Origin of the sequence: Streptacidiphilus melanogenes (genome assembly GCF_000787835.1) — a bacterium.
Lineage (GTDB): Bacteria > Actinomycetota > Actinomycetes > Streptomycetales > Streptomycetaceae > Streptacidiphilus > Streptacidiphilus melanogenes.
This window is the reverse complement of sequence record NZ_BBPP01000032.1, coordinates 53,175-101,063: the sequence shown is the minus strand read 5'-3', so window position 1 is coordinate 101,063 and position 47,889 is coordinate 53,175. Positions and strand designations below refer to the sequence as shown.

The following is a 47,889-nucleotide window of genomic DNA, read 5'->3' as shown; positions in this document are numbered from 1 at the left end:
GCCTGACGTCTCGTCATTTACCAGGCGCTTCCCGATGGTTGGAGAGGCTTGTGCAGCAACGCCCGACTCGGGGCCTTCGCCGCACGTGGCACGGTCGCGGTTCGTGCTGGTTCCCTAACCTGTTGATCGTTCCCAGCTGAGTTGGCACGATCACCCAGGTGCGGGGTTCCAGCAATCCGGTCGGCCGACCTGTGGAGGCGGCAGGTGGCGCGGGCAGCGGCGAACTGGACCGGTGTACGCGAGCAGGGTCCTGGCCCTGCGGAAGGCGCCGTTCCCGGAGAAGGTCTTCGGCGCCCGCCGCCAGGGCGTCGGGCATGGCTTCCTGCTCGAACCACCGCTCCGCGAGAACGAGGTGGCGGCGGGCCGCACTACAGCGTTTTCCCGCTCCACCACTCCGAGGACCCACGAGATCAGCGCGGCGATCGAACAGGCAGGCTGGCAGGCACCGGCCAATGGTGGTATGTCCCTTCTCTGGAAGGCCATTCCCATGGTGGGCAAGGGCGTCAGCTGCCGGACGGGACGCGCTCTTGAGGTCAGTGACCTTCCAACATCCTTCTACTCAGATGTCTTCGGAACCGGTCTCACGGTCGGCGTGTGGGGGCAGCGACCCGCGTTGCCGGTGTGGATCAGGCCGGTGCTCACCCCGCAGTCCGACGCGATCGACGCGGTGGGAGTGCGACAGTTTCGGGGCGTCGATGTCTCCCAGGTGGTGGAGACCGCTTATCGGACACACTCGTACTTCCTGGAGATCCAGTTGCAGTCGCAGTACTTCAACAGTGCCGGACCGGTCAATCAGACCGACTACGCCTCTGGCTCCCAATGTTGAGACTGTGGCATCGATCCGCTGTTGGACAGGCCCAGGGAGGATCGAGTCGGCGGATCGTGGAGGCCGCGATCGAGGAGTTCGGCCTCCACGGAAGCGAGCCGTCGGTCCTGGAACCGGAGGTTGGACTGGGCGGCCCGGAGCCGTTCCTGGAGGGTGCGTGACTCCGACTCCGCTTGGCGCAGGCGCTGTTTGAGCTGCGTGTTCTCGACCAGAGCCTGGGCGTGTTTGCGGTCCATCGGCTCCAGGCCGGCCTCGACGGACCGTTGAAGGTCCTCCATGCGTCAGGCTCCTCGGGCGCTTGCCTCGGCAGGGCGCATCGTTTCCACCACGCAGGTCGGCGTGGTGGAAACGGCGATTGCGCTAGCCGTCTGTGGCGTGGCGGTCTGTCAGGGTTTGCGGGCGACGCCGACGGCGGCGAGGCGGAGGACGGGGTGGGCGGCGGGGGAGGGGTCGTCGGTGCCGGGGCGCCAGTCGGGGACGATGACGACGCCGGGGTCGACGAGGTCGAGGCCGTCGAGGAAGGCGGCGACCTGGTCGAGGGTGCGGAACTGGCCGCGGCCGACGCCCTGGCGCAGGGCGGCCTCGGCCTCGGCGGTGTCGGCGTCGACCTCTGGGCCGACGGTGATCAGGTGGTGGACGAAGACATAGCTGCCGGAGGGCAGTTGGTCGACGAGGGTGCGGACGATGCCGTAGGGGTCCTCGTCGTCGAGGATGTAGTGCAGGATGCCGCACAGGAGCAGGCCGACCGGCTGGTCGAAGTCGATGTGGGCGCGCAGGACCGGGTCGGCGAGGAGCTCGTCGGGGTGGCGCAGGTCGGCGTCGGTGACGACGGTCTGCTTGTTGTCGGCGAGGAGCGCTCTGGCGTGGGCGAGCACGGCGCGGTCGTTGTCGACGTAGACGACGTGGGTGTCGGGTGCGATGCGCTGGGCGACCTGGTGGACGTTCTCGGCGGTGGGCAGGCCGGAACCGATGTCGATCAGCTGCCGCAGGCCGACCTCGCGGACCAGGTGGTCGACGACGCGGCGCAGCACGGCACGTTGCGCCTGCACGCCGAGGTGCACCTGGGGGAGAGCGACCGCGATCTGGTCGCCCAGAGCCCGGTCGGAGGCGTAGTTGTCCTTGCCGCCGAGGAGATAGTCGTACACGCGGGCTATGTTCGGCGGCGGGGTGTCCACGGATGCTCCACTCGGTGCCGGGCTTCGGGTGATCGAAGGTGGTCGGTGGCGATCATAGACGTGGCGGAGGTTGATCGGATGGCTGGGTCCGCCTGACGGATCACCAGAAAGCCTGTCGTGTCGCAGCAGTACGGTCCGAAGTGCAGTGCAGTGCAGTGCAGTGCGGAGCAGTGCAGTCCGGCGCGATGCAGTGCGATGCGGCGTGCCCGGCCGGCGGTGGGGTCCGGCGGTCTCCACCCCCGGCCGGGACGACTCGGAGGGCTCCCGGCGCGGGCCGGGATCAGATCTGCTTGAGGTCCGCCGTCAGGGTGGCGATGTCGATGCCGTTGACCGTTCCGGCCTCGTGGTACTCCTGGGCCAGCACCGCCCAGGCCTCGTCGCCGTAGGTCTGCCACCAGTCCCAGGCGACCTGCTGCACCGCGCCCCAGGTGACGACGTAGAGCCAGTCGGCGTCGTAGCCGAGCAGCGGGACCGCGTGGCCGCCCTCGATCGGCTGGCTCTGCCAGTTCTCCTCCAGCGTCCAGGGCTTGCCGTCCTGGAACTGCAGCTGCGCGTTCGCCGGGACCTGGATGCCCGCGTAGACGCCGCCGAAGAGCGAGATGGTCTGCTTGATCGCGGTCTGCGCGTGGACGTTGACGGGCGCGTAGGCGATGATCCGGTTGCCCCACAGGCCCTTCTTCTGCCAGGCGGCCAGCACCTGGGACTCGACGAGGCCGGTGTCCTTGCCACCGGAGAGGTGGAAGTACTGGTCCACCACCTGCTGCTCGGTGGGCACCGGGTCCGCCTGGGCCGTCTGTGCGTTCCACGACTGGATCAGGTGCGCCGCGGCAGCCATCGTGCAGTCGCCGTACTGGTCGTTGCCGTCCATCGGCCAGTCGTCGACCTTGGTCGCCCAGTCGACCGCGGCGGGCGGCTTGGGCAGCGGCGCTGCCGCGTAGGCGGTGAACTGCTTGAGGCCGACCGGGAACTGAGGTCCGAGCTTGCCGAACTTTCCTGCGACGCGCGCCATCTGCGCCCTTCCTTGGGAGGTGGTGACCCGACTGCGAACTTTGGCCGGTTTCCACCATTCCAGATCAAGTAGGCATGTACGAGACATTTGACACCACTCGTCCGGGTGAAGTCAGTGGCGCGGCGGCCGTCTGCGGAGGTCAGCCGAGTTCGGCCAACCGGCCTGCCAGGAAGGCTCGTTCCGTCTCGTTCGCGGTGAGCTCCAGGGCCGCGCGGTACTCGGAGGCCGCCTCCGAGTCGCGCGCCAGGCGGCGCAGCAGGTCCGCGCGCGCTGCGTGCAGGGGCTGGTACGCCGACAGCGGCTCGCGCAGGGCGTCGATCGCCGCGAGCCCAGCCTCCGGGCCCGAGACCTCGGCAAGCGCGACCGCGCGGTTGAGCGCGACGACAGGCGTCGGCGCCAGGCGGAGCTGCAGGTCGTAGAGCGCGAGGATCTGCTCCCACCGCTGCCGCTCGGCAAGGGAGTCGTCGCTGTGCACGGCGTTGACGGCGGCCTGGATCTGGTACGGGCCAGGAGCGCCCCGTCGCAGGCAGGCCCGGACGAGGGCCTGGCCCTCGTCGATCTCGGCCCGGTCCCAGCGACGGTGGTCCTGGTCGGCGAGGAGCACCAACGTGCCGTCGGCGCGCATCCGCGCCCCACGACGCGCGTGCGTCAGCAGCAGCAGAGCGAGCAGGCCGACCGCCTCCGGCTCGTCCGGCATCAGCTCGACCAGCACGCGGGCCAGGCGCAGCGCCTCGGCGCAGAGGTCCTCACGGACCAGGGTCTCGCCCACCGAGGCGGTCCAACCCTCGTTGAACACCAGGTAGATGGTGTCGAGCACACCCCCGAGCCGGTCGGGGAGCTCCGCCTCACGCGGGACCCGGTAGGGGATGCCGGCTTCCTTGATCTTGCGCTTGGCGCGGACCAGACGCTGGGCCATGGTCGCCTCCGGCACCAGGAAGGCGCGGGCGATCTCGGCGGTCTCCAGGCCGCCGAGCAGACGCAGCGTCAGCGCGACCTGCGCGGCGGGCGCGAGCGCGGGGTGGCAGCAGGTGAACAGCAGCCGCAGCCTGTCGTCGGACACGGGCCCCTCCTCCGCCGCGCGTTCCTCCTGGGTGGTCGTCGTCGCGTCGAGCAACTGGTGTGCCTGGCGGTGGCGGTCGTGCCGGGACGCCTCGCGGCGCAGCCGGTCGACGGCGCGGTTGCGCGCCGTCGTGGTGATCCACCCGCCGGGGTTGGGCGGCAGGCCGCGCAGCGGCCACTGCTCAAGGGCGACGGTGAAGGCCTCCTGGACCGCTTCCTCGGCGAGGTCGATGTCGCCGAGGAAGCGGATCAGGGTGGCCACGCAGCGGCCGTACTCCGCCCGGAAGACCTGCTCGGTCTCGCGGCGGGCGGCGGGCTGTTCGCGCTGGTCTTCTTCGGACATGCCGTCCATCCTGCCCAGGATGTCGGACAAGGTCGTCGGTCCTACTGCTCCGGCATGTCCTGGAAGGGCCGCACCTCGACCGGGCCCTGGCAGGCCTTGCTGCCCTCCGCGGCGAGCGCGAGCGCGGCGTCCAGGTCCGCGGCCTTGACCACCCAGAAGCCGCCCAGGTGCTCCTTGGTCTCAGCGAAAGGACCGTCCGTGGTGAGCACCTTGCCGTCCGGCTGGGTGCGGACGACGGTGGCGACGTCCGCGGGGAGCAGGCCGCCGGCGAAGACCCAGGCGCCGTCGGCCTGGAGCTTCTGGTTGAAGCGGTCCACGTCCGCGTACATGGTCTGCATGGTCTCCTCGGACGGCGGTTCCTGACCCTCGACCATGTGGACGGAGAGCAGGTACATCTTCGTGGCGCTCATGGCGAACTCCTCGTTGCGATCGGTGGTGCACGCGGCGATGCGTGCGGTGGTGCGTTCCGTTCCGGCCCGGCGTCCTGCCGGGCTGATACCACCACTACGAACGGGAACCGGCCGGATCGACACTCCGGCGGAAGGAAGTTCCAGGATTTTTCCGGCGGCCGGTCAGGACGGGCGCGGGCGGACCCGGGCGGCGAGGACGGCGATGTCGTCCTCGGCCTCGCTCGGGGTGGAGCTGTGCAGCGCCGCGTCGAGCAGGTCGTCCAGGTCGCCCGCGGCGGGCAGCGGCAGCGCGGCCAGGCGCTCCAGGGAGACGTCGATGTCCTCGTGGCGACGTTCGACCAGGCCGTCGGTGTAGAGCAGCAGCACGGCGCCGGGCGCGAGTTCGCGGACCAGCTGCTGGTAGCCGCCGACCCCGGTCCCCAGCGGCGGACCGCTCGGGACCGGGACGAGCTCGGTCACGCCGGACGGGCTGACGAGCGCGGGCGGCAGATGGCCCGCGCTGGCGAAGGTGACCCGGTCGCGGGCCGGGTCGACCAGTGCGAGCAGGCAGGTGGCGGGCCGGGCGGCGTCGTTCTCGGAGATCATCGCGTCGAGCTGCCGCAGGATGCGGTGCGGCGGGAGGTCCATCGCCGCGACGTAGCGCAGCATGGACCGGTAGGTGCTCATGTCGACCGCCGCCTCGACGCCGTGTCCCATGACGTCGCCGATCACCAGCAGCGTCCGGCCGAAGGGCAGGCGCACGCTCTCGTACCAGTCGCCGCCCACGACCGAGCTGCTGCCCGAGGGCAGGTAGCGGCAGGCGATCTCCATGTTCGGGTGCGGGTTGGCGGGCTCGGCCAGCAGCGCGCGCTGGAGCTCCAGGGCGATGCCCTGGGACCGCATGTAGCGGCGGGCGTTGTCGATGCTGAGGGCGGCTCGCCCGGCCAGGTCCTCGATCAGCGCGATGTCCTCGTCCGAGTAGCCCTCGCCCGAGCCGTGCCGGGCGCGGGCCAGGGTCAGGGCGCCGACGAGGTGGCCTCGGGCGGCGAGCGGGACGGCGAGCACGGACGCGATCCCCGCCGCGCGGTACACCTCCAGCGTCGCCGGGTCGGAGATGGCCGCCGCTCCCTCGGCCCCCTCGTCGATCGCGGCGAGGTCCAGCAGCAACGGCTTGCCCGCGACGAGGCTGCGGGCCACCAGCGAGCCCTCGCGATGCCGCACCGACTCGCCGGGGTGGGCCAGCGTGGCGAGCTGCTGGTGCAGTTCGGGCCGTGCGGCCACCGCGGCGCGCAGCAGCCGCAGGGTGCCCAGCGGCATGCCGAGCCGGTGCTCCGGCACGCCGGTCGGCAGGATGTCGACGGTGGTGAGGTCCGCGAGGTCCGGCACGGTGAAGCGCGCCAGCTCGGCGCAGGTGGTGTCGGTGTCCAGCGTGGTGCCGATCAGTTCGCCCGCGGCGGTCAGCGTGGTAAGACGTCGCCGCGCCCGCTCCTCCGCGTTCGCGTCTCCCGCGGCCACGCCGACGTCCGGCCTGCCGGATGTGACCTCCGACGGCGGGACGGGGGCGGTGGCCGCAGCCGCCTCGGGCGCTGTCGTCGCCGTCGCCGTGGCTGCCGCACCGGCCTCGGACTGCGCCGCTGCGTCCAGCAGTGCCACCACGAGCACCATCGCGCCGCCCTGACCCGCGCCGCCCTGACCCGCGCCGACGTCGCCTGCGCCTGCGCCTCCGCGCCGGGGCTCCTCGTCCCCGGGCCTGTGACCGGGGCCGGGCTCGGCTGGGCGGCCCGACTCGGCGGTGCGCCGGGCTTCCGTGTCCGGCGAGGTCTCCGGGCGGGTCGTGGCCTGGGGCGGGAGACCCGGCTCGACTGTCTCCTCCGGAGCGCCCGCGGTGGGTCCGGTCCCCGGTCGGCGACCTGTTCGGGCCGCCTCGCCGGTGTCGGCGCCGGGCTCGCGCGTGTCCGGGACCGCGGCGATGCGCTGGAGGCGCATGCGGATCGGCTCGTTGGCGGTGCCGGTGACCAGTTCGCGGGTGACGCCGTCGGTCAGGACCAGGGTGGCGGCCTGCGCTGCCGCGGCCGTCTCGTCCGGTGCACCGCGCTCGGGCACGTCCCCCATCGGTGCGGCGTCGAGCGGCCGGCCGGACGTCGCCTCCGCGGGCAGGCCGGTGAGGCGGAGAAAGGCGTCGTTCGCGTAGCGCCAGCGGAGCTCGGCGTCGAGGAGCGCGACACCGACGGGCAGCGCGTCCAGCACGCGGGACGACAGCGTTCCCCCCTCGGTCATGACGACGGCCGCCGCGTCGATGGCTGCCGCGGCGGCGTCCCGCTTCGGGGCCTCCGCGCCCACGTTCTCCCCTCGTCCCCCGATCGGCAAGAACTCAATCCATGATCACCCCGAGCCGGGCACGCCGCATCCGCGTCCCTGGCCCGAGCGTCCATCTTGCCCGAGCAAACGTGCGATCCGCGCCCCGAGCCGGAGAACCGGTGAGGAATCGCAGCGGGAACACAGGGGCGAACGGTGTGTGGCGAGCTGGACAGAATCAGGTAAGCAAGCTTTACGAGATTGACGCGCAGTTGTCATGATGGCGTCCCGTGAGCATCAGCCATAAGCGCCCCAAGCGGCGCACCCTTCTTCTCGCGTCGGTCGTGACGCTCGTCGTCGGGGCGGGCGTCTACGCGGCCGCGACCGCCGGCGCCTCGGTCACCGGCTCCTCCGCCGGGGCGACCACCGCCGGCCCGACCACCTCCGCGGCGACTGCCCAGAACTCGCCGGCCGGGACGAACTGGATCTCCTGGACCGGGAGCAAGCTGGTCTACGGGCACGACGCGCAGGGCAACCGCGTCCCCGACTACTCCTCCGCGGGCTACGAGGGCGGCGGTGTCCCGCTGCCCGTGGCCGCGGTCGAGCAGCGCGTGGGCGCGCCCAGCGGAGGGGACGACACCGCGCGCATCCAGGCGGCGATCAACGCGGTCTCCAGGCTGCCGGTCGGTGCGGACGGCCTGCGCGGCGCGGTGCTGCTCGCGCCGGGCGGGTACCGGATCGACGGTGCCCTGCACATCGACGCCTCGGGCGTGGTGCTGCGCGGCTCCGGCGACGGCGCGGGCGGCACCCGCCTGGTCGCGCACGGCGCGACCGCCCGCGTCCTGATCACCGTCGGCGGGTCCTCCCGCTACACGGTCGTCGGCGCGCCTGCCAAGGTCACCGACTCCTACGTGCCCGTCGGCGCGACCTCCCTCGACGTCGGGAGCACCACCGGCCTGAAGGTCGGCGCCGAGGTCGTCGTCCAGCGGCCGACCACGCAGGCGTGGATCGACGCGCTCGGCATGCGCGATCTCTGGTCGCCGAACTGGAGTCTGTACTCCGAGCGCCGGATCACCGCGATCAGCGGTCACCGGCTCACCCTGGACGTGCCGCTGACCACCGCACTCGAGGCGAAGTACACGCAGGCCACCGTCTACCGCTACACGTTCCCGCGGATCGACCACGTCGGCATCGAGGACCTGAGCGCCGACGGCAAGGCGATGGCCGCCGACCCGAACTACGCCAAGGACTTCTACGGCGCGAGCCTCTCCTCCTTCGGCGCGGTCCAGGACTCCTGGGTGCACGACGTGACCGGCGAGCACTTCGGCCAGGACGGGGTCACCGGTCTGGGCCCGCAGAGCCGCAGGATCACCGTGCTGCACACCGCCACGCTCGACATGCTGGTCAACGACGCCACCTCGGCCCGCTCCGACGGCTACACCCTCGAAGGCCAGCAGAACCTGATCCAGGACTGCCTGGTGACCGCGTCGAAGATCCACGCCTTCACCACCGAGGCGCACCAGTCCGGCCCGAACGTCTACTCGCGCTGCACCGCCAGGCTGACGCAGACGGCGTACGACGCGGGCGGCCACCAGCGCTGGGGCAGTGGCACGCTCTACGACCAGGTCACCGTCGCCGGGACGCTGCTGCTGGTGAACAACGGCAGCCGCGGTACCGGCCACGGCTGGTCGGACGCCAACAGCACCGCGTGGAACTGCGCCACCACCCTCGGCTACGAGATCCAGGCGCCGCCGACCGCGAACAACTGGGCGTTCGGCTGCGCCGGCAAGCTGCTCCCGGGCTCGAACGGCCAGGTGGCCGGCGGCGGCAAGACCGTGCTTCCGGCCAGCCTCTACGACGAGCAGCTGCGCGAGCGCGGGCTGCGGACGATCGGCTGAGCCCCTCGGGGCCGCCGGCTCTCACGTCAGGCCTTGAGCTTGGCCCAGACGGTCTCGAGCGCGTCGATGTCCGCATCGTCGAGGCGCTGGTCGAAGACGTCGGCCAGCGCCGCCCGGCGGGTCGCGTTCGCCTCGGCGAAGGCGGCGAGGCCCTCGGGCGTCAGCGCGATCTCCACCGAGCGCGCGTCGTGCGGAGCGGGTGTGCGGGCGACCAGTCCGCGCGCCTGCAGCGCGTCCACGACCCGCGACACCTGCGGTCGGCTCAGCAGCGTCTTCGCGCCCAGCGCGGATGCCGGCACCGGTTCGGTCTGCCCATTGAGCCAGAGCATCACCTCGAACCAGGAGAGGGGCAGCTCGTGCGCGCGCATCAGGGCCCGGTCGACGTGGGCGGCCAGCGTGGTGCCGGCCCAGATGAGACCGTAGAAGGCGTGGTCGCGGGCGGAGAGTTCGCCCATGGTCGGCTCGGCGCGGGTCATAACGACAGCTTATCGGGTTGCGTGCGCGTGCACAGAAGTCGTAGGGTGTGTGCGCACGCACAGAAACGGAGTCTGGCATGGTTGCCGACGGAACCACTCGCATCGTCCTCATCACCGGCACCTCCTCGGGGATCGGCCTCGCTTCGGCCGTCGCGGCGGCCCAGGCCGGCTGGCACGTCGTCGCCACCATGCGCGACACCGCCAAGTCCGGCCCGCTCACCGCCGCCGCGGAGGCGGCCGGCGTCGCCGACCGCGTGGAGCTGCGCCGCCTCGACGTCACGGACAGGGAGTCCGTCGCCACCTGCCTGGAGGAGGTGCTGGCCGCCCACGGCCGCCTCGACGCGCTGGTCAACAACGCCGGGGCCGGCGTCGTCGGCACGGTCGAGCAGGGTGGCACGGAGCTCTTCCGCTCCGCGATGGAGGTCAACTTCTTCGGCGTCGTCGAGATGACGGGCGCGGCGATGCCGCACCTGCGCGCGACGGGCGGCCGCGTCGTGACGGTCACCAGCGTCGGCGGCGTCGTCGGCCAGCCGTTCAACGAGGCCTACTGCGCAGCGAAGTTCGCCGCGGAGGGCTTCCTCGAGTCACTGGCGCCGGTCGCCGCGTCCGTGGGGGTCAAGGTCACGGTCGTGGAGCCGGGCGCGGTGGCGAGCGAGTTCGTGGCCAGCCAGGAGCTGGACATCCCGGCGATGGTGGCCGCGGCCGGCCCTTACGGCCCCGCGCTCGAGTCCTACGTCGCCCGCACGCGCAACGCGTTCGCCGCCGCGCAGTCCTCTGCGGACGCGGCCGCGTCGATCGTCGACGCCCTGAACGCACCGGAGCCGCCGTTCCGGATCCAGACCAGCGACGCCGCCCGCGCCTTCGTCTCCCCCAAGCTCTCCGACCTGGACGGCTCGGCCGTCCAGAAGATGACGTCGGGTTGGGTCGGCCTGTGATCCGGCGGCCCGCGCACCGCGGACGCGCCCTGACGCGCGGCCACCGTGCGCGGGCGCGACGCGCGGGGCCTGAACGGTGGCCTTCGGTCCCGCCGGGCCGCTGCACCGGCCCCGCCTCGGGAGCCGAGGCGAGCTCGGCGCAGGGCTGACACGTCGCCCCACGACGCACCGCCCACTCTGCCCCCGGGCATGGGGTTCGTCCGGTCGGGCGAGTGAGCGTGCCGGGTCCGTCGTGCCTCCGGCCGTGCGCGCGGCGGCGTCGGGAGTTCAGCGCGGGGCTAACCCAGGGCTAACCCGCCTGCGCTGCGGGCTTGGTGAGAAAGTGTTTCAGCTTCTGCCAGGGCCAGGTGTTGATGACGTCCTCCGTCCCCAGCCAGGCGCGCTGGGCCGTGCCCACGCCGAACCGGGGGTTGGCCAGCTGCGGCGTCGAGTGCGCGTCGCTGTCGATCGAGAAGCGGACGCCCGCCGCGCGGGCCGCGCGGACGTGTTCGTCGTTGAGGTCCATCCGTCCCGGCGCGGCGTTGATCTCCAGGGCCGTGCCGGTCCGCGCCGCCGCCGCGAAGACCGCGGGCCAGTCGACGTCGATCGGCGCCCGGCGGCCGACCCGGCGCGCGCTGGGGTGGCCGATGATGTGGACGTGCGGGTTCTCGCACGCGCGGATCAGGCGACGCGTCTGCGTGGCGCGGTCCGCGCCGAAGTGGGAGTGGACCGAGGCGACGCAGACGTCGAACCCGGCCAGGAACTCCGCGGGCCAGTCCACCGAGCCGTCGGGGGCGATGTTCAGCTCGGTGCCGTGGAGCAGGCGCATCCGCCCGTAGGCGCGCGCCTCGGCGAGTTCCCGCAGGCGGGCCCGCTGGGCCAGCATCTTCTCGTCCGTCATGCGCTGCATGACCAGGTCGGGGGCGTGGTCGGTGACGGCGTAGTACGCGTAGCCGCGGGCCTTCGCGGTGGCGAGCATGTCCTCAAGCGAGGCGACGCCGTCGGTGAGATCGGTGTGGGTGTGCAGGTCGCCGCGCAGGTCACGCTCGGTGACGAGGGTCGGCAGCTCGCCCACCGCCGCGGCCTCCACCTCGCCGCGGTCCTCGCGCATCGTCGGCGGGATCCAGGGCAGGCCGAGCGCGGCGTAGACGTCCTCCTCGGTCGCCGAGGCCACGTTGGCGCCGGTCTCCTGGTCGAACAGGCCGTACTCGGAGAGCTTGAGGCCCGCCCGGACGGCCATCGTGCGCAGCTTGATGTTGTGCGCCTTCGAGCCGGTGAAGTAGACCAGCGCCGCGCCCCACGCCTCCGGGGCGACCACGCGCAGGTCGATCTGCAGGCCGGCAGCGGTGCGCACGGACGTCTTGGTCGAGCCCTGGACGATCACGTCCGCCACCACGGGCAGCGCGACGAAGGCCTCCATCAGCGGCGCCGATTCGTGGGCCGCGACGAGGACGTCCAGGTCGCCGACGGTCTCGCGCAGGCGGCGCAGCGAACCCGCCCAGGTGCAGCGCAGGCAGCCGGGGACGGCGCTGAGCGCCGCCGTCACCTCCTCGGCGAGGGACGTCGCGGTGCCGAGGTCGGCGCGGCCGGCCGAGGCGTGCAGCACGTCCAGGCCGTGCAGGATGTTCTCCTCCGTGCGGCCGCCGAAGCCCGGCAGATCGTGCAGGCGCCCGGCCTGTGCGGCGGCGCGCAGCTCCTCCACGGTGGAGACGCCCAGATCCTGGTGCAGGGTCAGCGCCCGTTTGGGCCCCACGCCGGGCACCTTCATCATCGCCCGGACCCCGGGCGGGATCTTCTGGCGCAGCTTCTCGACGGCCTCGAGGGAACCGGTGCGACGAACCTCGTCGATCTTGCCCACCGTCGACTTGCCGACGCCGGGGATCTCCAGGATGTCCTTCGGGTCCATGGCGGCCAGGTCGGCGGGCCAGCCGCCGATCGCCCGCGCGGACTTCTCGTAGGCGCGAGCCCGGAACGCGTCCCCGCCGGTGATGGTCAGCAGGTCGGCGTACTCCTCGAGCAGCGCCTGGACCTGGTCGTTGAGCCGGGCCATGGGCTCAGCGTAGGTCGGGAGCGTCCGCCTCGCCGCCCAGGATGGCCCCGCAGCGCCAGCAGCGCGCCGGGCGGGCCTCGTCCTGCACCGCATCACACTCCGGGCACAGCCGATGCAACCAGCACGCGGCCTCGCCGCCTTCCTCCGGCTCCCCGGGTCCGCCCTCGTCGTCGTAGTCGCTCACAACTGCCACGTTAGTCCGGGCCGCCCAATACCCGGCAATGCGGGGCAGTGCGGCAGGCCCCGGCTGGGGGTGCCGGTGGAGGCGGCCCGATCTACGGTGAGAGCGTGTCTGAAACGGGTGAAACCGGTCAAAGCGTGCGCCCCGGTGGGCGGATGAGCTCCGCCGGTAGCGTGTTCTGGGCCTTGCTGCCGCTGTTCACGGTGGGCATGGGGACGGCCGCCGTGGCCGGGTGGGCCGCCTGGCGGCTGCGCTCGCGGGTGGTGGCCGCACTCGCCGCCGTCGACGCGGCGGTCACCGTCGCCGCGCTGTGGCTGGCGCAGGCGCCGGCCGACAGCCCGCAGAACTCCGCGGCCGGCGCGCTGATCGTCACCGTGCTGGTCGGCGGGGGACTGGCGACCACCTTCGCGCTGCGCCCGAGGCTGGTCGGACCCTCCGCCCAGGACCCGGCCGTCACCGCCGCCCTCGACCGGCGCAACCGCCGGGCGCAGGCGCGCGAGCTCGTGGAACGCGATCCCGGACTCGCCCGCGAGCTGGGCATCGGACGGCCCGACCTGACCCACCAGTACGACGACGGCGGGCTCGCCGACATCAACCACGCGCCCGCGCCGGTGCTGGCCGGGCTGCCCGGAATGACCCCGGAGTACGCCGAACGGATCGTCGCCGCGCGCGGCGAACGGGGCGGGTTCGGCAGCGTGGCGGAACTCGAGGTCTGGGCGGACCTGCCGCCCGGCGTCGCCGAGGAGCTGGCCGACCGCGTCGTCTTCCTCCCGTAGGCGCCGCCCGAACGCGCCGCCCGACGGTCCCCGCGAGGGGCCCGCCCGACGGCCAGGACCCAGCGGCCGCGCGACCTTTCAGGACCTTCACACCGTCCGACACCGCCGCCCGCGCCTTCCCGCGCCATGAGGCCGGATAGCCTTGCCTCGACAGGAGCGTGACAAGGAGGCACCACTGACGCAGCCGGCCGGGAAGAGCGATCTGCAGGTGCTGCGCGCGCTCGGAACCGGCCTCGGCGGACTCGACGAACGGCAGGCCGAGCTGCGCCTGGTCGAGCACGGCGAGAACGTCCTGCCAGTTCCCCCGTCGCCCTCCTTCGCCGGGCGCGTCGCCGCCCAGGCGCGCGATCCGTATGCCGCGACGCTGTGCCTGCTCATCGCGGTCACCTGCCTTTCCGGCGCGTTCCGCAGTGCGGCCGTGCTGTCCGCGCTCGTCGTCGCCGGGGTCGCGCTGCGGCTGGTCGGCGAGCGGCGCGCGGAGCAGGACGCCGCCGCGCTGCGCGGACTCGCGGAGGGCACCGCGACGGTCCTGCGCCGCCGCGTCGCCGCGGACGGCGGCCCGGACCGGGCCCACGCCCGGGAGCTGCCGTTCGACCAGTTCGTGCCGGGCGACCTCGTCCGCCTCGCCCCCGGCGACCGGGTGCCCGCCGACCTCGTGCTGGTGCGTTCCAGCGGGCTGACGCTGGACCAGTCGGCGCTGACCGGTGTCAGCCTGCCCGTGGTCAAGCACGCCGCCGGGGTGTCGACGGCCGCCGCATCCGGCCTCCACACGCCGGACAACGCGCGGGTCTGCCTGCGCGGGTGCACCGTCGTGCACGGCACCGGAACGGGTGTCGTCGTCGCCACCGGCGCCGACACCCACCTGGCGGGACGGCCCGCGTCGACGACTCTCCCCGGTCACCCGGGCGCGTTTGACGTGGCGGCGCAGCCCGACGAGCCGTCGCCGCGCCGGACCGCGTTCGACCGCACCGCGCGCGCCGTCTCCGGGCTGCTGCTGCGCCTGACGCTCCTTTCCGGCGCGGCCGGCCTGCTGGTCGGGGCGTTGGCGGAGGGACACAGCTGGGAGGTCGTTCCCTACGCGGCGGCCGTCGCCGTCGGTCTGACGCCCGAGATGCTGCTGCTGGTCGTGACCGCCGCGCTCGCCCGCCAGTCGGACCTGCTGCGGCGCGGCGGCGTCTACGCCCGGCGGCTCACCGCCGTGCACGACCTCGGCACGCTCGACGTGCTGTGCACGGACAAGACCGGCACTCTCACCCGCGACCGGCTCGTCCTCGACGCGGGACTCGACCCCGAGGGCCACCCGGACCCCGCGCCCGCGCACTGGGCCGCCGTCACCAGCCTGGTCTGCACCGACCTCGGCGACCCGCCGCTGGTCGACTCCGTCGACGAGGCCCTGCTCGACGCCGCCTGGGCGGCGGACCCGGACTTCGCCGACCGGCTGACGGGCGTCTTCGCGGTCCCGTTCGAGCCGAGCCGCCGTATCGCCGTCGCCGTGGTGCACGGACCCGTCGGGCTCGGCGCCAGGACGATCTCCGTCACCGGCGCCGTCGAGGACGTACTCGCCCGGTGCGCCGGCGAGCGCGTCGCGGGTCGGGAGCGGACGCTGACCCAGGAGCGGCGGGACGCGATCGTCGTCCTCGCGGACGCCCGCGCCGCGGACGGTCTGCGCGTGCTGGCCGTGGCGACCGCCGAGACCGACGTCCCGGTGGCCGGACCCGGCGCCCGCGCGGCCCGACGCCGTGCGGAGGACCCGTACGGACTGACCCTGCTGGGCCTGGCCTGCCTCGCCGACGCGACCGAGCCGGACGCCGCCGCAGCCCTCGGGGACCTCGCCGCCGCCGGCTTGGCGGTGAAGATCGTCACCGGCGACCGCGCCGGAGCCGCCGCGCTCGTCTGCCGAGCCGCGGGGCTCGAACCCGGCACTCCGCTGCTGGGCCCGCAGGCCGACACGATGGACGACGCGGAACTGCGTCGCACGGCCGAACGGACGACCGTCTTCGCCCTCTTCACCCCCGCGCAGAAGGCCCGGCTGGTGCGCGCGCTCCAGGCGTCGGGCCACACCGTCGGCTTTCTCGGCGACGGCCTCAACGACCTGCCCGCGCTGCACGCCGCCGACGTCGGCGTCAGCTCGCCCGCCGCCCTCGACCCCGGCCCCCGCCGCAGCGCCGACCTGGTCCTCGGTGCGGACGCCCTGCGCCACCTCGCCGGTGCGCTCCGCGCCGCGCGCACGGCGGTCGCCAACGTGGGCAACTACCTCCGGATCACCCTCGCCTCCAACCTGGGAAACGTCCTCGCGATGCTGGCGGCGGGCGCGGCCGTGCCGTTCCTTCCGATGCTGCCCGCGCAGGTCCTGGCCCAGAACCTCTGCTTCGACGTCGCGCAGCTCGCCCTCGCCTTCGACCGTCCCCTGCGGGACGGCGCGGCGACGGCCGCACCGCGTCGGCTCACCCGCGCCCACCTGGCGCGTTACGCGCTCTTCTTCGGCGCCGTCAACGCCTGCGCGGACGTGGCCACCTTCGCGGTGCTGCGCTTCCTCTCGGCAGGCCTCGACGCCTCCCACGCGGAGGTGCTGTTCCACTCCGGGTGGTTCACCGAGAACCTCATCACCCAGGCCGTCACCGTCCATCTGCTCCGCACGTCCGCGCGCCGCACGCGGGCGTGGGCGCCCGCGGCCCGGCCGGTCCGCGTCGCCAACCTCGGCCTGGTCGTCACCGGCATCCTGCTCCCGGCGACCCCACTGGGCGCGTCCCTCGGTCTGCGCCTGCTGCCGGGCGAGTTCTACGCCCTCCTCGCCGTGATCCTCGCCGCCTACGCGGCGGCCCTGCTGGCCGGCAGACGGTTCGTCGCCGCGTTCCGCGCCGCCGCCGTGCGCTGAGCCGCGCCGCTCTCGCCCCCGGCCTCGACCGGGATCCGGCGTCCGGCCGGTGGTCGGTCGCGTCGTGAGGCCCGGTCGGGGTGCGGGTCGGCGTTGAGTTGCGGTGTTCCGGGTGGCGTGGGGACGGCTCGGGCGCGGCGCGCCGCCAGGACCGCCGCCGTCGACGCGACTGTCGCCGAGCGCGGTGTGGGCGGCGTCGACGGGGGGTGGCGGTCAGGTTGCGGTGTTCGGGGCGGCGTGGGGACGGCTCGGGCACGGCGCGCGCCACCCAGTGGTGGTGGGTCGCGGCGCGAGGGTGTCCGGGGGCGGGCGCTTTCGCCGGGGCGGTCGACCTACGCCCGGCGCCACTCCGGGGCGCGCTCGCGGGGGCGCCAGGTGTGGCGGGGGAGAGGGGGCCTGTCGGCCGCGCCGGCCTGGAGTGCTGTGGGCGCGCGTGTCGCGGGCGGGACCAGCGCCGGGGCCCGGGTGAGCGCGGCGGCCTGCGGATGACGGCCGCGGTATCGAAGCGGAGTGGGGGACTGGGCGAGGAGCGCCGCCAGGACCGCCGCCGTGGCGCGGCTGTCGCCGAGCGCGGTGTGGGCGGCGTCGACGGGGGTGGCGGTCAGGCTGCGGTGCAGGGCGGCGAGGCCGTAGCCGGGGCCGTCGAGCTGGGCCCGGGCGGTGACGAGCGTGCACAGCCCCGGCCAACGCGGCCTGCGACGCCCGGCCCGACGGAACTCCGCCGCGAGGAACGCGTCCTCGAAGGCGAGGTTGTGTGCGACGACGACCGTCCCGGCCAGCAGGCGCTCCAGCTCGGGGGCGACCTCGGCGAACGTCGGCGCGCCCCGCACCTGCTCGGCGGCTATCCCGTGGATCGCGGTCGCGTCCATCGGACGCTGCGGGTCGAGCAGCGTCACGAACTCGTCCAGCACCTCGCCGTCGGCCCGGAAGCGCACCACCCCGATCTCGCAGACCCGGTCGACCGCGGGGTCCAGCCCCGTCGTCTCCAGGTCGACCGCGGCGAAGACGAGCGCGCCGGGGGCGACGCCGTGTCTGCCGTGTCGGCGGGAGCGCGTCAGGGCGCCCGCGTCGAAGCAGCTCAGACGGGCGCGCCGACCGCGCCGACCGCGCCGTGAAAGGCCCACGCGGCCCAGCACGTGGCGGGCCCTGGCCCGCAGCAGCGAATCGCGCATCGTCTTCTCTCCCAGCCCCTGCTCCTGGCCCTGTACCTGGCCTTGTCCGCCGGCTTGTCGCTCCGGCCCGTGCCTCGGGGCGCCCCGGGCTGATCTTCTTCGCAATGTAGCCGCCGGGTCTGACAGCGGCCCGCCGACGCCCTCGGGCAGAACGCCGGTCGAGAACTGTCCGTTCGGGCGTCGACGCGCCTACCCTGGAGGCGTCCGGCACGGACCGATGCCGGCGCGCGCGTCTGTGCTTTCGCGGAGGCGATCACCGTGCGAACTCGTTCTTCTTCTCCCCGCTCCCGGTCCCGCTTCGCTCCGGACCGCCAGCTCACGGTGCGCATGGCCACCGTGGTCTTCCTGCTCGGCCTGCTCTACGTCGTCTTCGCCGCGGTGCTGGTCGCACTGCTGAAGTCGGCGGTGCTGGTGGTGCTGGTCGCGGGTGGCCTGCTTGCCGCGCAGTACTGGTTCTCCGACCGGATGGCGATCTTCGCCCTCAAGGCGCGGGAGGTCACGCCGCAGGAGGAGCCGCGGCTGCACGGCGCCGTCGACCGGCTCTGCGCGCTGGCGAACATGCCGAAGCCGCGGCTGGCCGTGGCCGAGACCGACCTGCCCAACGCCTTCGCCACGGGCCGCGACGCCGACCATACGGTGCTCTGTGTGACCACCGGCATGCTGCGTCGCCTCGAGGGCGACGAACTCGACGGGGTGCTCGCGCACGAGCTCTCCCACATCGCGCACCGGGACGTCGTGGTGATCACCGTCGCCTCGTTCCTCGGCGTGCTGGCGGGGCTGGCCGTGCGCGTCGGCTTCTACTCCGGACTGGTCGGCGGGCGCGCCCGCCGTGACCAGAACACGGCGCTGATCGTCGCCGCCGTGGTCGTGGTGTCGGCGGCGGTGTACGCGCTGAGCTTCATGATGATCCGTGCGCTCTCCCGCTACCGTGAGTTCGCCGCGGACCGCTCCGCCGCGCAGCTGACGGGGCGCCCCTCCGCGCTCGCCTCCGCGCTGGTCAAGGTGAGCGGCACGGCCGCCCGCATCCCGACGAAGGACCTGCGCACCGCACAGGCCTTCAGCGCCTTCCTCTTCGCGCCGGTGCCACGGGAGGGCGAGCACGACGGCGAGGGGCGGATGGCGCAGCTGATGTCGACCCACCCGACCCTTCAGTCGCGCCTCGACGCGCTGGAGCGCATCTCCCACGACCTCGGCGAGGCCTGAGGGCTCAGAGGCTCCCGGTGTGCGCCAGGCTCACAGCGTGGCTCACAGCGTGCGCGTCATGAAGGTGCTCAGCGGATCGGGGCGGTACTCGGCGAAGGGCTCGCACTCGGCGAAGCCGAACTTGGCGTAGAGGCGTCGCGCCGGCAGGAAGAAGTCCGCTGAGCCGGTCTCCAGGCTGATCCGCGAGAAGCCCAATCCTCGCGCCTCCGCGAGGATGTGGTCCAGCAGCAGCGAGGCGACGCCGCCGCGCTTGCGCGCGACGGCCGTCCGCATCGACTTGAGCTCGGCATGGCCGGCGTCGAGACGCTTGAGTGCGCCGCAGCCGACCAGCTCCTCGCCGTCGTGGACGGACCAGAAGACGACCTCGGGGCGGCGCAGGCCGTCCAGATCGAGCGCGTGCTTGCTCTCCGGCGGCGAGATCTCCCGCATCTGCCGCACGTGCTCCTCGAGGAAGCCCGCGATCCGCGTGCCTGACAGGTCGTCGACGACGATTCTCACGCTGTTGCCGCACCGTCCGTTTCCGGCTCCGCCCATGTCTGTACTGACATGCGTCTTCACTGACATACAGACAAGTCGACAGAGGTTACCTGGGCGTTACGGTGTCGTTGCCGTGCCTCGCGCCGGGACCGGCCGGAGTCAGCCGGCCGTCTCGTCGAGGCGGAAGCCGACCTTCAGGCCGACCTGGAACTGCTTGACCTCGCCGTTCTCGATCGAGCCGCGGATCTGGGTGATCTCGAACCAGTCCAGGCCGTGCAGGGTCCTCGACGCGCGTCCGAGCGCGCTGCGGATGGCGGCGTCGACGCCGTCCGCGGACGTGCCGACGATCTCGGTGACGCGGTAGGTGTGGTCGCTCATCTCGGCCTCCATCGAAGGGCAGCTCACTCCACCTTCGCGCAGAGCGCCACCGCCCGCCACGCGGACGGTCCTCACCCGGACGGCGCGGCCGGGCTGCGACGTCCAAGGGGCGGGCCTAGCGTCGGAGCAGGGCCGAGAGGCTCGTGTCGCCGAGCCTCGGGAGGAACGCAGATGTCCCGCAGCCGATCCGTCGCCGCCCTGCTGGGCGGGGCCGTGCTCGTCGTGGCGCTGGCCGGGTGCTCGGACCCGCCCCAGGGGACGGTGACGGCGACCAACCTCGACGGGACCGTCGTGCAGATCCTCTCGAACCCGACCGCCACCTCCTGCCACCGCTTCGCGCCCATCGGCGTGACGACGGTGATGAACGGCACGATCGCCGACATGCGTCTGTACTCGTCGACGAACTGCAGCGGCACCAACGTCTACCTCTCGACCAACACGTCCGTCGGCGCCTCGAGGCCGAGCGGGCTCGGCCAGATCTTCCGCAGCTTCTCCTTCGTCGGCCAGTAGCGGCCGGCCGCTGCTCAGCAGCGCCGGTGCCGGTCAGTTCACGCCCACGGCGTCCAGACGCGGGACCGCGTCCAGCAGGGCGCGGGTGTACTCGTGCCGAGGGCTCGTCAGCTCGGCCGCGGACAGTGTCTCCACGACCTCGCCCTCGCGCATCACCGCGACCCGGTCGCTCACCGAGCGCACCACGGCCAGGTCGTGGGCGATGAACACGAGCGTGAGCTCGAACTCCTCGCGCAGCTCCCGCAGGAGTGAGACGACCTGGGCCTGGGTGGTCACGTCCAGCGCCGAGACCGGCTCGTCGCAGACGACCAGCTTGGGCCGCAGGATCAACGCGCGGGCGATCGCCGCGCGCTGGCGCTGGCCGCCGGAGAGCTGGTGCGGGTAGCGGTCCGCGTGGGCGGCGTCCAGGCCGACGCGTTCGAGCAGGCCGACGGCCTCGGCCCGCAGCTTCGCCTCGTCGCGTCCGCCGTGCACCCGCAGCGGCTCGGCCACGGAGTCGCCGATCAGGCGGCGGGGGTTGAGCGAGGACGTCGGGTCCTGGAAGACCATCTGCAGCTCGTGGCGACGACGGCGCAGCTCCCGGCCGCGCCAGGAGGCGAGATCCTGGCCCTCGAAGCGGACGCTGCCGCCGGTCGGGTCCTGCAACCGGACCAGGGTGCGGCCGAGCGTGGACTTGCCCGAGCCGGACTCGCCGACGACACCCAGGGTCTCGCCTCGGCGCACCGTCAGGTCCACGCCGCGCAGGGCCCGGACGGAGCCGAAGTCGACCCCCAGTCCCTCGGTCTCGACGAGGACGTCGTCCGCCCGTGGCGCGTCCCGTTCCGGCAGCGGTGCGTCGAGGCGCGGCACGGCCTGCAGCAGAGCCCTCGTGTAGGGGTGCTCGGGCCGGCCGAGCAGGCGCGCGGTCGCACCCCGCTCGACGGCGCGGCCCTGGCGCAGCACCACGACCTCGTCGGCCAGCCCGCCCACCACGCCGACGTCGTGGCTGACGAGCACCAGCGCCATGCCGGTCTCCTCGCGCAACTCGTCCAGCAGACGCAGGATCTGCGCCTGGACGGTCACGTCCAGTGCGGTGGTCGGCTCGTCCGCGACCAGGACGCGCGGGCGCAGCGCGAGCGCCATCGCGATCAGCACGCGCTGGCGCATGCCGCCGGAGAACTGGTGCGGGTAGTCCCGGGCCCGCTTCGGGTCGATCCCGACGCGGTCCAGCACCTCGGCCGTGCGCAGCCTGGCGTCGGCGCGCGAGGCGCCGGTGTGCAGGCGGTAGGCGGTGGCGATCTGGGTGCCGATGCGCCGGTAGGGGTCGAGGCTGGTCAGCGGCTCCTGGAAGACCATGGCCAGCTCACGGCCGCGCACGGTGCGCAGCTCGGCGTCGCTCGCCCGGTTCAGGTCGAGCACGGGGCGGTCGTCACGGTGCAGCAGGACGCCGCCCTCGACCTGCGTCCGCGTCCCGCGGTGCAGGCCGAGCAGCGCGAGCGCGGCGGCGGACTTGCCGGAGCCGGACTCGCCCACCAGGCCCAGCACCTGACCGGCCGCCAGCTCGAAGGAGAGCCCGTCGAGGGCGGTGACCGGCCCGGGGTGGATCACGCGCAGGTCTTCGACCTGCAGAACGGGGTGGGTCATCGTCAGATCCTGACTCGGGGGTCGAGCGCCGCGTGCAGCAGGTCGGCGACGGTGTTGGCGACCACGATCAGCGCGCCGGCCAGCAGGGTGATCCCGCAGACCACCGGGAGGTCCACGGTGCTCGCCGACTCGACCGCCAGCTTGCCGAGGCCCGGCAGGCCGAACATGGTCTCGGTGAAGACGGCCCCGGCCAGCACCATGCCGATGTCCATGGCCGCCACCGTCACCACGGTCGGCAGCGCGCCGCGCACGGCGTGCCGCAGCACGATGCGCCGCTCCGGGTAGCCGTAGGCGCGCAGCGTGCGGATATGGTCCTGGTTCAGCGTCTCCAGCACCCCGGCCCGGGTGAGCCGGGTGTAGCCGGCGGCCGAGACCAGTGCGATGGCCAGCCAGGGCAGCAGCAGGTTCTGCGCCCACTGCGCCGGATCCTCGGTGATCGGCACGTAGTTGGGGAACGGCAGGATCTGCAGCCAGACGCAGGCGCCCATCAGCAGCAGCAGCGCCATGACGAACACCGGCGTCGAACCAAGCGTCAGGATCACGGTGTTGGTGATCCGGTCGCGCCAGCGGCCGGGCTTCAGCGCGGCGTAGAGGCCGGTGCCGATGCCGAGAAGCAGCCACAGCGCGGCCGCGCCGAGCGCGAGCGAGACGTCGACCGGCAGGCGGTCCAGCAGCATCTGGGTGACGGCCTCGTTGCTCTGGTACGAGTAGCCGAGGCAGGGCGCGGAGCACCACACCGTGGACGGGCCGGTGCTGAAGCCGTGGCCCGCCACGAGCGTGGTCAGGAACGTCCAGAACTGCTGCACCAACGGCTGGTCGGTGCCGAGCGCGTGCCGCACCTGCGCGAGCTGCGGAGCGGTGCAGCCCTTCCCGCACGCGAGCTGCGCGGGGTCGCCGGGCATGGCGTAGAACAGCAGGTAGGTCAGCGCCGCGAGCGCCAGCAGCACGGCGGCTGCGCCGAGCAGGCGGCGCAGAAGGAAGCGGATCACTGGCCTTCGCCCTTCGTGCCGATGGGGTGCGCGGGGTGGGCGGGGTCGGCGGCGCTGCGCGTGGCGGGCTCGCCGGCCGGTGCCGGGCGGGTCGCGGTCCTGAGCGTTCCGCGATCCACGGGCGTGGACTCCGCGCTGCGCGCGGCCGGGCGGCCGTCGGGGGTCGGGAGGGTGGCCCCGTCGGTCGGCGCGGCCGGGTTCGCGGGAGCTTCGGTGTCGCCTGCCGTCGGCCTGCCCTCCGGCGTGGGACGCGGCACGGCCGGGAGGCGCGTGGCGGCCTTCGCCGCCTTGGCCGCCTTGGCCGCCTCCCGCTTGGCGCGCTTCGCGACCGGAGCGGGCGTCTTCGGGTCGAAGGCGACGCGGAGGGCCTCGCCGAGGCCGGCGAAGGCGAGGACGCAGACGAGCAGGGTCAGCGCCGGGATCAGCACGTAGGTCGGGTCGACCTGGAACCACGTCGTCGACGTGGAGAGCATCTGCCCCCAGGAGGACGTGGGCGGGCGGACGCCGAGGCCGAGGAAGGACAGGCCCGCCTCGGCCACCATGTTCTGCGGCAGCACGATCGCCGTGTAGGTGGCGACCGGGGCGATCAGGCCCGGCAGGATCTCGCGGCGCGCGATGTGCCAGGTGCTCGCCCCCGTCAGGACCGCCGCCGCGACGTACTCGCGTTCGCGCAGCACGCGCGTCTCCGCGCGGACGATGCGGGCGATCGGCGCCCAGCCCAGGCCGGAGAGGATCAGGCCGAGCAGCAGCGGTCGCGGGAAGGACTGCGGGACGACCGCCAGCAGCGCGATGGAGAAGAAGAAGGTCGGCAGCGCCAGCGCCAGGTCGGTGACCCGGCTGAGCAGGCCGTCGGCCCAGCGCCCGCCGAGGCCTGCGGCCAGGCCGACCAGCAGGCCCAGCAGCAGCTGGCCCAGGGTCGCGCCGACCGCGACGCCCAGGGAGACCCGGGCGCCGTAGACGAGACGCGCGAACAGGTCGCGGCCGGTGGTGGGTTCGACGCCGAGCCAGTGCCGGGCGCTGATCCCGCCGAAGGCGCCGTTCGGGCTGCCGCCTGTCGCGGAGTTCAGCAGGGTGTCGTGGAAGGAGTTCGGGTCCTGGCCCTCGAGCGCGGCGAGCCAGGGGGCGGTGAGCGCGACCAGGACGAGCAGGCCGACGGTGACCAGGGCGGCGCGCCCGCCGCGTCGGGCCCACAGCCGGGCCCGGAGGGTGGCCGCGCCGCCGCCGGCACCGGTCCCGGTGCCGGCGGGTGTCGCTTGACTGTCCATCACTTGACCGACACCGAGGCGATGTCGTACCAGCCGCGCCACTGGTCCAGGTAGGCGTTCTTGACGTGCGAGCCGGCAAGGACGCTCGTCGCCTCCTCGTACAGCGGGACGGTCAGCGCCAGCTTGCCCAGCTGGGCGTCGAGCGCGGCCCACTGCTTTTGCGCGGCGGCGTAGTCGGTGATCTGGTTGATCTTGTCGATCTGTGCGTTCACGGCCGGGTCGTTGTACTGGGCCAGGTTGAAGTTGCCGCCGCCGGTGACGATCTGACGGCCGTCGAAGATCGGCGTCAGGAACGGACCGCCGCTCGGCCAGTCGGCGCCCCAGCTGGTGAGGGTGAGCGCCGGCTCCGTGGCCGGGGTGTTGACGGTGCTGCCGAAGTCCGCGTCGCTGAGCGGCTGCAGCTGCAGGGTGATCCCGGCCTTGGCGAAGGCCTGCTGCAGCGCGGTCGCGGCCGGCGAGCCGGTGTTCACGTCGTCGGTGTCGTAGGCGAGCGGTACGGTGATGCCGTTCGGGTGACCGGCCTGGGCCAGCAGCTGCTTGGCCTTCGCCGGGTTCCCGGTCGCGCCCGCGGGGAAGTAGTCGTAGTCCTGGTGAGCCGCCGTCAGGCTCTCCGGGGTGAAGGTCGTGCTCGGCACGGCCAGCTGGGTGCCGCCCTCGGCGTTGACCAGGGCGGTGCGGTCCACGGCGTAGGAGAGCGCCTCGCGCACCAGCTGGTTGTCGAAGGGGGCCTTCTTGAGATTGAAGGCCAGGTAGAAGATCTGCGGGAACTTGCCGGTCACCACACGCTTCTTCAGCGCCGGGTCGGCGGAGACCTTGGCGAGGGTCGGCGCGTCCAGCGAGGTGTCGGTGGTGATGGCGTCGGCGTCCTGGCCGACGGAGGCGCTCAGGCGCTGGTTGATGACGGCGGAGGAGAGGCCGAGCGAGATGTCGATCCGGTCCGGGCAGGCCAGGCGCTGCTGGTCGGTGCTGCGCGACCAGTGGGTGTTGCGGACGAGGTCGAGCTCCCGGCCCTTGGTGAAGCCGGCGATGGAGTAGGGGCCGGAGGAGACGGGGTCGGCGTTGTAGTCCTTGCCGGTGTCCTTGCCCTTGGGCACCGGGGCGAACTGCGTCTCGGCGGCCAGGTAGGGGAAGTCGCCCTCGCTCTTGCGCAGGTGGAAGACGATGGTGCTCGCGTCGGGCGTCTCGATGGAGGCGAGGTCCTTCGCGCCGCTGCCGTACGGCCCCTGGTAGTCGGCGCCGCCGACCAGCCAGTCGCGCAGGTAGGGCGGGCCGCCCGCGAGCTGCGGCGAGAAGGAGCGCTCCACGCCGTACTTGATGTCGGCGGAGGTGATGGCCGTGCCGTCGGCGAACTTCAGGCCGGACTTGAGGTGGTAGGTCCAGACCGTGGCGTTCTGGCTGGGCGTGCCGGTGTCGGTGGCCAGGTCTGGCACGACCTTGGTGCCGTTCGTGCCCGCGACGCTCTGACGCGTCGTCAGGGTGCGGAAGAGCAGCCGCGGGATGGCGCCGCCGCCGGAGGTGTAGAGCACGGCGGGGTCGAAGCCCTTGTCGTTCTTGGCGCTGTCGAGCACGCGCAGGGTGCCGCCCTGGCAGTTCGCGGCCGAGAACGCGTCCGAGGAGCTCCCGGAGGAGCCGCTGCCGGCGCCGCAGGCGGCGAGCGAGCCGGTGAGGGCGACAGCGGTGGCGGTGAATAGCGCTATTCGGGCAGGGCGAAGCATCGTGGCGTCCTCGGTCGGGCGTCGGCCCGTGGCAGGAGTAAGGCCGCGCGGCGGGGCGCGCACGCGGCGAGGCACGGCGACAGGGCCGCGCCTTGACGGGGTGATATCTCAGCTGACGAGACCCTGATGACCAGAGCCTGGATGCTGGAAGCGGATGCGGGCAGCGGCCCGCCGATGCGTCAGCGACAACAGAAGTTGTCGGACACGCTGTGCGCACACATGGCCAGCAGCGCGACCTGGTAGGCCGGCTGGGACGGGGCGATGTGGTGGTGCGCGTGCATGGTCATGGACTGTATGTGGGCTGAATAAGGCCAGTCAACATGACGGCCTTTCCGGTCTCGGATACCGGACGCACTTTTGGACGAGTGCCGCAGGCAGCGCCTCTCAGTCGTGCCCAGGGCTGCGGGTAGCCGATCTCGACAGACGTCCTCCGCCAGGCCCGCCAGGCCGACCTCGCGGTTCAGCGACGACACGAGCGCCCGGCCAAGCGGCCGCAAGCCGCAGGCCGTCACCAGGGGTGCACCGCCGTGGTCCATGAAGGCCGCCTCCCCGACGAAGCGCGTGAAAGGTCGGGGGTCCCGGGCGACGGCGGCGTGGGCTCATCGGCGTTCGAGGAGGATCACGCCGTCCCGGTCTGCGCGGACCCGGTAGCCGTTGCGGGCGTAGGTGTCGAGCCAGTGCTGCATCTGGTCGGCCGGGCAGGGGGACTTGACGGTCGGGTCGGTGCGGTCGACGACGACCCACTGGGGCCCGGTGGGCGTGGGGGCGGCGCAGTAGAGGGTGACGGTCGTGCGGGAGACGAGTTGCGCGGCGAGGTGGTCGGAGGCCGCGACGGTGGTGCCGTCGGGGACGAGCGCCAGCAGGGCGCGGGCGGTGCGCACATGGGCGGAGGTCTGCCAGCTCTCGGGCATCACGACCTCGTGCAGCGGATAGACGACCGTCATCAGGCAGGCGAAGGCGGCCGCGCCGGACAGACCGGCCCGGAGGCGGCGACGGGGAAGCCGGGGCGTGCGCTGGAGCATCGCGGCGAAGACGATCGGCATGAGGACCGCGCTGTAGTGGTAACTGACGCCCCAGTAGTGCGGGTTGTCGGAGGCGAACCGCCACAGCAGGGTGGGCAGGCAGAGCCACAGCAACGGGGCGCGCAGGCACAGGAAGCCCGTGGGTGCGACGAGCATCAGCAGGGTGAGCCACTTCAGCGGTGGCCACAGCAGGTGGGTGACCAGGGGTGCCGCGCCGTGGCTTCCCGGGGTCACCTGTGACAGGTAGTCGAAGGCGCCGTGCGGGTTGAACGACGGGACCACCACCAGGACTTCGAGCGCCGTCGCCAGCAGTCCGAACGCCGCGAGGGGCAGGCCGAGGCGGGGGCGGCGTCCGTACCAGGCGATGTACGCGCCCACCGCGGCGACGGTGAGTCCCAGGTCCTCCTTGACCAGGACCAGCGGCACGCTCCACCAGACCGCCGCGTGCCAGCGCCTGCGACCCAGCGCCTCCGCCGCGAAGGCGAGCAGCGGTACGGCGAAGGCGATCTCGTGGAAGTCGAAGGAGGCCGCCTTGACGATGCCCCAGGAGCAGCCGACCGCGCAGCCGACCAGTGCCCCGATCCTCGGCCCGTGCAACCGCTGCGCCCAGCGGGTGAGGGGGTGGACGGCCAGGGCCATGAGCACGGCCTGGGCGACCAGCAGGGTGACCGGCGTGGGGAAGAGCCGGTAGGCGGGGGCCAGGAGCGCCACGACGGGGCTGAAGTGGTCGCCGAGCACGTCGTAGCCGGGTCCCTTCAGCGGGACGACCGGCCAGTGGAGGTGGGCGTAGGCCTTGACGGCCTGCTCGAAGATCCCCAGGTCGAAGCCCATGCTGAGGAGCCGCTCGTGCCGGCGGACCGAGAGCACGGCGTACAGCACCGCGAACAACGCCGTCAGCCCCGCCGGAAGGGCGCGGCGGGACGCCAGGGCCCGGCCGGCGCGCTGCGGCGCCGTCGCCACGACGGTCCTCGTCGCGGAGCCTTCCTCTGCAAGCACATCACTCATGAGGAGATATATATCGGTGAACTGAATATCTGGTCCACTGGACCATCGAAAACGTCCCGTGTGGACGGATGCTCTGGTGGCCGATATATCTGGCACCATGAGCGATCGAGCCATGCAGGAGCCGACACTGCTCCTGCTCGCAGCGCTGGCCGCGGAGCCGAAGCACGGCTACGCCCTGATCCAGGAGGTCGACACGATCTCCGCCGGGCGCGTGCGGCTGCGGGTCGGCACCCTCTACAGCGCCCTGGACCGCCTGCAGCGCGAGGGGCTGATCCGCGTCGAGCGGGAAGAGGTCGTGGACGGCCGCGCCCGGAAGGTCTACGCACTCGCCGACCAGGGGCACGATGCACTGGCGGCCGAGACCCGACGACTGCGCGCACTCCTGGCCGCCGTCGAGCAGAGCGCCCGGCCGCGTGAACGCGCGTCCAAGGCCGTCAGCCCGCGGCCCAGGGGAGCCCTCGCCTGAACGCGCGCGCAGCGCCCGAGCGGGAAGCGGTGATGCCGGACGGGTGATGCCGGGTCAGTCGCGGGCGTCCGTGCGGGCGTCCGCGCGGGCGCCGCGGCGGGGAAGGCGGTGCCAGAGGGCGCGGGCGGCCGCGGCGGGGTCCCAGGAGCCCGACCGGGACCGGGTCAGCGGGTAGCAGGCGAGGCCGAGCAGCAGGGCGCTGAGGTGGCCGATGCTGGTGAAGTCGCGGCTGCGCACCACGCCGAGGCCGTAGAAGAGCAGCAGCCCGGCCAGGTACAGGTAGCGCCAGGGCTTCGTGATCAGGTAGACGAGCACCGCCTCGATCCCGGCGAGGGCGTAGCTGACGCCGTAGTCGAGGGTGTAGCGCGCCTTCTCCGGCGCCATGCCGTGGTCGATGGCCCAGAGCAGCACGCCCTCGCTGATGTAGGTCGCGCCCACGTGCGCGATCAGCACCACCGCCAGCCAGCGCGCGGTGCCGAGCCAGCGCTCGGCCGGCACGTGGAAGATGTTGTAGAGGACGAAGTAGAAGAACCAGCCGCCGCCCGCGATGTAGAAGCCGCTGGTGATCAGCACCCGCACCGGGGACACCGACAGGTAGTGCAGGTTGGTGGAGTGCCGTTCCAGGATCCGGTTGGCGGTGTGCGGACTCACGTGGCGCAGCACGACGGTGGTCGCGAAGAGGATCACCAGCCAGACGAAGGTGCCGGGGGCCCTGCGGACGTAGGTCCGCACTGCCCGCCAGGCCCGGCCGGCCCGGGACTTCGCCGTGACGGAATCCATGATCCCTTCTAACCCGGACGGAGGACGGCGGCAACTCCGCCCGTTCCGTTTCCGCCCCTTCGGGGCGGCGGCGCCCGGGCCTCGGCGGGGCCGGGGGACACGGGCCCGAAGGTCCCCGGTGCGGGGGTTCGCGGAGCGTAGGATGGTTCGGGAGCGACCCACAGGTGGGCGTGCCGAGGCCGGGCGCCGCCGATCGATCCGGGAGGCGAACCGATGCCTGGCGACATTCCGGTTTCCCCTGACCCGGACGAGGCGCGGCCGAGGGTCCGCGGGACGCGGGTGCGCGGCGTCCAGGGCGCGCCGTCCTGGGTGAGCCTGATCGTGCGCGACCTCGCCGCCGCCGAGCGCTTCTACCATGGCCTGCTCGGCTGGGAGTTCGAGGAAGGACCGGAACGCCTCGGGGCGTTCGTCTACGTCGTGGTGGACGGCCACCGCGTCGCCGGGATCAGCGAGGTCGGCGACCTCGGCTTCGGCATCGGCTGGACGACGTTCTTCGGCGTCCGCGACGCCCACGAGAGCGCCCGCCGCATCGCGGACCGGGGCGGCACCATCGGGGTCGGGCCGGTCGCCATCGATGCCGGGCGCATCGTGCTGGCCCGCGATCCGGACGGCGCGAGCTTCGGGCTGTGGCAGGGCCCGGAGGAGCTTCCCGAGGCGTCGACCTCGCTGGTGGCCGACGTCCCCGCGTGGATCGAGCTGCGCACCGGGGACCCGTTCAAGTCCGCGCTGTTCTACGGCGAGGTGCTGGACTGGGATCCGGAGATCTCCCACCGGACCGAGGTGGTCTGGGAGCACGAACGCGTCGTCCTGCGCATCGACGGCCGCAGCATCGCCGCGATCGGCGGGCCCGAGCCGTCGCCGGAGACCGGCGCGGTCGCCCCACCGGCGTGGCGGGTCTTCTTCGCCACCCCGGACCTCCCCAGCGCGCTCGCGCGCGCCGTGGAGCTCGGCGGCAAGGTCGTGGTCCCGGCCACGCCGACCCCCTACGGCCCGTTCGCCCAGCTCCAGGACCCGTCGGGCACCCGTCTGTGCCTGATCCAGCCGCCGGACCGCCGGGCGGCGCCGGACCGCGCCACCACGTGAGCCCCGCGCCCTACGTCGCCGTCATCGGGCCGGGCGAGGCCACGCCGGGGGAGTCCGCGATGGCGGCGGAGGTCGGCCGCCGACTCGCCGCACGCGGGGCGATCGTCGTCTGCGGCGGCCTCGGCGGCGTCATGGAGGCGGCCGCCAGGGGCGTGAGCGGCGCGGGCGGCACCGTCGTCGGTCTCCTGCCGAGTCGCGCCCGCTCGGACGGGAACCCGTTTCTGACGGTCGCCCTCCCGACGGGCCTCGGCGAGCTGCGCAACGGCCTGGTCGTCGGCGTCGCGGACGGCGTGATCGCCGTCGGCGGCAGCTGGGGCACGATGAGCGAGGTCGCCCTGGCCTTGCGGACCGGCAAGCCGGTGGTGTCCCTCGGCGGTTGGGGGTTGACGCCGCCGAGCGGCGGCGTTCCGGGGCCGCGCGAGGCGGCGTCGCCCGAGGAGGCGGTGCAGGCGCTGCTGGCCCTCGTCCGCCCCGGCTGACCGACCCGCCCGGGCCCGGCGGCCGAAGCCCCCGCTCGGGCTGCGCCCGCTCGGTGCAGCGCGCTCAGTCGAACATGGTCAACCGAGCGCTCAGTCGAAGGCGGGACCGACCGGCGGGGCGGTCTCCATCGGCCCGAAGACCGCGCCGCTCAGCCGGATCGTGCGTGCGGTCATGCTCGCCCGGGACTCGCCGGGGTGGTCGATCCACCAGGTCACCAGGGCGTCGAAGACGTTGACCCACACCGCGGTCATCGCCGAGGCGTCGAGCGGGTCGTCGTTGCCCGCCAGGTGCAGCAGCTCACGGACGCCCTCGACGCCGACGGCGTGCATGCGCCGCGCGTACTGGTCGTGCTGCGCGGCGATCTCGGGCGTGGCGGGCATGGTGGGGTCGCGGAAGACCCGCCACATCCACGGCCGGGGTTCGAGGGCGGCGTAGAACTGGTCCAGGGTGACGACGGCGCGTTGCTGTCCCACCAGGCCCAGCCGGGCGGTGCGCTCGATGACCTCGACGAGCACCTCGCCCGCGCAGGTCAGGCAGGCCGCGAACAGCCCCTCCTTGGACCCGAAGTAGTTGTAGATCAGGGGCTTGGAGATGCCGGCCTGCTCGGCGACGGCGGTCAGCGAGGTGCCGGCGTATCCGTGCTCGGCGAAGACGCGGCCGGCGATGTCGACGATCTGCCGCTCGCGTTCCGGCCGGGCGACGCCCTTGGTGCCTGCCTTGCTGGTTCCTGCCTTGACCATGCCCGAAGCATAGCGGACCCAATTGACCCCATGGTAACTTACCCAGAAGTCACTTACTCTCCGTCACTTCGTCACTTCATGGGAGGAGTTCCATGTCGGATGTGCTGGATCCGATGCAGAACCCCGTCACCTACGCCCTGCCGTTCTTCGTGCTGAGCGTGCTCGTCGAGCTGGCGGCGCTGCGGTGGCTCGACCACGACGACAACGTGACCGGCTACTCGTTCAGGGACGCCCGCGCCAGTCTCACCATGGGTGTGGGGTCGCTGTTTTTCCTGACCGCGTTCAAGGTCGGCACGTTCTTCGTCTACAGCGCGGTCTCCACGTATCTGGCGCCCTGGCACCTGCCCACCGGCGCCTGGTGGTTCTGGGTGCTGCTGCTGATATCGCTGGACTTCTCGTACTACTGGAACCACCGGTTCGTGCACCGGACGAGCATCGGCTGGGCCGCCCACCAGGCACACCACTCCAGCGAGTACATGAACTTCGCCACCGCACTGCGGCAGAAGTGGAACCCCTGGTTCGAGTTCTTCTTCTGGCTGCCGCTGCCGCTGCTCGGATTCGCCCCCTGGACCCTCTACGTGGCGTTCTCGACGAACCTGATCTACCAGTTCTTCGTCCACACCGAGCTGGTCGACAAGCTGCCACGGCCCGTCGAGTTCCTGTTCAACACGCCCTCGCACCACCGCGTGCACCACGGCTCGGACCCGGAGTACCTGGACCGGAACTACGGGGGCATCCTCATCGTCTTCGACCGGATCTTCGGCACGTTCCAGCCGGAGCTGCACCGGCCGACCTACGGCCTGACCAAGCCGGTGGAGACCTACGACGTCTTCAAGCTCGAGTACCGGGCCTTCGGGGAACTGCTGCGCAAGGTCGGCGCCGCCCCTCGCCTGCGCGACAAGCTCGGGTACGTGTTCGGGCCGCCGGGCTGGGAGCCCGCCGCCGACCGGTAGCCCGGCGGCGGCGCGCTCGCCGCACCCGGGCCGTCAGTTGGAGAAGTCCTGCGTCATCCAGACGTTGCCGGAGCTGTCGCGCATCACCGCGATGCCGATGTGGTGGAAGTCGGGGCTCAGGATGTTCTTCCGGTGCCCGTCGTTGGGCGGCTGCTCCGCCAGCATCGAGCGGGTGAGGCCGACGGCCATGCCCGCGATGCCGGAGGTGTCGTCCGGGACGGTGCCGCCCGTGCCGATGTTCTCGCCCGCGTTGGACCACTGGACGCCCGCGTCGGTCTCCCGGGCGCCGAGCGCCGGCTCGCCGGGGCAGTCGTGGGAGAGGCCGCAGCCCCCGGCCATCACCCGGTTGTGGGCGCCGGAACTGGAGTCCAGGCCGGAGGTCAGCGTCAGCGGCGAGAGCCCCTGCCCGGCGCGTGCCTGGTTGATGACGGCCAGAACCTGCTGCACCGCCGCCTCGTCGGCGGACGGCGGCGGCGTGGGAGTCGGCGCCGCGCTGTGCGTGGGCTTCGGGGAGGGCTTCGGGGTCGGCGACGCGGAGTGGGTCGCGGACGGGCGGGCGCTCGGCGTCGGGGTGGGCGTCGGGGTCGGGTCGGGGCTCGGCGAGGCCACGGACGCGGTGGTGCCCTCGGCGGCGACCGCCGAGGTGAGCCCGGGCCGCTGGGTGCTCGACCCGGTGTGCCCGAACAGCACGGCACCCGCGCCGACCGCCGCCGTGACCGTCACCGTCGCGGCCGCCGCCGCGAGCAGCGGCTTGCCGGAGAACGGACCGAGCCGACGCCGGGGCAGCCGGTGCGAGATCGGCCCGGAGGAGGTGCGCTGCGCCGGGATGTGCGCCGTCGGCGCTTCGGCCGGGTGCGGGACGTGCTGGAGCGGCTGCGGGTGCCACGGGTACGCGGCCGCCGTGGCCGCCGCGTGGAAGCCGCCCCCGCCGAGCCGGGTCAGCAGCCAGGCGACGTAGCCGGCCGGCAGGGGGACCAGGGCGAGGTTCACCAGCAGCCGCTCCGGCGGCACGAGGTCCGCACCGAGCGCGCCGCAGTGCTCGCACTCCCGCAGATGGCGCGCCAGGCGCTTGCGCCACAGCGCGCTCGGCCTGCCGTCCCACAGGTGCACCGTGCGGGCCAGCTCCGGGCAGCGCGGCTGTGCGGTGAGCGCCCGGACGACCCCGCGGGCGACGTCCAGCTGCGCCTTCATCCGGCTGACCCGCACCGTCACGTGGTGCGCCTCCAGGCCCAGCGCGCCCGCCAGCTCCGTGCGGGTGAGATGGCCCGTGGTGACCAGCCACCACAGCGAGAGCAGCTCACGGTCGTCCTGGTCCAGCCAGCGCGTCGCCTCGACGGTCTCCCGTCGCTGCCCGGACAGGCCCAGCTCGGTCAGGGTGAGGTCCTCGAAATCCGCACCCGGGTCGGCGACGGCCGCGAGCTCGTCCAGCGCGCGGTCGTGGCCGCCCTGCGTCGCGTTCGCGCGGGACTGCATGTGCCGGCGTATCTGGTTCATGGTGACCGCCGCCAGCCACGACCGGTACGCGGAGTCGTCACGCAGGTCAGGCAGGCCGCGCAGCACCCGCAGCATCGTCTCCTGGACGACGTCGTCGACGTCCACGCGTCCGGACAGGGCGCGCCCGACGATGTTGTAGACGAGCGGCAGGCTCTGTCCGACCAGATCGTCCACGGCCTCCTGCTGCCCGCTGCGCGCCGCCGCGACCAGTCCCGCCTCCACCGACCAGCCCGCCATCCCGTGCTCCTCGCCCACGTCGGTTCCATCCGTACGTGAGTGGAGACCCTACGGAAGGTACGGGGGTCACAGAAATCGGTCGGTCGGCTGGAATTCGCCGAGCAACGGCCGAGCCGCGCCGCCCGCGGGCCGGATCACCAGCCGCCGAGGACTGCCTCCGGGTCGTCCGTGGTGTGCATGGCGGCCTCCTCGGCCGTCGCCGCACCGCCCGCGATGCCCGCGTCGGCGGCGATCAGGTGGCTGCGCGCGTCGAGGCTCTCCACCAGCCGCCCGGAGCGGGTCTCGCCCGCCTCCGGGTCCACCGGCTCGCCGTCGGTGTCCACGCAGTCGCCGATGCCGTCGCCGTCCGGTGCGCACACGTCCGGGTTCTCGGCGGCGAGGCGCTGCGTCAGCGTCTCGCGGTCGCGCTGCTCGGCGGCGGTGTTCCCGTACCGGCCGACGGCCAGCGGCCGTTCCGGTGGGGCGTAGCCCTCGTCGAGCACGTCCTCCAGTCCCCGGTCGTCGAGGGTGTCCTCGGGCTCCAACGGGGAGATGTCGTCCTGGACGTCGCCGTCACCGCTGGGCTGGTAGACGTCGTCCCCCATCAACTCGTCGTTCGACACGGTACGCATCCCTTCCGGCCCGGCCTTCCGGCACGGACCTCTCGGCGGGGCCGCGAAGTGCCTGCGGCGCTGACGGAGGCTGTTTCGATAGTCCCACCAGCCGCCCTTTCATGCTCTGCGGGACACCGGACCGCGCCCTCACGGGTACGAAACCGGCCATGGACGCGGGTCGGAGCCCCTTGCGGGGGCGTAATTCATCAGTTCCTCACGCCGTCGAGGCGGTGGGCCCCGGCGGAGCGGGAAGACTGTCCGTAGGGCGAGGAGGCCGGCGCGATGAGGGGTTCCGCAGCATTCGGGCGCCTGTTCGGGATACCCGTGCGGGTGCACTGGAGCGCGCCACTGCTCGTCGCCCTGCTGGCCTTCGGGCTGGGCGGCCAGACGCTGCCCGCATGGCTGCCGGGACGCGGAAACGGGTTCTACCTCGGTGCGGGTCTGCTCGGCGCGCTGCTGCTGGTCGCCAGCCTCATGGCGCACGAGCTCGCGCACGCGCTCGTCGCCCGGCGGGCGGGCACCGACGTGGACTCGATGACGCTCTGGGCCCTCGGCGGTGTGACCCGGATCGGGCGGCTGACCGCCCCCGCCCGCGAGTTGTGGGTCGCGCTGGCAGGGCCGCTGACCAGCCTCGCGCTCGCCGGGGTGGGTATCGGGCTCGGGTTCGTGGCGCTGCGGGGGCTGCGCTGGGACGTGCCGGCCGCGCTGCTGCTCTGGTCCGGCGTGATCAACCTGCTGGTCGCGGTCTTCAACCTGCTGCCCGCTGCGCCGCTGGACGGCGGGCGGGTGCTGCAGGCGGCGCTGTGGTGGCGTGCGGGCGACCGTGAGCGCGCCGAGCGCCAGGCGGGACGCTGCGGGCAGGCGCTCGCCGTGCTGATGCTGGCCGGAGGCTGGGCCGCGCTGATCCGCGGCCAGGGCGTGGGGCTGTGGCTGCTGGTCGTCGGAGGCTTCCTGGCGGTCGCCGCCGCAGCCGAGATCCAGCACGCCAAGATCGGGCTGGCCGTGCGCGGCCGCACGGTGGGGGAGCTGATGACCGCGCCGCCGCTGGTCGTGCCCGACTGGACCACGGTGGCGCGCTGCCTCGCGGACAGCGGGCTCTGGCGCGCCGCCGGCGCGGTCGCGGTCGTCGACCTCGACGGGCGTCCGAGCGGAGTGGTGCGGCTGCGCACGCTGCTCGCCGTCCCGGAGCGGCTCCGGGGCGGGACGCGGGTGCGCGACGTCTTCCTCCCGCTGGGGCGGTGCGCGACCGCCGGGCCCGAGGCCGAACTCCCCGGCCCCGCGCTGGACGCGGCACTGGGCAACCCGCCGCTGCTGGTGCTGGAGGACGGCCGGCTGGTCGGCGTCCTCGCGCTCACCGACCTCGCGCTCCTGATGCAGGACCGCCGCTACGTCCGGCGATAGCGCGGATCTGCCGCCGCCGTGGCCCTGCTCTCCGGCTGCGGGGTCGTCAGCTTCGGCGGAGCCAGGACGGTGGCCACCACGGCGCCTGGTGCGTCCGGAAGCCCCAGGGCGCGGCCGCGCCGACCGGCACGCCGACGGGTGAGTACCAGGCGCTCACGAGGACCTGACAGCGCGACCGGCGCCGTCGTCCGTGCCGCCCGAGGGGGTGAGCGCGGACAGGGCGAGCTGCGGGTCGTTGGTGATGATCACGTCCGCGCCCAGACGGGCCAGGCGGGTCATCCGGGCCGGGCGGTCCACCGTCCAGGTGCTCACCGCCAGCCCGCGGCGCCGGGCCCAGGCCACCAACGGGCGCGTCAGCCGGTGGTGCTCCGTGTTCAGGTACTGCGGCCGGATGCGGGCCAGCAGGTCCGCGCCCGGCGGCAGGAAGGACTCCCAGCTCAGCGCGATCCGCGCCTCGGACGACGCGGCGCGGATCCGCGCCAGCGCGGTCAGGTCGCCGGCGAAGACGCACACGCCCAGCAGCCCGAGCTCGCCGACCAGGGCGAGCGACGCCTCGCCGCCGTCCGGGGCGGGGACGTCGACCATGACGGTGACTCCCGCCTCGGCGCACACCGCGAGGGCCTCGCGCAGGGTCGGGATCCGCTCACCGGCCGGACCGGTCAGCGCGCCCACCTCGGTCACGTCCAGGTCGGCGAGGGCGCGGGGCACGCCCCACAGGCGGTCCAGCGTCGCGTCGTGGAGCAGGACGGGTGTGCCGCAGCGGGTGAGCCGGACGTCGATCTCGACCCAGTCGGCGCCCAGCGCCAGCGCCGCGCGCAGCGAGGGGAGGGTGTTCTCGCGGGCGACCAGCGGCGCGCCCCGGTGCGCGACGACGGCGACGCGCCGGGGGTCGCAGGGGCGGCCCTCCGAGGGCCGCCCGGCGCGCGGTCGGGCGCGCAGCAGTTCCGTCTCGTCCTCGGCCTGCATGGGCGCGCACCCTGTCCTCTCGTCCCCGGTCGGGCGTCGGGCCAGGTTACCCACCCGCTGACGCTGAACGGTGCATGATCTGTCATGCTGCCTCGACCGGGGGCAAAGGTGCGATCAGCTGACGAGAGAAGGAGACGTTGGATGGAGCCGGATCGTCCCGAGGAACTCTCGGGGTCCGCGTCGCCCGCTGACGCGGAGCCTGCCGCTCCGCTGTCGATGCTGGACGCGGTCGGCCGCCTCAGCCCGGAGCAGGCCGGGCTCCTCGGGGTGCTCATCGGCCTGCGCCGGCTCGACGACGGCACGCAGCAGCGGAAGCCCGAGGCGTAGCGGACCGCGACGGTCATTCCCCGGGCGGCAGCGGACGGACCAGGCGCGCCAGGCGGGCCAGGTTGACGCCGTAGCCGACCCCGAAGGCGTGCGGGGTGAACAGGGCGTCGTTCTCCGGGTCCCAGTACTCCGCGCGAACACGGGCGAGAGTGGGCGGCCGGAAGTCGTACGGCAGTCCGGCGATCCGCCCCTGCCAGGTGCGCTCCTCGACGGGCCGGCGCAGCTCCTTGGCCACGGCGGCGGCCGTGACGCCGATCGCGGCAGCGAGAGCGACCCGGTCCACTGTCCTGCTGCGCCGGCGCCTGTCCCGACGCCTGCCTTGACGGGTGGTCATACGACGATGCTAGTCCGCCGGGGCGGGGCGCCCCAGGCGTGCCGGTACGTGGTGTTCACGCTCCGGGGGCTTCCCCTGCGGCGTGGGAGCGTGGCGCACTGGAAGCAGGCTGGTATCCCGTGTCGGGGGAGGGTCGACCGGCGGAAGGAGACCATCATGGACGACAGCGGCGGCCCCGCCTCCAGCGGCGTGCACACCAAGACCTGGAGGGTCCGCGTGGACCTGTTCGAGGACGGTGACGTCACCAGCGCGCACGCGGTGCTGGACTGCGGGGACACCAGCCTGCAGGCGCACTCCGCGTCCCTGCGCGACCCCGTGGACCGGCCGATGCCGCAGATCGGGGACGAGTTCGCCGCCGGGCGCGCGCTGATCGACCTCGGCTACCAGTTGCTGCGTGCCGGGCAGGCCGACACCCGGGCGAACACCGTCCTCCCGGATCTCTGAACCCCGGATCTCTGAACCCGGATCCGAACTCCGGATCGCTGGACTCAGGTGGGACTCAGGTCGCCGCCTCGGCACGCGTCCTGATGGCGAGCAGCATCTTGCGCTCCATCACCAGACCGGCCGGTTCCAGCACGTAGCGGGAGACGAGCCGGGAGAGGGGCGTGTCGCCCGCCTGCTCGATCCGGTTGCGGCTGACCAGTCGGGTGCTCCGGCCGCGCGGGCGGAGGCCGAAGGACCAGACCCACTGGCCGTCCTGGGACCGCAGCACCAGGCCGCGGTCCACGTCGACCTCGACGACCTCCAGGACCGGGCCGCGGCGGCTCAGCGGCAGCAGGTCGCCCGGCTTGAGCTCAGGGCGGGCGGCCGCGCCGCCGCCCGGCGTGCGGCGTTCCAGACCGAAGACGGTCGCGACCCAGTCGTAGGTGTAGGCGCCGCCGTGCCCTGGGCCCAGCTCCACCAGCCACGGCCAGACCGCCGCGGGTGGGGCGTCGACGGTGACCGCGCGGGTGGAGACGAGCGGTGCGGCGGGCAGCAGCTCGTCGCCGGGCATCGCCCGGCAGACCTCCACCGCGCTTGCACCCCAGGTCAGGCACGCGTACCGCCAGAGCCACGGATACGCGGCGGCTCCGGCCAGGGCCGCAACGGCCCCGGCGCCCAGCAGCCTCCTGGCCGCCCTCGCACGCTTCGTGCCTCCGAAGCGCCCGGCGTACCCGGCCGCCTCGGTGGCCGCGGCCGGCCCCGCAGTCCCGGCAGTTCTCACAGTGCCCGCAGGCCCCGCAGCCCTGGCGGCCCCGACCGCCGCGAGGCTCCCGGCGGTCCCGGTCGCGCCGGTACGCCCCGCCGCTCGGCCGGTCCTGTCGGTCCTGCCGGTCCTGTCGGTTCGCGCCCGGCCGCTGCGCATCGTGGCCTCCCTCATGGTCCCTCCCGCCCTCGGGGCGCCCGGGGTCCGTCGTGCGGACCGGGCCGGGCCCGTGGCGGAGCCGCGCCTGGCGCGGTCGGCCTGACCGACCCGCGCGACGGGCCCGCCGCAGCGCGCAGCGCGGGTTCAGCCGAACCGGCCGTCCTCCTCCGCGGCGGCGTCGACCGCGCCCGCGCGCAGGAGTTGGCGGCCGAGCTCGATCAGGGCGCGGCCTGCGGCGTACTCGTCGCCGATGTCCGCGATCTCGACGTCGTGCGGGTTGCGGTGGGAGGAGCCGTTGCCCTCGAGGGTGCGTTCCGGGGTCTCCAGAACGGCGTGGGCCCGGGTGTCGTCGCCTTCCTCGAAGAGGTCGACGCTCAGTGTCCAGCGCTTGGTGCGAAGCGGTGCGGGGATGGTCGGCGATGTCATGGCGGTGTCCCGATCTCGTGGTCGCCGTCCGCGCGTCACGCCCCCCGTGCCGCACAACGACGCGTCGCTGCTTCGCGCGGACACTCCCACGGTACTCAGCTTCGGGCCGCTCGCACAGAGACGTCCCGGATACCCCCTGGGGTACGATGGCGGAAGACGACGAGCAAGGAGGTCGATGACGCCATGAAGGTGGACGAGGACGCGCAGGGCGCCGTGCTGAACCGGCTCCGCCGGGCCCAGGGTCAGCTGGCCGGCGTGATCGCCATGATCGAGGCGGGGCGGGACTGCAAGGACGTCGTCACCCAGCTCGCGGCCGTGTCGCGGGCCCTGGACCGGGCGGGGTTCAAGATCGTTGCGAGTGGCATGCGGCAGTGCCTGGCCGCCGCCGACGGGGACGGCCCGGTCGATGCCGCGCCGATGACCGAGGCCGAGCTGGAGAAGCTCTTCCTGACCCTCGCGTAGCCCGGCCGTCCAGCCGGAGACCCGGCGCGGGCGCGCACTGTACCGTGCGCGCCCGCGCCAATTGCATACTTCGGCAATTCACCATGTGCGACGGAGCGCTCACGCTTAGCGTCCATGGTCATGGCGAACACGGACATCGCACTCAAGGAATCCATGACCATCGAGGGCGCACTCGGCGCCGCCCTCGTCGACCTGGCCAGCGGCATGAGTCTCGGCGTCATCGGCGGCACGGCCGAGCTGGACCCGGCGGTCGCCGCCGCCGGGCACACCGATCTGGTGCGCGCCAAGCTGCGCACCATGGAGATGCTCGGCGTCGGCGGCGCGATCGAGGACATCCTGATCACCCTGACCCGTCAGTACCACCTGATCCGGCCGCTCACCGCCGCGAACGGCGCGGGTCTCTTCCTGGTCCTGATCCTCGACCGGAAGCGCGCCAACCTGGCCATGGCCAGGCGCCGGCTGCAGCTGATCGAGGGCGAGCTCGACCTGTGAGCCCGCAGACGGCCGCGCCCCCGCTCTACCAGCGCAAGGCCGAGTTCTTCCGGCTGCTCGGGCATCCGGTGCGGATCCGCGCGCTGGAGCTGCTCAGCATCGGGCCGACGAGCGTGCGGGCCCTGCTCGACGACATCGGCGTCGAGCCGGCCTACCTCTCCCAGCAGCTGGGCGTGCTCCGGCGGGCGGGCGTGGTCACCTCCCACCGGGAGGGCCCGGCCGTCGTCTACGCGCTGACCGGGCCCGACGTCGCGGACCTGCTCCGTGTCGCGCGGCGGATCCTCGCCGAACTGCTGGAGAAACAGCAGCGGCTCCTCGACGAACTGCGTGCGGACGAGGCGGACGTCGTGGGTGAAGCCGACGAGACGGACGAGGGGGAGGAGGGGGACGAGCGCCGCGCGACCGCGGGAGCGGCCTGCGGGTCGCCCGGGTGAGTCGGACCGCCCGCCGCAGCCTGCGAGGATGAGCGGGTGACCATGAAGATCGACGACGCGGCCGACGTCTCCTCCTCACCGCTCGGGGCGGAGGCCGCGGCGGTGGCCGCGGAGGCGGCCGGATACGACGGCTTCGCCGTCTCCGAGACCAGGCACGACGCCTTCACCTCGCTTGCGCTGGCGGCGCGCGCAACCGAGCGGATCGCGCTGCGCTCCGCCATCGCCGTCGCGTTCGCGCGCAATCCGATGACGGTGGCCACCCTCGCCAACGACGTGCAGCTCATCTCCGGGGGCCGGTTCCAGCTCGGCCTCGGCTCCCAGGTGCAGGCGCACATCGAACGGCGCTTCGCGATGCCGTGGAGCAGGCCCGCGGCGCGGATGGAGGAGTTCGTCCGCGCCGTGCGGGCCATCTGGGCCGCCTGGGCGGGGGAGGGCCGGCTCTTCTTCAAGGGCGAGTTCTACCGGCACACGCTGATGACCGAGTTCTTCGACCCCGGCCCCAATCCGCACGGCACCCCGCCGATCCTGCTCGCCGCCGTCGGTGAGCGGATGACCGAGGTGGCCGGAAGGGTCGCCGACGGCCTGCTCTGCCACGCCTTCACCACCCCCGCCTACCTGCACGAGCGCACCCTCCCCGCGCTGCGCGCCGCGCGCGGGGGCGCACTGGACGACTTCACCGTCTGCCTGCAGCCCATGGCCGTCCTCGGCGCGGACGAAATCGCTCGGGCGGACGCGGAGCGCGCGGTTCGCGGGCAGATCGCCTTCTACGCCTCGACGCCGGCCTACCGTCCGGTCCTCGACCAGCACGGCTGGGGCGAGCTGGCCGACCGCCTGCACCTGCTGTCGCGGCGCGGCGCGTGGGAGGAGATGGCCTCGCAGATCCCCGACGACGTCCTGACCGCCTTCGCCGTCGGCGGGACCCCCGCGGAGGTTGCGGCCGCGCTGACCGCCCGGTTCGGCGGCGCGGTGGACCGCGTCTCCCTCTACACGCCGTATCCCGTGGACGCCGCCCTCACCGGTGCGGTGGCGGGCCTGCTGCGCGGGCAGGAATGACCGCGCGACCTCGGACGTTGGGCGTGTTGGCAGTAGAACCGGATGAGAAGGAGGGTGCCCCGTGGCCACGCAGACGCAGAAGGCCGTGCTGGCGGGTGGTTGCTTCTGGGGGATGCAGCAGCTGATCCGGCGCCAGCCGGGCGTGCTCACGACGCGGGTCGGCTACTCCGGCGGCGACGTCCCGAATGCGACCTACCGCAACCACGGGACGCACGCGGAGTCGATCGAGATCGAGTTCGACCCGACGGTGACGGACTACCGCGCGATTCTGGAGTTCTTCTTCCAGATCCACGACCCGACGACCCGCAACCGGCAGGGCAACGACATCGGCGCGAGCTACCGCTCGGCGATCTTCTACCTCGACGACGAGCAGAAGCGCGTCGCCGAGGACACCATCGCCGACGTCGACGCCTCCGGCCTGTGGCCCGGCAAGGTCGTCACCGAGGTCTCCCCGGCGGGCCCCTTCTGGGAGGCCGAGCCGGAGCACCAGGACTACCTGGAGCGCTACCCGAACGGGTACACCTGCCACTTCCCCCGCCCGAACTGGAAGCTGCCCCGCCGCAACGGCTGAGCAGGACCGGGCATCACCCGGCAGCACGCGGCATCACCCGGCCCGGTCCGCCCCTCGGCGGACCGGGCCGGGGCGTGTGAGCGCTCCTGTGGCGTGGCGTTAACTACGTTGCTATGAAAGGGAGTTGGCCGTCAGTTGGGGGATTCTCGCGGTCGCCGGATGTTGGCATAGTGGGCACGCCGTGAAGCCGACGCCGCCGGTTCCAGCGGGGGACCGGCGTGCCGACCCGTGAGGGGGACCTGCCATGGCCACTGCTGCGATCAACGGAAACGTCGTCGCCGTCTCCATCGCCACCGCCACCCCGGCGCTGCGCCTGGACATGAGCCTCCAGCGCCATTCGTACCGGTACTGCGCCGGTGCGGCGACGGCCGGGGAGATCAACAGCCTGCTGTACGCCGGCGTGGACGACGCCACCATCACCGCCGAGGCGGTCGAGGTCGGCGACGCGATCGAGACGCTGCTCAAGAAGGCGAGCGGCAGCTGGGAGGCCCTCTTCGGGAAGACCATCACCGTGCGCTCCGGTCGCACCTACCTGGTCGACAACAGCGGTCTGGTGCCCGGCGCGGCGCCGAACCACTTCTTCGTCACCGGCGGCAAGGAGGTGTGGGCCAAGGTCTCCCAGGACGACTACATCGCCGCCCGCGACGTGCGCCGCGTCGAGGAGGCGATCGCGACCCGCCGCGAGCGCGGCGACACGTACGACTACCTGGACCCGAAGAAGCTCTACGCCAAGAGCCGCGAGACGGGAGGCGCGGGCAACCCCGTGGTCGCGGCTGTGGCCGCGGCGCGCGTCAGCATCGCCGCAGCCTCCGCCGACATCGACGCGGCGCTGATCGCCGCCTCGGGCCGCAAGGACATCGTGGCCCTCATCCGCAGCTAGGGCCCTCGAACGGCTCCTACGGCTCCGCGTCCGAGAAGCGCTCGGTGAGCCAGTCCGCGCCGCGCTGGGCGGCGAGGGCGCGGCGGGTGCGGCGGGTGCGGGGCAGTGGGTGCGGGTACGGCATCGGCGTCGTCGCCCGGGTCGCCTCCGTGGCCAACTTCGTGGCTGCGGAGGCGAGTTCGAGAAGGAGGCGGCGTCGGCGCGCCGGGCCGCGGGCGCGGAGCCATGCGGTGTAGAGGCCCTCGATCTCGCTGACCACCGCTGTCAGCCGCATCTGCGCACCCCGCGCCTGCTTCACGCCGCCGCTCCGTCCCCGTTCGTCGAACCCCGACTCAGCTTCCTGTCGATTCAAGCCACTTGCTCATGTGCGCAAGTATGCGAAGTGTAGTCCTGCGACACGCCTCACACGGCCGAGAAGCATCGGACACGCCCCTCGGGACCGGGTTACCCTGCCGTTATGTTGGGGGTCTTCGCGGCCGTCGCCGCGTTGTGCGGCGCGTTCGCGCCCTGGGTGGTGCTGCCGTTGGTCGCGGTGGTCTGCTGGGGTTGCTACGACGGGCTCGCCGTCCCAGGGGACGGCGCACTGGGGTGGCGGACGGAGGCGGACCTGCGCGCGCTCGCACTCCTGTGTGCGTTCACCTTGCTCGGCCGCCTGCTCTCGGGGCCGCTGGAGCGAGCGGCCACCTGGCGGAGCGAGGCCGCCCGGGCCGTCGCCGAGGCCAACCCCCTGTTCCGGCCAGACGATCGGCGGCGCGCGCGCCTGCAGCGCAGCAGGTCGCGCCTGGCGGCGACGGCTCTGGGGCTCGGTCTCGCGGTCGGGATCGCCGTCGCCGCGCACGGCGCCGCCATCGCGAGCGAGGCCACGCGGCACACCCATGCGGTCACCGCGACCACGCTCGTCAGCGGGATGGACCGCTCCGTCACCCGGCACACGCCGCGCGACGAGGCCGTGGCCATGGTGAGCGTGCCCGCGCGGTGGCAGTATCCGGCTGGTTCGCCGCACACCGGAGGGGTGGTGGTCTTCCGTCACCAGGCGGCCGGCAGCCGCGTCATCGTCTGGGTCGACGACGCCGGCCGCCCGTCGGCGCGGCCCGCCTCGGGGGCCGACCAAGCCGTCTTCGCCGTGCTGGTGGGCCTGACGGCCTTCGTCGGTGCCGAGTTGCTGGCCGTCTGCGGATGCTGGGCGCTGCGCGTCCGCCTCGACCGGCGGGCGGCGCGGGCCTGGGCGAAGGACTGGGCCCGGGTCGAGCCGTACTGGTCAGGCCGCCGCAACGAGGACGTCGGCGGACGCTAGGGCCTCTCTTGTGGATCATGTCGGGCGCGCGGCGTTGGGGCACGCCCCCCAGCCTTCGGCCGTGAGGTGCCCCCACGCTGCGTTGTCGTCGGTTGCCTGTGGACCGCATGGACGCCCTCCTCCGCCTTGCGATGCACGCACTCCAACGCCGCGCACTGATCCGACCTGATCCACAGGAGAAGCCCTGGGCCCGGTCGGCCGCGCTCAGGGGAGCGACTGCGGCTCGTCGCGGCCGTCCGCCGCCGCGAGGGACGTGGAGGGGGGCAGTTCGGGCGGCGTCGGGAGGCGATGCCGGAGGCGGCGCGGGAGTTGGCGCAGCAGTGCCGGGGGCGGGACGGTGAGCACGCGGCATCCGGCGCGGGAGACGCAGTACCGGGTGGTCGCGCCGTGGAGCAGACGCGCGGGCCACTCGCGCGGGCCCGAGCCGAGGACCAGCAGGTCGTCCTCCCGGTCGGCGGCGTTCACCAGCGCGGCCCCCGCCGGACCGCGGATCAGCAGGAGTTCGACGGGCACGCCGCTCGGCACGCCGCCGAACGCCTCGTCGAAGGCGTTGCGCAGCCGCCACTCCGCCTCGTGCTCCCACTCCCTGAGCGGCGGCGGGCACGGCACGTGCCGGTGGCCGCCCTGGACGGCGACGGGCAGCCAGGCCAGCACGGCGAGCAGCGGAACGCCCCCGCGCTGCGCCTCGGCAAGGCCGACGCGCAGCGCCTGCAGGCTGCTGGGCGTTCCGCTGACTCCCACGACGACGCGTCGCGCGTCCGGCATGACGGGCACCTGCTCCTCGAAGGTAGGGACCGGCCGGGGTGCGGTCCGGCCGGTCCGCCATTCCACCGCATCGAGGGCGTCGCCGGGAGCGGTTTTGACGTCCTCAGAATGTGCGGGGGTCCAGATCTGACGCGCGCTTGGCGCCTCAGCCGGCGATGCCGTCCCGGTTCAGCAGCGCCGCGATCAGGGCGTAGCCGGGGTAGTCCATCAGCACCACCCCGGTGTGCGTCAGCTGCGCGCCGCCGCTGCCGGTCAGGTCGTTCAGCGCCAGCTGGTCGACGCCGGTGGTGAACCAGGTGCCGCCGGCGACGTCGGCCGGGCCGGGGCCGAACGGGGCGCAGTTCGCGGAGAGGTAGGTGGTGAACATGGCGCCGCTGGTGTCCGCGGAGGCCGCGGCGATGTTCGCGCGCGCCTCGGACCACTTGGTGCCGGTCGTGCACTGGGTCCAGTCGTTCTCGACGTAGGAGCCCGCGTTGCCGCCGGTCAGCTGGGTCAGGCCGTAGCCGGGGTAGACCTCGCCGACGGGGCCGGTGAAGGTGGTGAGCACGATGTGCCCGCGGGCCTGGCCGAGCTGCGGCATCGGGGCGGTCGAGGCGCCGGTGACGCTCGGGGCGTAGAACAGGCCGGGGTAGCGGGCCAGATAGCTCTGGAAGATCCGGATCCGGTCGGCGGTCGTGGTGGACGCCGGGTCGTCGGCGCAGTGGCCGATCGACGCGGTGCCGCTGCCGCCCTCGGCGGTGTCGGCGTCGCACTCGCCGTGCAGGTCCATCAGGATCGTCTCGCGGGGGTGGGCGGCGAGGAAGGCCTGGGCGTGCGTGAGCACGTCGTCGAAGTTGGCGTTCTGGTAGACGTCGGTGTGGTGGATCGCGAAGGCGGTGCCGCTGTTGACCACCCGCACCCGGATGTCGATGGCGCGGATGCCCGCGTTCAGTTGGGCGTCGAGGGTGGCGGCGCCGTCGCCGTGGTCCTCCTGGGCCTCGTAGGCCCACGGTGCGAGCCCGCCGTGGATGGCGAGCGTGTCGTGGGTGCCGGGGACGGAGAGCGAGCCCAGGCTGAGGCTGTCCGGCAGGCCGCTCATCCAGTCCGGGTGGGAGGCGCCGGTCAGGCTGTCGAAGGCGGGGGAGGAACTGCTGGGCTGCGCGGAGGCCGTGCCCGTGCCGGCGGCGAGCGCCGCGCCCGCCAGCAGGGTCACGGCGGCCGCCACGGCGAGCCCCCGTCGTGTGGTGCCGCGCCTGGTGGTGCCGATGTGCTGTCGCATACCGTGCCGTCCCTTCCGCTGGGATCCGTGCGGTGCGTGGGTTCCATGGGTGCGCAGTCGTTCCGGTTACCGGATGGTAGGGACGTTGCGTGAACTTGAGAAGGCCACGACAAGAATGCGGCCCTGACGTACCGAACCTCTACCTTTGAGGGCATGGACCTGCTGCGCCGACTCCGGCTGTTCGCGCGCGCTCACCCGTACTGGGCCGATGCGCTGCTCGCGGCCGTGCTGTACCTGGTCACCGTCCTGTGGCCGACCGGAGGCCGTCCCAGCACGCAGTGGTCCAACATCGACCCCGACGAGGTGCTGCTCGTCGCGGGCCTGCTGGTCTACGCCCCGCTCGCGCTGCGCCGCCGGTACCCGATCCTGGTGCTGGCCTGCACCGTCGCCGCGACGGTCGGCTACATGTTCGTCGGGCCCGTGCGCGGGCCCATCCTGGCCGGGTCCGGCCTGGCCATCTACACCGTCTCCTCGGTCGTCGAACGCAGGCTGGCCCTCGCGATCGGCGGCGTCGCCGTGCTCTCCGTGGGCATCGCCAGCATGGCGCTCTCACCCGAGAAGTGGGACAAGAGCGTCAACGGCATCGCCTTCGCCTGGACGGCGATGACCGTCGCCGTCGGCGAGTCGGTGCGCAGCCGCCGGGCCTTCGTCGCCGCGATAGAGGAGCGGGCCCGCCGCGCCGAGCACACCCGCGAGGAGGAGGCCCGCCGCCGGGTCGCCGAGGAACGGCTGCGGATAGCCCGTGAGCTGCACGACATCGTCGGCCACCACATCGCGCTGATCAACATCCAGGCCGGCGTGGCCTCCACCGTGCTGGACAGCCAGCCCGACGCCGCGCGCACCGCCCTGGCCCAGGTCCGTGAGGCCGGCCGGGCCGCGCTGAGCGAGCTCGGCGCGACGGTCGCCGTGCTGCGGCAGACCGGCGAGGGCGAGGAGACCGCGAGCCCGCGCGAACCCGCGCCGGGGCTCGCCCAGCTCACACTGCTGCTGGACTCCATCGAGCGGGTCGGCCTGCGGGTCGACTGCCGTACCGAGGGCGAGCCCGTCCCGATCCCGGCCGCGGTCGACCTCACCGCCTACCGCGTGGTCCAGGAGTCGCTGACCAACGTCGGCAAGCACTCCCGGGCCTCGGCCGCGACGGTCCTGCTGGAGTACCGTCCCGGCGTGCTCCACATCGAGGTCGACGACGAAGGCCCCTGCCCCAAGCCCGCGGCCTCCGCCGACGACGCGCAGCGCGGCGGCTACGGCCTGATCGGCATGCGCGAACGCGCCGCCTCCGTCGGCGGCACCTTCAGCGCGGGCCCGCGCCCGGGCGGCGGCTTCCGCGTCGCGGTCGACCTGCCCCTCGGCACGGTCGGTGCCGCCGGGCGCCCCGGCCGCGTCCCGGCGACCGCGGCGGCCGCTCCGCGCATGAGCCTGCCGAACATCCT

At 73.3% G+C, this 47,889-nt stretch carries 50 protein-coding genes; 22 read left to right on the top strand and 28 right to left on the bottom strand.

The window, feature by feature from the left end:
* Nucleotides 1-232: 232 nt before the first annotated feature.
* Nucleotides 233-826 carry a hypothetical protein gene (locus tag TR49_RS27995; RefSeq protein ID WP_042386622.1) on the top strand — a complete coding sequence of 198 codons (594 nt, stop codon included), beginning with the start codon at nucleotides 233-235 and terminating at the stop codon, nucleotides 824-826.
* Here the strand turns inward: TR49_RS27995 and TR49_RS43120 are convergent.
* The 6 genes from TR49_RS43120 to TR49_RS40405 all read right to left on the bottom strand — a co-directional run bounded on the left by TR49_RS43120 (nucleotide 802) and on the right by TR49_RS40405 (nucleotide 7,141).
* Complete coding sequence (locus tag TR49_RS43120; RefSeq protein ID WP_152627493.1) at nucleotides 802-1,104, bottom strand: hypothetical protein; 303 nt, start codon at nucleotides 1,102-1,104, stop codon at nucleotides 802-804. The two genes, TR49_RS27995 and TR49_RS43120, sit on opposite strands and share 25 nt — an antisense overlap.
* A gap of 108 nt (nucleotides 1,105-1,212) precedes the next feature.
* A complete protein-coding gene (locus tag TR49_RS27990) occupies nucleotides 1,213-2,001 on the bottom strand; it encodes an SAM-dependent methyltransferase (RefSeq protein WP_268874123.1) in 789 nt (262 codons plus the stop codon).
* Between the two features lie 280 nt (nucleotides 2,002-2,281).
* The gene (locus TR49_RS27985) at nucleotides 2,282-3,010 is read right to left on the bottom strand and encodes a hypothetical protein (protein WP_042386621.1); all 729 of its coding nucleotides are present in this window, start codon (nucleotides 3,008-3,010) and stop codon (nucleotides 2,282-2,284) included.
* Between the two features lie 139 nt (nucleotides 3,011-3,149).
* Nucleotides 3,150-4,412, bottom strand: coding sequence for an RNA polymerase sigma factor (locus tag TR49_RS27980; protein ID WP_042386620.1), 1,263 nt, complete (start codon nucleotides 4,410-4,412; stop codon nucleotides 3,150-3,152).
* A gap of 41 nt (nucleotides 4,413-4,453) precedes the next feature.
* Nucleotides 4,454-4,822 (bottom strand): YciI family protein, encoded by a 369-nt coding sequence (locus tag TR49_RS27975; RefSeq protein WP_042386619.1) that lies wholly within the window; start codon nucleotides 4,820-4,822, stop codon nucleotides 4,454-4,456.
* A gap of 162 nt (nucleotides 4,823-4,984) precedes the next feature.
* Nucleotides 4,985-7,141 (bottom strand): PP2C family protein-serine/threonine phosphatase, encoded by a 2,157-nt coding sequence (locus TR49_RS40405; RefSeq protein ID WP_052434712.1) that lies wholly within the window; start codon nucleotides 7,139-7,141, stop codon nucleotides 4,985-4,987.
* A 245-nt stretch (nucleotides 7,142-7,386) separates the two neighbouring features.
* Here TR49_RS40405 and TR49_RS27965 point away from each other — a divergent pair, with 245 nt between their 5' ends.
* A complete protein-coding gene (locus TR49_RS27965) occupies nucleotides 7,387-8,994 on the top strand; it encodes a peptidoglycan-binding protein (RefSeq protein WP_174501615.1) in 1,608 nt (535 codons plus the stop codon).
* 26 nt (nucleotides 8,995-9,020) lie between these two features.
* Here TR49_RS27965 and TR49_RS27960 read toward each other — a convergent pair whose 3' ends face one another.
* Nucleotides 9,021-9,470: a MarR family winged helix-turn-helix transcriptional regulator gene (locus TR49_RS27960; protein ID WP_042386618.1), complete on the bottom strand. Its 450-nt coding sequence runs from the start codon at nucleotides 9,468-9,470 to the stop codon at nucleotides 9,021-9,023.
* Between the two features lie 77 nt (nucleotides 9,471-9,547).
* Between TR49_RS27960 and TR49_RS27955 the strand changes: the two genes are divergently transcribed.
* On the top strand, nucleotides 9,548-10,405 hold the full coding sequence (locus TR49_RS27955; RefSeq protein ID WP_042386617.1) for an SDR family NAD(P)-dependent oxidoreductase: 858 nt from the start codon (nucleotides 9,548-9,550) through the stop codon (nucleotides 10,403-10,405).
* Between the two features lie 289 nt (nucleotides 10,406-10,694).
* Here TR49_RS27955 and polX read toward each other — a convergent pair whose 3' ends face one another.
* Together polX and TR49_RS27945 are read right to left on the bottom strand one after the other, a co-directional pair.
* Nucleotides 10,695-12,434, bottom strand: a complete 1,740-nt coding sequence (gene polX / locus TR49_RS27950) for a DNA polymerase/3'-5' exonuclease PolX (protein ID WP_042386616.1) — start codon at nucleotides 12,432-12,434, stop codon at nucleotides 10,695-10,697.
* 4 nt (nucleotides 12,435-12,438) lie between these two features.
* Nucleotides 12,439-12,618, bottom strand: a complete 180-nt coding sequence (locus TR49_RS27945; protein ID WP_052434711.1) for a hypothetical protein — start codon at nucleotides 12,616-12,618, stop codon at nucleotides 12,439-12,441.
* Between the two features lie 152 nt (nucleotides 12,619-12,770).
* Between TR49_RS27945 and TR49_RS27940 the strand changes: the two genes are divergently transcribed.
* Both TR49_RS27940 and TR49_RS27935 read left to right on the top strand, forming a co-directional pair.
* Nucleotides 12,771-13,391: a ComEA family DNA-binding protein gene (locus TR49_RS27940; protein WP_084725534.1), complete on the top strand. Its 621-nt coding sequence runs from the start codon at nucleotides 12,771-12,773 to the stop codon at nucleotides 13,389-13,391.
* 142 nt (nucleotides 13,392-13,533) lie between these two features.
* The gene (locus TR49_RS27935) at nucleotides 13,534-16,266 is read left to right on the top strand and encodes an HAD-IC family P-type ATPase (RefSeq protein ID WP_052434709.1); all 2,733 of its coding nucleotides are present in this window, start codon (nucleotides 13,534-13,536) and stop codon (nucleotides 16,264-16,266) included.
* A 332-nt stretch (nucleotides 16,267-16,598) separates the two neighbouring features.
* Here the strand turns inward: TR49_RS27935 and TR49_RS27930 are convergent, their stop codons facing one another.
* Nucleotides 16,599-17,438 carry a 3'-5' exonuclease gene (locus tag TR49_RS27930; protein WP_052434708.1) on the bottom strand — a complete coding sequence of 280 codons (840 nt, stop codon included), beginning with the start codon at nucleotides 17,436-17,438 and terminating at the stop codon, nucleotides 16,599-16,601.
* Between the two features lie 258 nt (nucleotides 17,439-17,696).
* Between TR49_RS27930 and htpX the strand changes: the two genes are divergently transcribed.
* The gene (htpX, locus tag TR49_RS27925) at nucleotides 17,697-18,641 is read left to right on the top strand and encodes a zinc metalloprotease HtpX (protein ID WP_439654135.1); all 945 of its coding nucleotides are present in this window, start codon (nucleotides 17,697-17,699) and stop codon (nucleotides 18,639-18,641) included.
* A gap of 42 nt (nucleotides 18,642-18,683) precedes the next feature.
* On the opposite strand, the gene TR49_RS27920 is transcribed toward htpX, so the two are convergent.
* Both TR49_RS27920 and TR49_RS27915 read right to left on the bottom strand, forming a co-directional pair.
* On the bottom strand, nucleotides 18,684-19,139 hold the full coding sequence (locus TR49_RS27920; RefSeq protein ID WP_042386648.1) for a GNAT family N-acetyltransferase: 456 nt from the start codon (nucleotides 19,137-19,139) through the stop codon (nucleotides 18,684-18,686).
* 138 nt (nucleotides 19,140-19,277) lie between these two features.
* Nucleotides 19,278-19,496 (bottom strand): dodecin, encoded by a 219-nt coding sequence (locus TR49_RS27915; RefSeq protein ID WP_042386647.1) that lies wholly within the window; start codon nucleotides 19,494-19,496, stop codon nucleotides 19,278-19,280.
* A gap of 171 nt (nucleotides 19,497-19,667) precedes the next feature.
* Here TR49_RS27915 and TR49_RS40400 point away from each other — a divergent pair, with 171 nt between their 5' ends.
* Nucleotides 19,668-20,006 carry a hypothetical protein gene (locus tag TR49_RS40400; RefSeq protein ID WP_052434707.1) on the top strand — a complete coding sequence of 113 codons (339 nt, stop codon included), beginning with the start codon at nucleotides 19,668-19,670 and terminating at the stop codon, nucleotides 20,004-20,006.
* A gap of 33 nt (nucleotides 20,007-20,039) precedes the next feature.
* Here the strand turns inward: TR49_RS40400 and TR49_RS27905 are convergent, their stop codons facing one another.
* From TR49_RS27905 to TR49_RS27885, 5 genes are all read right to left on the bottom strand, one after another.
* Complete coding sequence (locus TR49_RS27905) at nucleotides 20,040-21,629, bottom strand: dipeptide ABC transporter ATP-binding protein (RefSeq protein WP_042386612.1); 1,590 nt, start codon at nucleotides 21,627-21,629, stop codon at nucleotides 20,040-20,042.
* Between the two features lie 2 nt (nucleotides 21,630-21,631).
* The gene (locus TR49_RS27900) at nucleotides 21,632-22,618 is read right to left on the bottom strand and encodes an ABC transporter permease (RefSeq protein ID WP_042386611.1); all 987 of its coding nucleotides are present in this window, start codon (nucleotides 22,616-22,618) and stop codon (nucleotides 21,632-21,634) included.
* Entirely contained in the window at nucleotides 22,615-23,883 is a 1,269-nt protein-coding gene (locus TR49_RS27895) for an ABC transporter permease (RefSeq protein WP_063770193.1), read from the bottom strand. The genes TR49_RS27900 and TR49_RS27895 overlap by 4 nt, the downstream gene beginning before the upstream one ends.
* The gene (locus TR49_RS27890) at nucleotides 23,883-25,598 is read right to left on the bottom strand and encodes an ABC transporter substrate-binding protein (protein WP_042386610.1); all 1,716 of its coding nucleotides are present in this window, start codon (nucleotides 25,596-25,598) and stop codon (nucleotides 23,883-23,885) included. Before TR49_RS27890 ends, TR49_RS27895 begins: the two co-directional genes overlap by 1 nt.
* Nucleotides 25,599-26,197: 599 nt before the next feature.
* Complete coding sequence (locus TR49_RS27885; protein ID WP_084725533.1) at nucleotides 26,198-27,625, bottom strand: DUF2079 domain-containing protein; 1,428 nt, start codon at nucleotides 27,623-27,625, stop codon at nucleotides 26,198-26,200.
* 97 nt (nucleotides 27,626-27,722) lie between these two features.
* On the opposite strand from TR49_RS27885, the gene TR49_RS27880 reads away from it, so the two are divergent.
* Nucleotides 27,723-28,091, top strand: coding sequence for a PadR family transcriptional regulator (locus TR49_RS27880; protein WP_042386609.1), 369 nt, complete (start codon nucleotides 27,723-27,725; stop codon nucleotides 28,089-28,091).
* A 54-nt stretch (nucleotides 28,092-28,145) separates the two neighbouring features.
* Here TR49_RS27880 and TR49_RS27875 read toward each other — a convergent pair whose 3' ends face one another.
* Complete coding sequence (locus TR49_RS27875) at nucleotides 28,146-28,871, bottom strand: rhomboid-like protein (protein ID WP_042386608.1); 726 nt, start codon at nucleotides 28,869-28,871, stop codon at nucleotides 28,146-28,148.
* A gap of 213 nt (nucleotides 28,872-29,084) precedes the next feature.
* Between TR49_RS27875 and TR49_RS27870 the strand changes: the two genes are divergently transcribed.
* Complete coding sequence (locus TR49_RS27870; RefSeq protein ID WP_152627491.1) at nucleotides 29,085-29,954, top strand: VOC family protein; 870 nt, start codon at nucleotides 29,085-29,087, stop codon at nucleotides 29,952-29,954.
* A complete protein-coding gene (locus TR49_RS27865; protein WP_042386606.1) occupies nucleotides 29,951-30,433 on the top strand; it encodes a TIGR00725 family protein in 483 nt (160 codons plus the stop codon). The genes TR49_RS27870 and TR49_RS27865 overlap by 4 nt, the downstream gene beginning before the upstream one ends.
* A gap of 90 nt (nucleotides 30,434-30,523) precedes the next feature.
* Here TR49_RS27865 and TR49_RS27860 read toward each other — a convergent pair whose 3' ends face one another.
* Nucleotides 30,524-31,174: a TetR/AcrR family transcriptional regulator gene (locus TR49_RS27860; protein WP_052434704.1), complete on the bottom strand. Its 651-nt coding sequence runs from the start codon at nucleotides 31,172-31,174 to the stop codon at nucleotides 30,524-30,526.
* A gap of 92 nt (nucleotides 31,175-31,266) precedes the next feature.
* Here TR49_RS27860 and TR49_RS27855 point away from each other — a divergent pair, with 92 nt between their 5' ends.
* Complete coding sequence (locus TR49_RS27855) at nucleotides 31,267-32,127, top strand: sterol desaturase family protein (RefSeq protein ID WP_042386605.1); 861 nt, start codon at nucleotides 31,267-31,269, stop codon at nucleotides 32,125-32,127.
* A gap of 33 nt (nucleotides 32,128-32,160) precedes the next feature.
* Here TR49_RS27855 and TR49_RS27850 read toward each other — a convergent pair whose 3' ends face one another.
* Both TR49_RS27850 and TR49_RS27845 read right to left on the bottom strand, forming a co-directional pair.
* Complete coding sequence (locus TR49_RS27850) at nucleotides 32,161-33,876, bottom strand: sigma-70 family RNA polymerase sigma factor (protein ID WP_236653562.1); 1,716 nt, start codon at nucleotides 33,874-33,876, stop codon at nucleotides 32,161-32,163.
* Between the two features lie 116 nt (nucleotides 33,877-33,992).
* Nucleotides 33,993-34,460 carry a DUF5709 domain-containing protein gene (locus TR49_RS27845; protein ID WP_042386641.1) on the bottom strand — a complete coding sequence of 156 codons (468 nt, stop codon included), beginning with the start codon at nucleotides 34,458-34,460 and terminating at the stop codon, nucleotides 33,993-33,995.
* Between the two features lie 273 nt (nucleotides 34,461-34,733).
* On the opposite strand from TR49_RS27845, the gene TR49_RS27840 reads away from it, so the two are divergent.
* Complete coding sequence (locus tag TR49_RS27840; RefSeq protein ID WP_042386604.1) at nucleotides 34,734-35,852, top strand: site-2 protease family protein; 1,119 nt, start codon at nucleotides 34,734-34,736, stop codon at nucleotides 35,850-35,852.
* Nucleotides 35,853-36,005: 153 nt separating this feature from the next.
* Here TR49_RS27840 and TR49_RS27835 read toward each other — a convergent pair whose 3' ends face one another.
* On the bottom strand, nucleotides 36,006-36,818 hold the full coding sequence (locus TR49_RS27835) for a glycerophosphodiester phosphodiesterase (protein WP_084725532.1): 813 nt from the start codon (nucleotides 36,816-36,818) through the stop codon (nucleotides 36,006-36,008).
* A gap of 141 nt (nucleotides 36,819-36,959) precedes the next feature.
* Between TR49_RS27835 and TR49_RS27830 the strand changes: the two genes are divergently transcribed.
* Nucleotides 36,960-37,145, top strand: a complete 186-nt coding sequence (locus TR49_RS27830; protein WP_042386603.1) for a hypothetical protein — start codon at nucleotides 36,960-36,962, stop codon at nucleotides 37,143-37,145.
* A 13-nt stretch (nucleotides 37,146-37,158) separates the two neighbouring features.
* Here the strand turns inward: TR49_RS27830 and TR49_RS27825 are convergent, their stop codons facing one another.
* Nucleotides 37,159-37,479: a DUF5808 domain-containing protein gene (locus TR49_RS27825; RefSeq protein ID WP_042386602.1), complete on the bottom strand. Its 321-nt coding sequence runs from the start codon at nucleotides 37,477-37,479 to the stop codon at nucleotides 37,159-37,161.
* Between the two features lie 156 nt (nucleotides 37,480-37,635).
* Here TR49_RS27825 and TR49_RS27820 point away from each other — a divergent pair, with 156 nt between their 5' ends.
* Entirely contained in the window at nucleotides 37,636-37,923 is a 288-nt protein-coding gene (locus TR49_RS27820; RefSeq protein ID WP_042386601.1) for a dsRBD fold-containing protein, read from the top strand.
* A 55-nt stretch (nucleotides 37,924-37,978) separates the two neighbouring features.
* Here TR49_RS27820 and TR49_RS27815 read toward each other — a convergent pair whose 3' ends face one another.
* Both TR49_RS27815 and TR49_RS27810 read right to left on the bottom strand, forming a co-directional pair.
* Nucleotides 37,979-38,473, bottom strand: a complete 495-nt coding sequence (locus TR49_RS27815) for a hypothetical protein (protein ID WP_201776234.1) — start codon at nucleotides 38,471-38,473, stop codon at nucleotides 37,979-37,981.
* Nucleotides 38,474-38,968: 495 nt separating this feature from the next.
* Nucleotides 38,969-39,250, bottom strand: a complete 282-nt coding sequence (locus TR49_RS27810; RefSeq protein ID WP_042386600.1) for a dsRBD fold-containing protein — start codon at nucleotides 39,248-39,250, stop codon at nucleotides 38,969-38,971.
* Nucleotides 39,251-39,433: 183 nt separating this feature from the next.
* Between TR49_RS27810 and TR49_RS27805 the strand changes: the two genes are divergently transcribed.
* From TR49_RS27805 to TR49_RS27780, 6 genes are all read left to right on the top strand, one after another.
* Nucleotides 39,434-39,712, top strand: a complete 279-nt coding sequence (locus TR49_RS27805) for a metal-sensitive transcriptional regulator (RefSeq protein WP_042386599.1) — start codon at nucleotides 39,434-39,436, stop codon at nucleotides 39,710-39,712.
* Between the two features lie 120 nt (nucleotides 39,713-39,832).
* On the top strand, nucleotides 39,833-40,204 hold the full coding sequence (locus TR49_RS45860; protein WP_042386638.1) for a hypothetical protein: 372 nt from the start codon (nucleotides 39,833-39,835) through the stop codon (nucleotides 40,202-40,204).
* Nucleotides 40,201-40,638, top strand: a complete 438-nt coding sequence (locus tag TR49_RS45855; protein WP_042386598.1) for an ArsR/SmtB family transcription factor — start codon at nucleotides 40,201-40,203, stop codon at nucleotides 40,636-40,638. The genes TR49_RS45860 and TR49_RS45855 overlap by 4 nt, the downstream gene beginning before the upstream one ends.
* 42 nt (nucleotides 40,639-40,680) lie before the next feature.
* A complete protein-coding gene (locus TR49_RS27790; RefSeq protein ID WP_042386637.1) occupies nucleotides 40,681-41,691 on the top strand; it encodes a TIGR03617 family F420-dependent LLM class oxidoreductase in 1,011 nt (336 codons plus the stop codon).
* A gap of 61 nt (nucleotides 41,692-41,752) precedes the next feature.
* Nucleotides 41,753-42,262 carry a peptide-methionine (S)-S-oxide reductase MsrA gene (msrA, locus tag TR49_RS27785; protein WP_042386597.1) on the top strand — a complete coding sequence of 170 codons (510 nt, stop codon included), beginning with the start codon at nucleotides 41,753-41,755 and terminating at the stop codon, nucleotides 42,260-42,262.
* A 244-nt stretch (nucleotides 42,263-42,506) separates the two neighbouring features.
* Nucleotides 42,507-43,142 (top strand): hypothetical protein, encoded by a 636-nt coding sequence (locus TR49_RS27780; protein WP_042386596.1) that lies wholly within the window; start codon nucleotides 42,507-42,509, stop codon nucleotides 43,140-43,142.
* Nucleotides 43,143-43,158: 16 nt separating this feature from the next.
* Here the strand turns inward: TR49_RS27780 and TR49_RS27775 are convergent, their stop codons facing one another.
* Nucleotides 43,159-43,440, bottom strand: coding sequence for a hypothetical protein (locus TR49_RS27775; RefSeq protein WP_052434701.1), 282 nt, complete (start codon nucleotides 43,438-43,440; stop codon nucleotides 43,159-43,161).
* A gap of 159 nt (nucleotides 43,441-43,599) precedes the next feature.
* Here TR49_RS27775 and TR49_RS27770 point away from each other — a divergent pair, with 159 nt between their 5' ends.
* Complete coding sequence (locus TR49_RS27770; RefSeq protein WP_052434700.1) at nucleotides 43,600-44,436, top strand: Rv1733c family protein; 837 nt, start codon at nucleotides 43,600-43,602, stop codon at nucleotides 44,434-44,436.
* A gap of 204 nt (nucleotides 44,437-44,640) precedes the next feature.
* On the opposite strand, the gene TR49_RS27765 is transcribed toward TR49_RS27770, so the two are convergent.
* Complete coding sequence (locus tag TR49_RS27765) at nucleotides 44,641-45,201, bottom strand: universal stress protein (protein ID WP_042386634.1); 561 nt, start codon at nucleotides 45,199-45,201, stop codon at nucleotides 44,641-44,643.
* A 145-nt stretch (nucleotides 45,202-45,346) separates the two neighbouring features.
* Nucleotides 45,347-46,459: a phosphatidylinositol-specific phospholipase C domain-containing protein gene (locus tag TR49_RS27760; RefSeq protein ID WP_052434699.1), complete on the bottom strand. Its 1,113-nt coding sequence runs from the start codon at nucleotides 46,457-46,459 to the stop codon at nucleotides 45,347-45,349.
* 153 nt (nucleotides 46,460-46,612) lie between these two features.
* On the opposite strand from TR49_RS27760, the gene TR49_RS27755 reads away from it, so the two are divergent.
* The coding region (locus TR49_RS27755; protein WP_063770190.1) for a sensor histidine kinase at nucleotides 46,613-47,889 on the top strand (1,277 nt) is incomplete at its 3' end.

What these genes read in the sequence shown, in the direction of transcription:
- TR49_RS27875 (WP_042386608.1), bottom strand. Translation starts at nt 28,871, where the DNA reads ATGGATTCCGTCACGGCGAAGTCCCGGGCCGGCCGGGCCTGGCGGGCA.
- TR49_RS27940 (WP_084725534.1), top strand. Translation starts at nt 12,771, where the DNA reads ATGAGCTCCGCCGGTAGCGTGTTCTGGGCCTTGCTGCCGCTGTTCACG.
- TR49_RS27980 (WP_042386620.1), bottom strand. Translation starts at nt 4,412, where the DNA reads ATGTCCGAAGAAGACCAGCGCGAACAGCCCGCCGCCCGCCGCGAGACC.
- TR49_RS27960 (WP_042386618.1), bottom strand. Translation starts at nt 9,470, where the DNA reads ATGACCCGCGCCGAGCCGACCATGGGCGAACTCTCCGCCCGCGACCAC.
- TR49_RS27905 (WP_042386612.1), bottom strand. Translation starts at nt 21,629, where the DNA reads ATGACCCACCCCGTTCTGCAGGTCGAAGACCTGCGCGTGATCCACCCC.
- TR49_RS27895 (WP_063770193.1), bottom strand. Translation starts at nt 23,883, where the DNA reads ATGGACAGTCAAGCGACACCCGCCGGCACCGGGACCGGTGCCGGCGGC.
- TR49_RS27760 (WP_052434699.1), bottom strand. Translation starts at nt 46,459, where the DNA reads ATGCGACAGCACATCGGCACCACCAGGCGCGGCACCACACGACGGGGG.
- TR49_RS27870 (WP_152627491.1), top strand. Translation starts at nt 29,085, where the DNA reads ATGCCTGGCGACATTCCGGTTTCCCCTGACCCGGACGAGGCGCGGCCG.
- TR49_RS27890 (WP_042386610.1), bottom strand. Translation starts at nt 25,598, where the DNA reads ATGCTTCGCCCTGCCCGAATAGCGCTATTCACCGCCACCGCTGTCGCC.
- TR49_RS45860 (WP_042386638.1), top strand. Translation starts at nt 39,833, where the DNA reads ATGGCGAACACGGACATCGCACTCAAGGAATCCATGACCATCGAGGGC.
- TR49_RS27780 (WP_042386596.1), top strand. Translation starts at nt 42,507, where the DNA reads ATGGCCACTGCTGCGATCAACGGAAACGTCGTCGCCGTCTCCATCGCC.
- TR49_RS27880 (WP_042386609.1), top strand. Translation starts at nt 27,723, where the DNA reads ATGAGCGATCGAGCCATGCAGGAGCCGACACTGCTCCTGCTCGCAGCG.
- TR49_RS27815 (WP_201776234.1), bottom strand. Translation starts at nt 38,473, where the DNA reads ATGCCCGGCGACGAGCTGCTGCCCGCCGCACCGCTCGTCTCCACCCGC.
- TR49_RS27855 (WP_042386605.1), top strand. Translation starts at nt 31,267, where the DNA reads ATGTCGGATGTGCTGGATCCGATGCAGAACCCCGTCACCTACGCCCTG.
- TR49_RS27930 (WP_052434708.1), bottom strand. Translation starts at nt 17,438, where the DNA reads ATGCGCGATTCGCTGCTGCGGGCCAGGGCCCGCCACGTGCTGGGCCGC.
- TR49_RS27810 (WP_042386600.1), bottom strand. Translation starts at nt 39,250, where the DNA reads ATGACATCGCCGACCATCCCCGCACCGCTTCGCACCAAGCGCTGGACA.
- TR49_RS40400 (WP_052434707.1), top strand. Translation starts at nt 19,668, where the DNA reads ATGTCCCGCAGCCGATCCGTCGCCGCCCTGCTGGGCGGGGCCGTGCTC.
- TR49_RS27860 (WP_052434704.1), bottom strand. Translation starts at nt 31,174, where the DNA reads ATGGTCAAGGCAGGAACCAGCAAGGCAGGCACCAAGGGCGTCGCCCGG.
- TR49_RS27840 (WP_042386604.1), top strand. Translation starts at nt 34,734, where the DNA reads ATGAGGGGTTCCGCAGCATTCGGGCGCCTGTTCGGGATACCCGTGCGG.
- TR49_RS27955 (WP_042386617.1), top strand. Translation starts at nt 9,548, where the DNA reads ATGGTTGCCGACGGAACCACTCGCATCGTCCTCATCACCGGCACCTCC.
- TR49_RS27915 (WP_042386647.1), bottom strand. Translation starts at nt 19,496, where the DNA reads ATGAGCGACCACACCTACCGCGTCACCGAGATCGTCGGCACGTCCGCG.
- TR49_RS27820 (WP_042386601.1), top strand. Translation starts at nt 37,636, where the DNA reads ATGGACGACAGCGGCGGCCCCGCCTCCAGCGGCGTGCACACCAAGACC.
- TR49_RS27770 (WP_052434700.1), top strand. Translation starts at nt 43,600, where the DNA reads ATGTTGGGGGTCTTCGCGGCCGTCGCCGCGTTGTGCGGCGCGTTCGCG.
- TR49_RS27975 (WP_042386619.1), bottom strand. Translation starts at nt 4,822, where the DNA reads ATGAGCGCCACGAAGATGTACCTGCTCTCCGTCCACATGGTCGAGGGT.
- polX (WP_042386616.1), bottom strand. Translation starts at nt 12,434, where the DNA reads ATGGCCCGGCTCAACGACCAGGTCCAGGCGCTGCTCGAGGAGTACGCC.
- TR49_RS27830 (WP_042386603.1), top strand. Translation starts at nt 36,960, where the DNA reads ATGGAGCCGGATCGTCCCGAGGAACTCTCGGGGTCCGCGTCGCCCGCT.
- TR49_RS27985 (WP_042386621.1), bottom strand. Translation starts at nt 3,010, where the DNA reads ATGGCGCGCGTCGCAGGAAAGTTCGGCAAGCTCGGACCTCAGTTCCCG.
- TR49_RS27885 (WP_084725533.1), bottom strand. Translation starts at nt 27,625, where the DNA reads ATGAGTGATGTGCTTGCAGAGGAAGGCTCCGCGACGAGGACCGTCGTG.
- TR49_RS27790 (WP_042386637.1), top strand. Translation starts at nt 40,681, where the DNA reads ATGAAGATCGACGACGCGGCCGACGTCTCCTCCTCACCGCTCGGGGCG.
- TR49_RS27805 (WP_042386599.1), top strand. Translation starts at nt 39,434, where the DNA reads ATGAAGGTGGACGAGGACGCGCAGGGCGCCGTGCTGAACCGGCTCCGC.
- TR49_RS27765 (WP_042386634.1), bottom strand. Translation starts at nt 45,201, where the DNA reads ATGCCGGACGCGCGACGCGTCGTCGTGGGAGTCAGCGGAACGCCCAGC.
- TR49_RS27835 (WP_084725532.1), bottom strand. Translation starts at nt 36,818, where the DNA reads ATGCAGGCCGAGGACGAGACGGAACTGCTGCGCGCCCGACCGCGCGCC.
- TR49_RS43120 (WP_152627493.1), bottom strand. Translation starts at nt 1,104, where the DNA reads ATGGAGGACCTTCAACGGTCCGTCGAGGCCGGCCTGGAGCCGATGGAC.
- TR49_RS27825 (WP_042386602.1), bottom strand. Translation starts at nt 37,479, where the DNA reads ATGACCACCCGTCAAGGCAGGCGTCGGGACAGGCGCCGGCGCAGCAGG.